Annotated in this window: 50 protein-coding genes, 1 tRNA gene and 1 pseudogene (1 of these 52 running past the window's edge); 19 read left to right on the forward strand and 33 right to left on the reverse strand. The window is 71.4% G+C overall.

Going from position 1 to position 56954, the window contains the following annotated elements:
- Positions 1–339: 339 nt before the first annotated feature.
- Together ACFHVL_RS19375 and ACFHVL_RS19380 are read right to left on the reverse strand one after the other, a co-directional pair.
- Entirely contained in the window at positions 340–867 is a 528-nt protein-coding gene (locus tag ACFHVL_RS19375) for a hypothetical protein (RefSeq protein WP_416557402.1), read from the reverse strand.
- Complete coding sequence (locus ACFHVL_RS19380) at positions 864–1622, reverse strand: GntR family transcriptional regulator (RefSeq protein ID WP_416557401.1); 759 nt, start codon at positions 1620–1622, stop codon at positions 864–866. The genes ACFHVL_RS19375 and ACFHVL_RS19380 overlap by 4 nt, the downstream gene beginning before the upstream one ends.
- Before the next feature lie 201 nt (positions 1623–1823).
- Here ACFHVL_RS19380 and ACFHVL_RS19385 point away from each other — a divergent pair, with 201 nt between their 5' ends.
- Positions 1824–3479, forward strand: a complete 1656-nt coding sequence (locus ACFHVL_RS19385; RefSeq protein ID WP_416629589.1) for a tetratricopeptide repeat protein — start codon at positions 1824–1826, stop codon at positions 3477–3479.
- Between the two features lie 128 nt (positions 3480–3607).
- On the opposite strand, the gene ACFHVL_RS19390 is transcribed toward ACFHVL_RS19385, so the two are convergent.
- From ACFHVL_RS19390 to ACFHVL_RS19425, 8 genes are all read right to left on the reverse strand, one after another.
- Positions 3608–4747 (reverse strand): ABC transporter substrate-binding protein, encoded by a 1140-nt coding sequence (locus tag ACFHVL_RS19390; RefSeq protein WP_416615327.1) that lies wholly within the window; start codon positions 4745–4747, stop codon positions 3608–3610.
- 76 nt (positions 4748–4823) lie between these two features.
- On the reverse strand, positions 4824–5588 hold the full coding sequence (locus tag ACFHVL_RS19395; RefSeq protein ID WP_416629590.1) for an ABC transporter permease: 765 nt from the start codon (positions 5586–5588) through the stop codon (positions 4824–4826).
- Positions 5585–6400, reverse strand: a complete 816-nt coding sequence (locus ACFHVL_RS19400; RefSeq protein WP_416629591.1) for an ABC transporter ATP-binding protein — start codon at positions 6398–6400, stop codon at positions 5585–5587. The genes ACFHVL_RS19395 and ACFHVL_RS19400 overlap by 4 nt, the downstream gene beginning before the upstream one ends.
- Positions 6397–7290, reverse strand: a complete 894-nt coding sequence (locus ACFHVL_RS19405; protein ID WP_416629592.1) for an ABC transporter permease — start codon at positions 7288–7290, stop codon at positions 6397–6399. The genes ACFHVL_RS19400 and ACFHVL_RS19405 overlap by 4 nt, the downstream gene beginning before the upstream one ends.
- The gene (locus ACFHVL_RS19410; RefSeq protein WP_416629593.1) at positions 7287–8300 is read right to left on the reverse strand and encodes a TIGR03842 family LLM class F420-dependent oxidoreductase; all 1014 of its coding nucleotides are present in this window, start codon (positions 8298–8300) and stop codon (positions 7287–7289) included. The genes ACFHVL_RS19405 and ACFHVL_RS19410 overlap by 4 nt, the downstream gene beginning before the upstream one ends.
- An 11-nt stretch (positions 8301–8311) precedes the next feature.
- Positions 8312–9718, reverse strand: a complete 1407-nt coding sequence (gene hydA, locus ACFHVL_RS19415; protein WP_416629595.1) for a dihydropyrimidinase — start codon at positions 9716–9718, stop codon at positions 8312–8314.
- Positions 9719–9734: 16 nt separating this feature from the next.
- The gene (locus ACFHVL_RS19420) at positions 9735–10577 is read right to left on the reverse strand and encodes a nitrilase-related carbon-nitrogen hydrolase (protein ID WP_416557393.1); all 843 of its coding nucleotides are present in this window, start codon (positions 10575–10577) and stop codon (positions 9735–9737) included.
- Positions 10578–10865: 288 nt separating this feature from the next.
- Complete coding sequence (locus ACFHVL_RS19425) at positions 10866–11936, reverse strand: lytic polysaccharide monooxygenase auxiliary activity family 9 protein (protein WP_416629596.1); 1071 nt, start codon at positions 11934–11936, stop codon at positions 10866–10868.
- A 355-nt stretch (positions 11937–12291) separates the two neighbouring features.
- On the opposite strand from ACFHVL_RS19425, the gene ACFHVL_RS19430 reads away from it, so the two are divergent.
- The 3 genes from ACFHVL_RS19430 (at position 12292) to ACFHVL_RS19440 (ending at position 15961) form a co-directional block, all read left to right on the forward strand.
- Entirely contained in the window at positions 12292–12669 is a 378-nt protein-coding gene (locus ACFHVL_RS19430) for a hypothetical protein (RefSeq protein ID WP_416629598.1), read from the forward strand.
- The gene (locus ACFHVL_RS19435; protein ID WP_416629599.1) at positions 12666–14699 is read left to right on the forward strand and encodes a glycogen debranching N-terminal domain-containing protein; all 2034 of its coding nucleotides are present in this window, start codon (positions 12666–12668) and stop codon (positions 14697–14699) included. The genes ACFHVL_RS19430 and ACFHVL_RS19435 overlap by 4 nt, the downstream gene beginning before the upstream one ends.
- 158 nt (positions 14700–14857) lie before the next feature.
- Entirely contained in the window at positions 14858–15961 is a 1104-nt protein-coding gene (locus ACFHVL_RS19440; protein ID WP_416629601.1) for a Vms1/Ankzf1 family peptidyl-tRNA hydrolase, read from the forward strand.
- 30 nt (positions 15962–15991) lie between these two features.
- Here the strand turns inward: ACFHVL_RS19440 and ACFHVL_RS19445 are convergent, their stop codons facing one another.
- Together ACFHVL_RS19445 and ACFHVL_RS19450 are read right to left on the reverse strand one after the other, a co-directional pair.
- Positions 15992–16867, reverse strand: a complete 876-nt coding sequence (locus ACFHVL_RS19445; protein WP_416629603.1) for a universal stress protein — start codon at positions 16865–16867, stop codon at positions 15992–15994.
- Positions 16867–17841, reverse strand: coding sequence for an Acg family FMN-binding oxidoreductase (locus ACFHVL_RS19450; protein WP_416629605.1), 975 nt, complete (start codon positions 17839–17841; stop codon positions 16867–16869). The genes ACFHVL_RS19445 and ACFHVL_RS19450 overlap by 1 nt, the downstream gene beginning before the upstream one ends.
- A gap of 138 nt (positions 17842–17979) precedes the next feature.
- Here ACFHVL_RS19450 and ACFHVL_RS19455 point away from each other — a divergent pair, with 138 nt between their 5' ends.
- Positions 17980–18618 (forward strand): response regulator, encoded by a 639-nt coding sequence (locus tag ACFHVL_RS19455; RefSeq protein WP_416629606.1) that lies wholly within the window; start codon positions 17980–17982, stop codon positions 18616–18618.
- Positions 18619–18675: 57 nt separating this feature from the next.
- Here ACFHVL_RS19455 and ACFHVL_RS19460 read toward each other — a convergent pair whose 3' ends face one another.
- From ACFHVL_RS19460 to ACFHVL_RS19475, 4 genes are all read right to left on the reverse strand, one after another.
- Positions 18676–20349 (reverse strand): GAF domain-containing protein, encoded by a 1674-nt coding sequence (locus ACFHVL_RS19460; RefSeq protein WP_416629659.1) that lies wholly within the window; start codon positions 20347–20349, stop codon positions 18676–18678.
- Between the two features lie 109 nt (positions 20350–20458).
- Positions 20459–21343, reverse strand: a complete 885-nt coding sequence (locus tag ACFHVL_RS19465) for a universal stress protein (RefSeq protein ID WP_416629607.1) — start codon at positions 21341–21343, stop codon at positions 20459–20461.
- Positions 21344–21353: 10 nt separating this feature from the next.
- Entirely contained in the window at positions 21354–25142 is a 3789-nt protein-coding gene (locus ACFHVL_RS19470; RefSeq protein ID WP_416629609.1) for an HAD-IC family P-type ATPase, read from the reverse strand.
- Entirely contained in the window at positions 25132–26136 is a 1005-nt protein-coding gene (locus ACFHVL_RS19475; protein WP_416629611.1) for an Acg family FMN-binding oxidoreductase, read from the reverse strand. The genes ACFHVL_RS19470 and ACFHVL_RS19475 overlap by 11 nt, the downstream gene beginning before the upstream one ends.
- Positions 26137–26500: 364 nt before the next feature.
- Here ACFHVL_RS19475 and ACFHVL_RS19480 point away from each other — a divergent pair, with 364 nt between their 5' ends.
- The gene (locus ACFHVL_RS19480) at positions 26501–27790 is read left to right on the forward strand and encodes an NAD(P)-binding protein (RefSeq protein ID WP_416629612.1); all 1290 of its coding nucleotides are present in this window, start codon (positions 26501–26503) and stop codon (positions 27788–27790) included.
- Here ACFHVL_RS19480 and pflA read toward each other — a convergent pair.
- The 6 genes and pseudogenes from pflA to ACFHVL_RS19510 form a co-directional block, all read right to left on the reverse strand.
- Positions 27784–28563, reverse strand: coding sequence for a pyruvate formate-lyase-activating protein (pflA, locus tag ACFHVL_RS19485; RefSeq protein WP_416629613.1), 780 nt, complete (start codon positions 28561–28563; stop codon positions 27784–27786). The two genes, ACFHVL_RS19480 and pflA, sit on opposite strands and share 7 nt — an antisense overlap.
- A 1-nt stretch (position 28564) precedes the next feature.
- Positions 28565–30808 (reverse strand): formate C-acetyltransferase, encoded by a 2244-nt coding sequence (gene pflB, locus ACFHVL_RS19490; RefSeq protein ID WP_416629615.1) that lies wholly within the window; start codon positions 30806–30808, stop codon positions 28565–28567.
- 211 nt (positions 30809–31019) lie between these two features.
- A complete protein-coding gene (locus ACFHVL_RS19495; protein ID WP_416629616.1) occupies positions 31020–31919 on the reverse strand; it encodes a universal stress protein in 900 nt (299 codons plus the stop codon).
- A 16-nt stretch (positions 31920–31935) separates the two neighbouring features.
- A complete protein-coding gene (locus ACFHVL_RS19500; protein WP_416629618.1) occupies positions 31936–32385 on the reverse strand; it encodes a universal stress protein in 450 nt (149 codons plus the stop codon).
- A gap of 161 nt (positions 32386–32546) precedes the next feature.
- Positions 32547–32846: pseudogene (locus ACFHVL_RS19505) on the reverse strand (helix-turn-helix transcriptional regulator); the annotation flags it as partial.
- Positions 32847–32910: 64 nt separating this feature from the next.
- The gene (locus ACFHVL_RS19510; protein WP_416629619.1) at positions 32911–33816 is read right to left on the reverse strand and encodes a universal stress protein; all 906 of its coding nucleotides are present in this window, start codon (positions 33814–33816) and stop codon (positions 32911–32913) included.
- 146 nt (positions 33817–33962) lie between these two features.
- On the opposite strand from ACFHVL_RS19510, the gene ACFHVL_RS19515 reads away from it, so the two are divergent.
- Both ACFHVL_RS19515 and ACFHVL_RS19520 read left to right on the forward strand, forming a co-directional pair.
- On the forward strand, positions 33963–34625 hold the full coding sequence (locus ACFHVL_RS19515; protein WP_416629620.1) for an HAD family hydrolase: 663 nt from the start codon (positions 33963–33965) through the stop codon (positions 34623–34625).
- Between the two features lie 632 nt (positions 34626–35257).
- On the forward strand, positions 35258–35914 hold the full coding sequence (locus ACFHVL_RS19520) for a DedA family protein (RefSeq protein WP_416629622.1): 657 nt from the start codon (positions 35258–35260) through the stop codon (positions 35912–35914).
- A 29-nt stretch (positions 35915–35943) separates the two neighbouring features.
- Here the strand turns inward: ACFHVL_RS19520 and ACFHVL_RS19525 are convergent, their stop codons facing one another.
- The 3 genes from ACFHVL_RS19525 to ACFHVL_RS19535 all read right to left on the reverse strand — a co-directional run bounded on the left by ACFHVL_RS19525 (position 35944) and on the right by ACFHVL_RS19535 (position 39356).
- Positions 35944–36384: an NUDIX hydrolase gene (locus ACFHVL_RS19525; protein ID WP_416629623.1), complete on the reverse strand. Its 441-nt coding sequence runs from the start codon at positions 36382–36384 to the stop codon at positions 35944–35946.
- 136 nt (positions 36385–36520) lie between these two features.
- Positions 36521–37924, reverse strand: a complete 1404-nt coding sequence (locus ACFHVL_RS19530) for a cellulase family glycosylhydrolase (RefSeq protein ID WP_416629624.1) — start codon at positions 37922–37924, stop codon at positions 36521–36523.
- Between the two features lie 244 nt (positions 37925–38168).
- Positions 38169–39356, reverse strand: a complete 1188-nt coding sequence (locus ACFHVL_RS19535) for a LolA family protein (protein ID WP_416629626.1) — start codon at positions 39354–39356, stop codon at positions 38169–38171.
- A 137-nt stretch (positions 39357–39493) separates the two neighbouring features.
- Between ACFHVL_RS19535 and ACFHVL_RS19540 the strand changes: the two genes are divergently transcribed.
- A complete protein-coding gene (locus ACFHVL_RS19540) occupies positions 39494–40150 on the forward strand; it encodes a response regulator transcription factor (RefSeq protein WP_416629627.1) in 657 nt (218 codons plus the stop codon).
- A gap of 83 nt (positions 40151–40233) precedes the next feature.
- Positions 40234–41655 carry a sensor histidine kinase gene (locus tag ACFHVL_RS19545; protein ID WP_416629661.1) on the forward strand — a complete coding sequence of 474 codons (1422 nt, stop codon included), beginning with the start codon at positions 40234–40236 and terminating at the stop codon, positions 41653–41655.
- 4 nt (positions 41656–41659) lie between these two features.
- On the opposite strand, the gene ACFHVL_RS19550 is transcribed toward ACFHVL_RS19545, so the two are convergent.
- Together ACFHVL_RS19550 and ACFHVL_RS19555 are read right to left on the reverse strand one after the other, a co-directional pair.
- Positions 41660–44173: a tetratricopeptide repeat protein gene (locus ACFHVL_RS19550; RefSeq protein ID WP_416629628.1), complete on the reverse strand. Its 2514-nt coding sequence runs from the start codon at positions 44171–44173 to the stop codon at positions 41660–41662.
- Between the two features lie 58 nt (positions 44174–44231).
- Positions 44232–44705 (reverse strand): MarR family winged helix-turn-helix transcriptional regulator, encoded by a 474-nt coding sequence (locus ACFHVL_RS19555; protein ID WP_416629662.1) that lies wholly within the window; start codon positions 44703–44705, stop codon positions 44232–44234.
- Between the two features lie 50 nt (positions 44706–44755).
- Between ACFHVL_RS19555 and ACFHVL_RS19560 the strand changes: the two genes are divergently transcribed.
- Together ACFHVL_RS19560 and ACFHVL_RS19565 are read left to right on the forward strand one after the other, a co-directional pair.
- Positions 44756–45277 carry a VOC family protein gene (locus tag ACFHVL_RS19560; RefSeq protein WP_416629629.1) on the forward strand — a complete coding sequence of 174 codons (522 nt, stop codon included), beginning with the start codon at positions 44756–44758 and terminating at the stop codon, positions 45275–45277.
- A gap of 79 nt (positions 45278–45356) precedes the next feature.
- Positions 45357–46310: a hypothetical protein gene (locus tag ACFHVL_RS19565; protein WP_416629630.1), complete on the forward strand. Its 954-nt coding sequence runs from the start codon at positions 45357–45359 to the stop codon at positions 46308–46310.
- On the opposite strand, the gene ACFHVL_RS19570 is transcribed toward ACFHVL_RS19565, so the two are convergent.
- The 5 genes from ACFHVL_RS19570 to ACFHVL_RS19590 all read right to left on the reverse strand — a co-directional run bounded on the left by ACFHVL_RS19570 (position 46255) and on the right by ACFHVL_RS19590 (position 49191).
- Positions 46255–46812, reverse strand: a complete 558-nt coding sequence (locus tag ACFHVL_RS19570) for a potassium channel family protein (protein ID WP_416629631.1) — start codon at positions 46810–46812, stop codon at positions 46255–46257. The two genes, ACFHVL_RS19565 and ACFHVL_RS19570, sit on opposite strands and share 56 nt — an antisense overlap.
- 86 nt (positions 46813–46898) lie before the next feature.
- Entirely contained in the window at positions 46899–47078 is a 180-nt protein-coding gene (locus tag ACFHVL_RS19575) for a DUF4236 domain-containing protein (RefSeq protein WP_416629632.1), read from the reverse strand.
- Positions 47079–47168: 90 nt separating this feature from the next.
- Positions 47169–47624, reverse strand: a complete 456-nt coding sequence (locus tag ACFHVL_RS19580) for an RrF2 family transcriptional regulator (protein ID WP_416629633.1) — start codon at positions 47622–47624, stop codon at positions 47169–47171.
- A complete protein-coding gene (locus ACFHVL_RS19585; RefSeq protein WP_416629634.1) occupies positions 47579–48607 on the reverse strand; it encodes a helix-turn-helix domain-containing protein in 1029 nt (342 codons plus the stop codon). The genes ACFHVL_RS19580 and ACFHVL_RS19585 overlap by 46 nt, the downstream gene beginning before the upstream one ends.
- A gap of 152 nt (positions 48608–48759) precedes the next feature.
- Positions 48760–49191 carry an SsgA family sporulation/cell division regulator gene (locus ACFHVL_RS19590; RefSeq protein WP_123600885.1) on the reverse strand — a complete coding sequence of 144 codons (432 nt, stop codon included), beginning with the start codon at positions 49189–49191 and terminating at the stop codon, positions 48760–48762.
- A 383-nt stretch (positions 49192–49574) separates the two neighbouring features.
- On the opposite strand from ACFHVL_RS19590, the gene ACFHVL_RS19595 reads away from it, so the two are divergent.
- The 6 genes from ACFHVL_RS19595 (at position 49575) to ACFHVL_RS19620 (ending at position 55105) form a co-directional block, all read left to right on the forward strand.
- Positions 49575–50066 (forward strand): TIGR02611 family protein, encoded by a 492-nt coding sequence (locus tag ACFHVL_RS19595; protein ID WP_416629636.1) that lies wholly within the window; start codon positions 49575–49577, stop codon positions 50064–50066.
- Between the two features lie 64 nt (positions 50067–50130).
- Positions 50131–50202 (forward strand) — tRNA-Val (locus ACFHVL_RS19600).
- A 52-nt stretch (positions 50203–50254) separates the two neighbouring features.
- Complete coding sequence (locus ACFHVL_RS19605; RefSeq protein WP_416629637.1) at positions 50255–50428, forward strand: BTAD domain-containing putative transcriptional regulator; 174 nt, start codon at positions 50255–50257, stop codon at positions 50426–50428.
- A 46-nt stretch (positions 50429–50474) separates the two neighbouring features.
- On the forward strand, positions 50475–51263 hold the full coding sequence (locus ACFHVL_RS19610) for a sugar phosphate isomerase/epimerase family protein (RefSeq protein WP_416629639.1): 789 nt from the start codon (positions 50475–50477) through the stop codon (positions 51261–51263).
- Positions 51253–53157 carry a heparinase gene (locus tag ACFHVL_RS19615; protein WP_416629640.1) on the forward strand — a complete coding sequence of 635 codons (1905 nt, stop codon included), beginning with the start codon at positions 51253–51255 and terminating at the stop codon, positions 53155–53157. Before ACFHVL_RS19610 ends, ACFHVL_RS19615 begins: the two co-directional genes overlap by 11 nt.
- Complete coding sequence (locus tag ACFHVL_RS19620) at positions 53144–55105, forward strand: DUF2264 domain-containing protein (RefSeq protein WP_416629641.1); 1962 nt, start codon at positions 53144–53146, stop codon at positions 55103–55105. Before ACFHVL_RS19615 ends, ACFHVL_RS19620 begins: the two co-directional genes overlap by 14 nt.
- Positions 55106–55132: 27 nt before the next feature.
- Here the strand turns inward: ACFHVL_RS19620 and ACFHVL_RS19625 are convergent, their stop codons facing one another.
- Positions 55133–56230 carry a substrate-binding domain-containing protein gene (locus tag ACFHVL_RS19625; protein ID WP_416629642.1) on the reverse strand — a complete coding sequence of 366 codons (1098 nt, stop codon included), beginning with the start codon at positions 56228–56230 and terminating at the stop codon, positions 55133–55135.
- A 164-nt stretch (positions 56231–56394) separates the two neighbouring features.
- On the opposite strand from ACFHVL_RS19625, the gene ACFHVL_RS19630 reads away from it, so the two are divergent.
- On the forward strand, positions 56395–56954 hold the 5' portion of the coding sequence (locus ACFHVL_RS19630; RefSeq protein WP_416629664.1) for a hydroxyacid dehydrogenase. 454 nt of this gene lie beyond the right edge of the window; only the first 560 of its 1014 coding nucleotides appear in the window; it begins with the start codon at positions 56395–56397; the stop codon falls past the right edge of the window.

A 56954-nucleotide genomic window follows, 5' to 3' on the forward strand; every position in this document is an offset into this window, starting at 1 on the left:
CCTTCGCCGTCTACCGCATCTAACAAACCGTGATCAAATCAGGCATAGAGGAACAACGCCGGGGCCGTGGGAGTTGATCGAGCCGCTATTGCCGCGCCGGCCACATCGATCACCAGGACCACGACCGGCCCGACCGACCCCGCCAGCAAGGTATTCTGTACGTGCTGCACACCGGGATCGGCTGGGAGGACCTGCTGGCGCCGCCTCAGCAATCAGGCCAGCCCAAGATCGTTTAGAAGATCATCTGACGAAAAACCGGGCGACACGCCGGCGCCATCCCGGTTTTTCGTCAGATGATCATGGGGGTAGGCGTGCAGGATCGACGATCGGTCGTCCCGATCAGGGGCCGGAGAAGGTGCTGAGGCCGGCGAACGCAATGAGGCCGGCCAGTACGCCGGCGAGTCCGGTGAAGGCCTGCGTCCAGCGCGTCGTCGGGGAGATGGCGTACCGGGCGCCCCAGATGGCGAACACTACAAGGGCGGTCCCACCGAGGAGGAAGCCCCATCCGAGGGGCATCGGGCCGGTGTCGGGGCTCAGGTCGTGCAACCGGCCAGCCGCGACGGTCACCGCCATCACCAGGACCACTGTGTTGAAGGTGGCGTCTGCCGCGTCCAGCCGGTTGGTGAGGCTGTCGAACACGGTGACCACGCCGATCGCCGTGGCGGCGACCGTGGTTACGATCCGCGCCTGGCTGGTCAGCCAGGGCAGCACGACTCCGATGCCGCAGCACAACCCGAGCGTCGCCATCGCGGCCGCACCGATCGGCTGGCGGGCGTGACCCTGGCGCAGCAGATAGGGCATGCTCAGGAAGGACGACAGCATCACCGCACCGAGTGTCCACTGCAGCACCCACAGGACGACGTTCATCGCGGCGCGTTGGTAGGGGCCGCGCGGCCGGTGCCGGCCGAGGGAGCGCCGCCGGTCCGCTGTGGCGGGAAGGCGTCCAGGAGTTGGCGTTCGGCGGCGTCGAGGTAGGCGGTCAGGACCCGATGGGCCTCGACGAACTCGCCAGTGACGAGTAGCTGGTGGATCTGCCGGTTGTCTCGGATGTAGGGCTGGTGGAACGCCTGTACGGCGGGGACCACCAGAAACACCAGGCGTAGCTCGGCCAGCAGGCGACGCGCGGTCTGACTGAGGCGGCTGTTGCCGGCCAGGTCGGCGATGGCCTGGTGGAACCGCATGTTCGCCGTACCCACCTTCGCCCAGTCACCGGCGGCGGCGGCGACCTCGGCCGCCTCGACCGCCTCGCCGACGCGGTCCAGCGCGCCGGGTGGCGCGTCGGCGGCGGCGAGGACCGCGGCACCCTCGATGATCCGGCGGAACGCGTAGAGATCCCGGACGTCGGCGGCGGTCAGTTCCCGGATGAAGACGCCGCGGTTGAACTCGTGCGTGAGCAGGCCCTCGTGCGACAGCAGCCGGAACGCTTCCCGCAGGGTGTTGCGGGACACCCCTAGTGCCTCGCACAGGGCGTTCTCGCTCAGCCGGACACCGGGCGGGAAGACGCCCTCGGTGATCCGTTCACGAAGGACGTCCGCAACCCGTTCGCCGTAGCCGCCGAGGTCGAGGCGGGTGCGGTCGTCGGTCAGTCGGGCGACCCAGTCTTCACGCATCGCAGCTGCCACGACTGGAGGATACAAACAGTCGGATCGTTCAACGATCCGGTCACGCAGGACACGAGCAACCATCGATCTAGTATTGCAGGATTGTTGAACAATCCGCTACCTTCATCGTGTGTCGCATCCAGCGGAGGCTGCTATGTCCAAGCGCACGTCCCTACCTGTCGGCGTTGGTGCCCGCGCGACAGCGACCCGAGGAGGCCGACGATGAACCTGGAGGCCAGCCTCCGGGAGCGGGCGGCGCTGGACGATTCCGCCGCGATGGTGGAGCTGGCGCAGTGGCTGTTGGTACGGGGTCGGCGGTCCGAAGCCCAGCAGTGGCTGCGCAACGCCGCCGCCGCTGGCGACCTCGTCGGGATGACTCACCTGGGCGCGCGGCTCGCCCAGGAGGGCGATCTGCATGGCGCGAAGAGTTGGCTCGAGCGGGCCGCCGAAGCCGGGCAGGCCACCGCGATGGTGAGTCTGGGGATGGTGCGGGTCGACATCGCCGCAGGCCGTCACGGCAACCTGCGCACCCACCTGTTGCCGCGCAGCGGACCGGTGCACGACCGGAAAACCAGGCACTGGTGGCGACGGGCGGCCGAGGCGGGGGACCCGCTGGGAATGTTCCTCTGGTCGGTTGTCTGCGCGCGACGCAACCGTCCCGACGACAGCCTCCGGTGGCGGGAGGCCGCTGCCGAGTGCCGCGATCCAGCCGTGTTGCGCGCCATCGGCGACTTCTGCCGAATGCACAACGTGGACGACGCCGAGCCGTGGTACGACCGGGCGGTCAGCGCCGACGGTGACCCGATCGAGCGGTCGACCGCAGCCGCGCGCCTAGCTGAGCTGCTCCCCGATGACGAGGCCGAACGGCGGCTTCGCGACGCGGCCACATCGGTCGGAGCGTACGGCCGGGGTGTCCTCGGCGAGTGGTTGGAGCGGCGCGGACAGGTCGCGGAGGCCGAGGAGTGCTACCGCGCCGCCGCCGAGCAGGGCAGCCACCGCGCGATGAACAATCTAGCCGCCATCCTGCTGGATCGGGCCGAGACCGGCGCGGCCGAACGCTGGTTCCGGCTGGCCGCCGACGACGGGTTCGCCGAGGCCATGAGCAACCTCGCGGCCGTTCACCTGCGTCGCGGAGATCAACAAAGCGCGGCGTTCTGGCTGATCCGGGCGGTGGGCGCGGAGAACGACGTCGCCTGGCCGGCACTGCGGCAGATGCTCACGGGTGAGGGCCTGGACCTGCTCTCCGATGCGGTCGCCGGTGACACGCACCAGATGGCACTCGCGGGTACCTGGCTGGCGCGCTCGGCGATGACGGCGGAGGCGGAACCCTGGCTGCGGCGCGCGGCTGCCGCCGGCGATCCCGACGGCATGGACAGCCTGGGCTTCATGCTCAGCCAGCGACCCGGTGGCGGCACCGAGGCGGAGGCGTGGCTGGGCAAGGCGGTCGACGCGGGCAGCGTCAACGCCTGCTGCGAATTCGGCGTCTTCCGCGAACGCCAGCAACGCTATGCCGAAGCCGAAGAGCTCTACGCACGTGCCGCACGCGCCGGGCACGTCCTGGGTATGACGAACCTGGCCTCGCTGCTCGAGCAACGTGACGAGCTGACCGAGGCCGAACACTGGTACCGACAGGCCGCCGACCACGACCATCCCCGCGCCATGTCCAACCTTGGACGCTTGCTGGAACTGCGGGCCGATCACGGTCAGGCCGAGCATTGGTTCCTGCGCGCGGCCAGGACCGGCGACGCCGACGCGATGCACAACCTCGGCGCGATGTACGGACGCCGAGGCGACGAGCAACTGGCCCGGCTCTGGTACGTCAAAGCCGCCAAGGCCGGCTCCGACATCGCCAAAGCCAAGATCACCGGCCGATTCTGACCACCACGCGGTCCCGTCCACGTGCGACATGAAGATCAGATGACGAAAAACCGGGCGACACGCCGGTGCCGTTCCGGTTTTTCGTCATCTGATCATGGAGAACAGCGCGGTTGCCGACCGACCCTGGCTCAGGCGCCGCCGGGGTTGAGGGTGACGGTCAGCGGGGTGAAACCGGAGCCGGTGACGTCGACACCGTCCGCCTCCGCAGCTTCGAGCGCCTCGGTGATGTAGTCGTTGGTGTAGGCCAACCCCTCCGGCTCGGCGGTCAGCACCGTCTGGCCGTCCTGGTTCTTCGTGGCCAGCGACAACTCGACCGTACGCGCCCAGTCCGCCTCGTCGATCAGCCCGATCCCGCCGGTCGACGGCCAGATCAGCTTGTTGACCTCGTTGACCTGCCACAGCTGATGGCTGGCGCCCAACGTCGACCCGGCCGCGACGGACAGGTCCCGGCACTCCTCCGGGTTGTCCCGGCAGTACGCCCAGCCCTTGATGGTGCCGGTGAGGAACTTGACGGTCTGCTCCTGGTACGCCGGGTCGTCGAGCTTGGTGGTGTCGGCCCAGATGGCGTCCTGCAGCATCGCCGTCCCGACCTCGTTCCAGTCGAGCACCGTGAAGTCCTCCGGCGTGTACAGCTCACCGGTGTCCGGGTTCTCCGCCTCCAGCAGCTGCGCGTACTCGTTGTAGCTCATCGCCTGGGCGGCGTCGATGTCGCCGCGCAGCAGCGCCTGCATGTCGAACTGCTGCTGCACCAGGGTCACATCGGACCCCGGGTCCAGCCCGGCCTGGGTCATCGCGGCGAACAGCTCGAACTCGTTGCCGAAGCCCCAGTTGCCGACCTTCTTGCCGCGCAGGTCCGCCGGCCCGCTGATGCCGGAGTCGGCGAACGCCACCTGGTAGGTGCCGGAACGGGCGAAGATCTGCCCCACGTCGGTGATCTCGGCACCCTGCTCCCGCGACGCGAGCGCCTTCGGCACCCAGGCGATCGCATAGTCGGCCTGCCCCTGGGCGAGCACCGTCTGCGGGACGATGTCCACCCCGCCTTCGAGCAGCTCGACGTCGAGCCCTTCCTCCGCGTAGAAGCCCTTCTCGACGGCGGCGATGTAGCCGGCGAACTGGGCCTGGAAGAACCACTGCAACTGGACCTTCACCGTGGTGGTGCCGTCGGTGGCACCGCCACCAGCCTCCGGTTCCTCGTCCGCCGTACCGCAGGCGCTGATCAGCAGCGCGGCACCCGTCAACGCCGCCGCGGCGGCCAACCGTCTTCTCATCTTCGTCGTTCCTCCTGGTCGCGATGATGGAGCGGGGGACTGCGGCGCGGGACGGGAGCGCCAGGGGAAGCGGAGGTCACGGGGTCTGGCCGGTGCGCCAGGGCATCGCGAGGCGTTCCAGCAGCAGGGTCGCCAGGTAGAAGACCAGGCCGAGCAGGCAGGCGCCGACGACGAACGCCCAGGCCCGGGGGTACGCGGTGAGTGAGGCCGCCGAGGTGATCCGCGCCCCCAGCCCGTCCTGCAGCCCACCGAAGTACTCGGCGACCACGGCCGCGATCACCGCCAGCGACGACGCCTGGCGCAGCCCGGTGAAGACGAACGGCAGCGCGCCGGGCAGCCGCACCAGTCGGGCGAAGGTCCAGCCGCCGGCGGCGTAGCTGGCCATCAGCTCCCGGTGGATCGGCTGTACCTGACGCAGCCCGCGCAGCGTGTTGACGAAGACCGGGAAGAACGCGACCAGGCCGACCACGATCCGCCGGGGCACACTGCTGGCCGCATCGAACATGTTGTTGAGCACCGGGGCGAGCGCGATGATCGGCAGCGCGTTGACCAGCGCCGCCAGCGGCACCGACACTTCGCTGAGCAGCCGCAGCCGGCTTACCGCCAACGCCACCAGCACCCCGAGGGCCGCCCCGGCCAGCAGCCCGATCAGCGCGTTGGTGCCGCTGGCCAGCCCGGCGCTCAGCACCACCGTACGGCTGGCCCAGAACTGTTCGGCGATCGCCGACGGCGACGGCAACACGTACGGGGCGACCCGGCCCAGCCGTACCGTCGCTTCCCACAGCGCCAGCCCGACGAGCCCGACGGCGACCGGCGGCCCGGCCGCCCGCAGCGCTCTCACTGCACCGCCGGTTCGGCTGCCGCCAGTTGCACGCCGGGCTCGGCGGTGCCGCGCAGCGCCCGGCGGACCTCGGTGACGGCGGCGAAGAACTCCGCCGACTGCCGGGTCTGCTCCGTACGCTCGCCGAGGTCGACGTCGACGACGGCGGTGATCCGACCCGGCCGGGCCGACATCACCACCACCCGGTCGGACAGGTACACCGCCTCGGAGATCGAATGGGTGACGAAGACGGTGCTGGTCGCGGTGCGCGCGCAGATGCCGAGCAGTTCGTCCTGCAGGCGTTCGCGGGTCATCTCGTCGAGGGCCCCGAACGGTTCGTCCATCAACAGCAACGGCGGGTGTACGGCGAGCGCCCGCGCGATCGCCACCCGCTGCTGCATGCCGCCGGACAGCTGGGCCGGGTAGTGCCCGGCGAAGTCGGCCAGCCCGACCAGGGCCAGCATCTCGTCGACCCGATCCCGGCGCTGCGCGCGCCGCACCCCGCGCAGCTCCAGCGGCAGCTCGACGTTGCGCCGCACCGTCCGCCAGTCGAAGAGGCCGGCCTGCTGGAAGGCGATGCCGTACTCCTGGTCGAGTCTGGCCTGCCGGGCGGCCTTGCCGTTGACGGTGACCGTGCCGGCGGTCGGGGTGATCAGGTCGGCGATCAGCCGCAGCAGGGTGCTCTTGCCGCAGCCGGACGGCCCGATCAGCGACACGAACTCGCCCCGCCCGACGATCAGCTCCACCCCGGTCAGCGCGGTGACCGCGTCGGCCCGGCCGACGTTGAAGACCTTGTCGACGCCGCTGAGAGCTATCGCGTGCTCGGTGCTCATCCGGTCACCGCCACCCGCCGCTGGTGGCGGGTCAGTCCCAGCTCCAGCAGGGTCACCGTGGCGGCGACGACCAGGCCGAGCGCGGCGGCACCGAGGATCGCCGCGTACACCTTCGCCGGGGCGCTGGTCGCCTGCCGGGAGTACTCCAGGATCAGCCGGCCGATGCCGCCCCGGGTGCCGGTGGAGATCTCCCCGACGACCGCGCCGACCACGGCGGCGGCCCCGGCGAGCCGCAGCGCCGGAAACAGGTACGGCAGCGCGGCCGGGGCGCGCAGCTTCCACAGGGTGCGCCACCAGCCGGCGGCGTAGCTGCGCATCAGCTCCACTCCGGCGGCCGGCGGCGACTGCAGGCCGCGCAGCATGCCGACGGCGACCGGGAAGAACGCCAGGTACGCGGCGATCACCGCGACCGACATCCACGGCTGCCACGGGTAGGCGCCGATCGACAGCCGCCCGCCCCAGCCGGCGATCACCGGGGCCAGGGCGACCAGCGGCACGGTCTGCGACAGCACCACGTACGGCAGGAGTCCCCGTTCGACGATCCGCAGCCGCTGCATCGCGACCGCCAGGATCAGCCCGACCAGGGTGCCGGCGGTGAACCCGACGCCGGTCACCCCGAGGGTGAACAGGCAGGCGTCGACCACCACCCGCCACACCGGCTGGCCGGCGGCGACGTCGACCGCGCCGAGGCCGGCGACCACGTCGGCCAGGTGCGGCATGGCGGCGTCGTCGGCGCGCGGCAGCAGCGGTACGCCGAACAGGTCGGTGCCGTCCGGGTCGCCGACCAGTTTGTAGCCTTCCCAGATTGCGGCGGCGAGGGCGAGCGCACCCAGCGCGGCCCCGGCGACGCCGGCCCGCCGCGCCCAGCTGCTGGTCGGGCCGCTGGTCAAGACGCGACCACCCGGCGGTACGCGGGGATGATCTGCTCGCCGTACGCGGCCAGGGTTTCCTGCTTGGCGTCGTGTTGCAGGTAGACGGCGAACTGGTCGACGCCGAGTTCGCGCAGCTCGGCGAGGCGCCGCAGGTGTTCGTCGACCGGGCCGAGCAGGCAGAACCGGTCGATGATCTCGTCGGGCACGAAGTCGGTGTGGGTGTTGCCGGCCCGGCCGTGTTCGGCGTAGTCGTAGCCTTGGCGGCCGGCGATGTAGTCGGTGAGCACCTTTGGCACGCCGCCGCCGTCACCGCCGTAGCGGGCGACGATGTCGGCGATGTGGTTGCCGACCATGCCGCCGAACCAGCGGGTCTGCTCCCGCTGGTGGGCCAGGTCGTCGCCGACGTAGGCGGGGGCGGCGACGCAGAAGGTGACCGCGTCCGGGTCGCGGCCGGCACGTTCGGCCGCCGCCCGGACCGCACCGATCATCCAGGCGGCGATGTCCGGGTCGGCGAGTTGCAGGATGTAGCCGTCGCCGACCTCGCCGGCCAGGGCGAGTGCCTTCGGCCCGTACGCGGCGACCCAGACCTCCAGCGCCCCGTCACTGACCCACGGCAGGGTGATGTCGCGGTCGCGGTAGCGCACGGTCCGCCCGGCGGCCAGGTCGCGGATGACGGTGACGCATTCGCGCAGCTCGGCGAGGGTGGTGGGGCGGGCACCGAGGACCCGTACCGCTGAGTCGCCCCGGCCGATGCCGCAGACCGTACGGTTGCCGTACATCTCGTTGAGGGTGGCGAACGTCGACGCGGTGACGGTCCAGTCCCGGGTGCTCGGGTTGGTCACCATCGGCCCCACCGTCACTGACGAGGTGGCGGCGAGGATCTGGCTGTAGATGACGAACGGCTCCTGCCACAGCACGTGCGAGTCGAACGTCCACACGTGGCTGAAGCCGGCCTGCTCGGCCCGTTGGGCCAGCGACACCAGCTCCCGGCCGGGCGGGTCACACTGGAACACGACGCCGAAGTCCATGCTCGCCTCCTTCACAGCAGGTAGTCCGACAGGCCGCGGCGCAGGTAGCGGCCGTGGCCGGCGCGGCCGTGGTAGGCCCCGTCGCCGCTGACCAGGACGGTGCCGCGCGACAGCACGGTGTCGACCTTGCCGGTGATCTCGAACCCTTCGTACGCCGAGTGGTCCATGTTCATGTGGTGGGTGGCCGCCGAGATGGTGGTCCGGCCGGCCGGGTCGTAGACGACGATGTCGGCGTCGGAGCCGGGGGCGATGACGCCCTTGCGCGGGTAGAGGCCGAACATCCGGGCCGGCGTGGTGGCGATCGTCTCCACCCAGCGGGCCAGGGACAGTTTGCCGTCGACGACGCCCTGGTAGACCAGGTCGACCCGGTGTTCGACGCCGCCGATCCCATTGGGGATCTTGGAGAAGTCGCCGAGGCCGAGTTCCTTCTGGTCCTTGAAGCAGAACGGGCAGTGGTCGGTGGAGACCACCGCCAGGTCGTTGGTGCGCAGCCCCCGCCACAGGTCGGCGCGGTGGGGTTCGTGCCTGCTGCGCAGCGGAGTGGAGCAGACCCATTTCGCGCCCTCGAAGCCGGGCGCGCCGAGCTGGTCCTCCAGGGTGAGGTAGAGGTACTGCGGGCAGGTCTCGGCGAAGACGTTGCGGCCGGTGTCGCGGGCGGCGGCGACGGCGGCGAGGGCTTCGCTGGCGGACAGGTGCACGATGTAGAGCGGGCAGTCGGCGGCGACCCCGGCCAGCGCGATGGCCCGGCTGGTCGCTTCGGCCTCCAACGCGGCCGGGCGGGTCAGTCCGTGGTGGACCGGGTCGGTCTCGCCCCGGGCCAGGGCCTGGCCGATGAGCACGTCGATGGCGATGCCGTTCTCGGCGTGCATCATGATGGTGGCGCCGTTGTCGCGGGCCTTCTGCATGGCCCGCAGGATCTGGCCGTCGTCGCTGTAGAACACCCCCGGGTACGCCATGAACAGCTTGAAGCTGGTGATGCCCTCGGTGGCGACCAGCGAGTCCATCGCCTTGAGCGATTCGTCGTCCACCCCGCCGATGATCATGTGGAAGCCGTAGTCGACGTGGCAGTTGCCCTCGGCCTTCGCGTGCCAGGCGGCCAGCCCGTCGCCGACCACCTCACCGGCACGCTGCACCGCGAAATCGATGATCGTGGTGGTGCCGCCGTGTGCGGCGGCCCGGGTGCCGGTGTCGAAGGTGTCACTCGCGTTGGTGCCACCGAACGGGAGCTCCATGTGGGTGTGGACGTCGACGCCGCCGGGGATGACGTACTTGCCACTGGCGTCGAGGACGTCGACGCTGTCGGCCGGCCCGGTGCCGGGGGAGTGCAGCGCGGTGATCGTCTCGCCGTCGACGAGCACGTCGGCGGCGTACGGTCCGGTGGGTCCGATCACGGTGCCGCCGGTGATCAGCAGACTCATGGCTTCCTCCGCCGGCTCAGGGTTGGACCAGGTCGCCGTAGGCGTCCGGGCGGCGGTCGCGGTAGAAGGCCCAGCGGTTGCGGACCGTCTCGATCAGGCCGAGGTCGAGGTCCCGGACGATCAACTCCGGCTGGTACGGGTCCCCGGTGTCGCCGACGAACTTGCCTTCCGGGTCGACGAAGTAGGAGGTGCCGTAGAAGTCGTTGTCGCCGTAATCGGCCTCGACGCCGACCCGGTTGATCGCGGCGATGAAGTACTCGTTGGCCACCGCCGCCGCCGGCTGCTCCAGCTTCCACAGGTACGACGAGAGGCTGCGGCTGGTCGCCGACGGGTTGAACACGATCTGCGCGCCGGCCAGGCCCAGCGCCCGCCAGCCTTCCGGGAAGTGCCGGTCGTAGCAGATGTAGACGCCGATCCGACCGACGGCGGTGTCGAAGACCGGGTAGCCGAGGTTGCCGGGGCGGAAGTAGAACTTCTCCCAGAAGCCCTTGACGTTGGGGATGTGGGTCTTGCGGAACTTGCCCAGGTAGCTGCCGTCGGCGTCGATCACGGCGGCGGTGTTGTAGAGCAGGCCGGCCTGCTCGCGCTCGTACATCGGCAGCACCATCACCATGCCGTGCTCGGCCGCGAGGGCGGCGAACCGTTCGGTGATCGGCCCGGGGATCGATTCGGCGTACGCGTAGTACTCGCTCTCCTGCACCTGGCAGAAGTACGGCCCGTAGAACAGCTCCTGAAAGCAGATCACCTTGGCGCCCTGGGCGGCGGCCTGCCGGACGTACTCCTCGTGCGCTTTGATCATGGATTCCTTGTCGCCGGTCCAGGCGGTCTGGACGATGGCGGCGCGGACGACTCCTGACATGGGCGGATCCTCTCTGCGGTTCCGGTTTCCCGGCACCATTGATCCACTTCGGACAGCATGGCTGATCCGGCTGACCGGCCGTGACCTGCGCTTCCTGGCCCCGAGAAGGTACGACTGTAACCACGTGGGCAATGGCTGACAATAATATCCGTGTTACCGCCTGTTTCGGATGTGTAAGACGGTCAATTACCCACGATGGCCATCGATCTGATTTCGGCCCGGCATGACAACCGGGGCGGTGCCGCGAACCGCGACACCGCCCCGGAAGGCGTGCTGACCCGGTACGCCTCAGGTGGCGCGGCAGGTCACCGACGGTGTGCCGCCGGACGATGAGCCGATGAAGCCGAAGTTGGTGCTGGCTCCGGCTCCGAGGTTGCCGTTGTAGCTGACGTTGCGGGCGGTCACCGTCGAGCCGCTGGCCGAGACGGTGGCGTTCCACGCCTGCTGCACTGTCTGCCCACTGGGGTAGTTCAGCGTCACCGTCCAGCCACTGATCGCCGACGAGCCGGCGGTCACCCGTACGTCGCCCTGGAAGCCGCCGGACCAGGTCGAGGCGACCGTGTACGACGCGGTGCAGCCGGCCGAGCCGGGCGTCGGCGGGGTCGTCGGCGGGGCGGTGGTCGGCGGCGGCGTGGTCGGTGGGGCGGTGGTCGGCGGCGGGTTGCTGCCGCCGAAGTTCACGTCGCTGCAGAAGTAGTAGGACTGGTCCATGTGGCTGGCCTGCCAGATGGTGTAGACCATGTGCCGGCCGGTGCGCCCCGGGGCGCTGACCGGAATGTCGATCTGCACCCCGCTGGGCACGCTCTGCCACCGCGACGCCGGGGTGTTGCCGATCTGGGCGACGAGCTCCAGGTTGTTCCAGCCGAGTGCCTGGGTGACCGGGTTGAAGCCCTGGCGGGTCACGTATACCCGGATGTAGTCGGCACCGTGGCTGGCCTGGTCGAACAGCCGGAGGCTGAACGAGTTGTTGATCGACGTGGCGTGCCAGTTGCCGATGGTGTCCATCGCGTTGTAGCGACCGCCTTCGGTGCGTCCGCCGCTGCAGAGCTGGCCGTTCGGGATCGCTCCCTGGTGGTTGCCGCCGACGCCCTCGCGGTAGAGACCGTTCCAGTTCCACATGGCGCCGGCGTTGGCCTGCCATGCCTGGTAGCACATCGGGTCCTCGGTGGCCATCTGCGGGGCCATGTGGTTCCCGCCCCAGCGGTCCAGGCAGCTGTAGTTGCGGGACGCGGGGCCGACCACGGATCCGTGCGCGGAGGCCACGTTGGCCAGTGCGGTGGTGAGTAGCAACGCTGCGACGACTGCGACGACCAGGGAATAGAGCCCCAGAGGTCGGCGTGCGGTATTGAGTGCGAACATGTGCGGACTCCAACGTCGGTTGGTTCGCGCCGATGCGAGGACGCGAGTGGGAATGCTGGACGATTCGTCCGAGCGGACGCGTGACGATTGCCGTGCGTCGCGATCCAGCGGAGAGTTGCCCTGCTCCCCGCGCGGCTGTCGGCTCCCGAAGCCGTCCTGATCTGAGGCTGGCACAGAAATCGATATTTGTCAATAGTGCCCGTTGTCGGTGTGAACCGGACGGCTACTGCACCGGCACCGGCCCCGTCGCTGCCGGTCACTGCGGAGGCACTCCATCGGGTGATCGTCTGCCCGGGACCCGCGGGAGAGTGGCCAGGTGGGGAGACTCTCAGCGGGACGACCATGGAGGTGACCGATGTCGGTGTCAGTGCGAACCTTCTTCACCGAGCTGGACGGACCCGGCGCGCGGCAGTTTCCCCCAATGGTGAGTGGCACTCTACGGTTCGACATCCACGACGGTGACCAGGTCGAGCATTGGCTGGTGACGATGGCCGGCGGCCATGCGCGAGGCGAGCAGTCCGATGCCGACGCGGACTGCGTCATCGTGATCGACCGGGTGCTGATCGAGCGGATCGTAAACGGCGAGGAACGAATGTTCCCGGCCTTCTTCCGATTCGCGGCAACCATCGAGAAGGACTTCGCGCTGATCCCGGCGTTCGAGTGGTTGTTGCCGGACACCGTGGGCGCGCGCCACCCCCGGCAGCTCGCGTCGGGGTGGAAGGCAGCCCGGTGAGGAGCCTCAGCTACACCAACATCCTCGACGGCGACATGTTCATGATCAGTGATGCCCGCGGGGACATCATGCCGTCGAGCGAACTGCCCACCGGCCTGTTCGCCACCGAAATGCGGCTGATCTCCACCTGGAACCTGACGGTCAACGGAGAACAGCTGACCGCGCTGTCGATCGACGATCTGCAGTACTTCGAATCGCGCTACTTCCTCGTCCCCGGTGAGCCTACCCACTATGTCGACGCGAATCTTTCCATCATCCGGCAGCGATCGATCGGTGGCAGGTTGCTCCTGGAGCAGTTGACTGTGCTCAACCACCAGACAGTGCCGGTCGACCTGCAGATCCGGCTCGACATTGGCACCGACTTCGCCGACCTCACCGAGATCGCCGACGTGCAGAAGAAGGGCAAACTATCCATCGCCGTGGAAGGGGGTACGCTGCGACTGCTCTATCACCGGGACAACCAGGTCCGGGAGGTCGTGGTCTCCAGCAGCGCTGCCGGTGAGGTGGACGACCACGGCATGAGCTTCAACGTGCGGATCGCGCCGCACGACGCCTGGCGCACCACCTTCCAGGTGTTGTCCTGGGCCAGAGGTGCCGGTGCGCCCGACTTCCGCGAGGTGGTGCCCACCTACGACTCACCCGCCAAGGTGGAGATGGGTGAACGGCTAGATGAGTTTCTGGCCATCGCACCGACGCTGACCTGTGAATCGGCCGCCTTGGACCAGGCGTACCGGCGTAGCCTGATCGACCTGGCCGCGCTGCGTTACCCCGGCAACGCCCGGGGCGAGTATCTGCTGGCGGCCGGGCTGCCCTGGCTGATGGCCCAGTTCGGCCGGGACTCCATCATCACCTGCCTGCAGGCGGTTCCGTTCGTGCCGCACATCGTTCCCGCCGTTCTGCACTTCCTCGTTGACGGGCAGGGCGGCCGCCTCGACGACTTCAGCGAGTCGGAGCCCGGCAAGATCCTGCAGACGTTCCGCTACGGCGAGCGTTCCGGCTACGAGGAGATCGCCGCCTGCCCGTACTACGGCGGGGCGGACACGACACCGTTGTTCGTCGTCCTGCTCGAGGTGTACTTCCGGTGGACCGGGGACATCACCATCGTCCGGGAGCTCGAGTTCCACGCTCGGCTCGCGCTGGACTGGATCGACGAGTACGGCGACATCATGGACAACGGGTACCTGTGGTTCGCCAGGCGGAACAACCGGCTGGGCGTGGAGAACCAGTGCTGGAGGGACTCCGCTGACGGCATCTCGTACCGCGACGGCCGGCTACCGGTCGGCCCCCGGGCCACCTGCGAGCTGCAGGGCTACGTGTACGACGCCAAACGGCGGGGCGCCCGACTGGCCCGTGAGGTCTGGGGCGACCCGGCGTACGCGGACCGCCTGGAACGTGAGGCGGCCGACCTCAAGCGCCGGTTCAACCGCGACTTCTGGCTCGCCGACGGAAACTACTTCGCGCTCGGGATGGACGCGGACGGGAACCTGATCGACGCTTGTACCTCGAACATGGGACACCTGCTGTGGAGCGGCATCGTCGAGCGCGACAAGGCGCGGCACGTCGCCAAGCATCTGCTCGGCCGACGGCTCTTCTCCGGCTGGGGCATCCGTACGCTCGCCGAGGGCGAGGGCCGGTACAGCCCGGTCGGCTACCACACCGGCACGATCTGGCCGTTCGACAATTCGTTGGCAGCACTCGGGCTGCGCCGGTACGGCTTCGACGAGGAGGCGGCGACGATCGCCGGAGCGATGATCGAAGCCGCACAGTTCTTCGACGGCCGGCTGCCCGGCGCCTTCGCCGGCTACGACCGTGCGCTCACCAAGTACCCGGTGCAGTTCCCGGCCGCCTGCAGCCCGCACTCCTGGTCCGCCGGGGCGGTCCTGATGTTCGTCCGCACCATGCTGGGCCTGGAACCCAGAGGCGAACACCTGATCGTCCGTCCGCACCTGCCGAAAGGCATCGGCCGGCTCGAACTACTGGACATTCCCGGTCGCTGGGGCCTGGTCGACGCCTTCGGCAGGGGCCACTGATCAGCAATCGCGCGAATCACGCTTCCGCCAGGTTCGTGAGTTTCGACTGGCCCATGTGCCGATCATGATCATGCGAGGTCGGCTGGAGTAACGCACCGGGCGGCGGGGTACCGCGAAGAGACGACCGCTGCAGCAGAACGCCGAGGAAAGGACGAACTGTGACGTCGACCCAGGCTCGGACCACCGTCGCGGAGCTGGCCGGTGCGCCCGGCCCGTTCGTGTCGCTCTACCTCGACACCAGCGGGCAGGTTCCGGACACGGCCCAGCAGGTCGAGTTGCGCTGGCGCGCCGCCCGCCGGCAACTGGCCACCGCCGGAGCGCCGGAGGACCTGCTCGACACCATTGAATCGTTCACCGAACGCGCCCACCCCGGTGGTGACACCCTCGTGGTGATCGCCGATGCCGAACGGGTGCGGCTCGTGCGGCAGCTGCCGCAACCGCCGGCGGCGGAATTCGTCGCCTACGGACCGGTCCCGCACCTGCTGCCACTGCTGCGCTGGGAGCAACGACAACTGCCCGTGCTGGTGGTGGCGACCGACCGGGTCGGTGCCGACATCGTCGCGCTGCAGCCCGACGGCGCGGACCTCACCGAGACAGTGGCCGGCGACACGATGCACATCACCCGGTCACACCCCGGCGGTTGGTCCCAGCGGCGGTTCCAGCAGCGGGCCGAGGACCGTTGGGAGGCCAACGCCACGCTGGTCGCCGGCCGGTTGGCAGAGCTGGTCGACGAGGTCCGGCCGAGGGCGGTCGTGGTGACCGGTGACGTGCGTGCCGTGCAGTTCCTGCGGGACAAGTCGTCCTCGCGGGTGGCCGACCTGCTGCACGAGGTGCAAGGCCCGTACGACACCACCGACGCGGCCGTGGACCAGGCTGCCGACGTGCTACGCCGCCTCGCCGAGGCGGACGTGGCGGCGGTGATCGACGCCTTCCGACGTGAGCGCGGACAGGCCGACCGGGCGACCGGTGGCATCTCCGACACCCTGAACACCCTGGCCCGCCATCAGGTCGACACGTTGCTGCTGGTCGACGAACCACGGCTGCTGGCTCGACCGGCGTACGCCGGACCGAAGCCGGACCAGGTCGGTGCCACCGTCGGTGCGCTCACGGCACTCGGTGTCGACGAGCCGGTCCAGGCACCTGTCGGCGACGTCGCGACGTGGGCCGCCCTGGCCACCGGCGCCCGGGTGATCGCCGTACCGGCCGAGCTCGCCGACCAGGTGCCCGACGGCATCGGCGCAATCCTGCGGTACACCACCTGACAAGCCTCTGGTCAGCGCGCTGGCGGGGCGCTACGGGCGCGAGCGTGGCCGGGCGACCAGCACCGGGCAGTGGGCATGGTGCACCAGTGTCTGGCTGACCGAGCCGAGCAGCAGCCCGGTGAAGCCACCACGGCCACGCGAACCGACGACGACCAGGCTGGCCTTGCGGCTCGCCTCGACCATCACGGCATCGGCCTCCACTCCTTCCAGCGGGCGCTCCTCGACCGACAGGTCCGGATGCCGCCGGCGCACCGTGGCCACCGCTGCGGTGAGCAACTCGGCGGCCTCCTGCCGGGCGGCGTCCGCCGGCGCTACGGCCTCGGCGCTGTCCCGCATCGAACTGGGCCACCACACGTGCAGCACCGCCAGCCCGACACCCCGGGCCGCAGCCTCGTCGGCCGCCACACACAGTGCGTTCTCGGCGTGGTCCGAGCCGTCGACGCCCACCAGCACCGGGCCGTCGACGTCAACCGGCGCGTCCGGCGGGCGCACCACCAGGACCGGGCAGTGTGCGTGCCCCGCCACCTGGGAGCTGACCGAACCGAGCAGCAGCCCGGTGAAGCCGCCCAGCCCTCTGCTGCCGACCACCACCAGCTCGGCGTGCCGGGACTCCTCGATCAACGTGGGCGCCCCGCCGGCCGCCACCTGCCGGGTATCGACCTTGAGCCCTGGCCGGTCGGTGCGCAGCTGCGCCGCCGTCTCGGCCAGCATCCGCTCGCCGTCCTCGTTCGGGCCGGGCAGCTCGCCGTCGTACGGGTTGATCGGAATCCCGTAGCCGAAGGCATGCAGGTAGCCGTGGACCAGCACCAGCGGTACGCCGCGCCGGGTGGCGGCCTCGGCGGCGTGTTGGGCCGCAGCCAGACTCGCCGGCGACCCGTCGACACCGGTGACGATCGGATCAGTCATCATTCCTCCTGGACCGTGTCGATCACGTCGACCGGATCCCGACGCGGTGTCGGCCGACCGGGCTGACCGTATCCGATCCTAATCACCATTTGGGGGGATCCGAACCGGCCCAGTGCCAGCCGCAGCTGTTCACGGGCCTGTGTCACCTCGATCGGCTGGGACAGCATCGAGGCGGCCAGACCGGCGTCGGTGACTGCCAGCAGGACGTGCTGCAGGGCCTGGCCGGCGGTGAGTTGGTCGCTCGGCGTGTTGCCCGTCGAGCCGAGCACCGCCACCAGCGGCTCGTTTTCGAAGTCGCGCCCCGGGCCGCGATGCCGGTCGCCGAACGGCCGCTGTGGCAGCAGGTCCTGCGGCTCGGCGACCGGTCCACCGGCGGCGGCTGGCACCCCGTCGGGTGCCGGGAAGTGCCGAACCCAACGGGCCACCTCCGCCTGATAGCCGGGATCCCGGTCGAGCACCCGGCTGGCGCTCATCGCGATCTCGGCGACCGCGCCGACCGCGGTCGAGCCGATCACCAACTCCAGCCAGCCGCCTTCGACCTGGGCCGCTCCGATCAGCCGTCGCCGGACCGGCGGCGGTACCGGGTCCGGCCGGAACGGCGACCGGTTGCTGCGCCGACGCGCAATCGCCGCGTACAGCCGGGACTCCGTCGGCGTCGCGGCCCGCGGCTCGCCGGGCACCAACCGGGCGAGCAACGGCGGGTCGGCGGGGTCCGGCCGTAGCCGAACCTGGGCCGGCACACCACGAACGGCCAGCGCGAGCCGCATGTTGAACAGGGCGGCGCCGCAGCCGAGCCGTGCGGCCCAACCGGTCGGGTCACACGCGATCAACCGCCGGTCCGGGTCGAGTCGGACCTCGATCGCGCCGTCGACGAGGCGGAACCGCCACGGCTGGCTGTTGTGCAGCGACGGCGCGCGGACCGCCGCGGTCACCGCGGAACGCAGCTGGGCGGTGGTGAACGTGGTGGTCAACATAGCTAAACGGTGCGCCGGTCGGGCAGCGTACGGCAGGGTCGGATGTCCCGCGCTCGTGGGCCGCAGGCCCTGTCCGGCCCCCGCCACGCGGGACTTTGGTCCCTGGTGCCGCGGTCCGCCACCGGGTACAAACAGGAGATGATCCGCGTCTTTCTGCTCGACGACCACGAAGTCGTCCGCCGTGGCCTGGCCGACCTGCTGCAGAGCGGCGGCGACATCGAGGTCATCGGCGAGTCCGGGTCCGCGCAGGAGGCAACCAGACGGATCCCGGCGTTGCGTCCGGACGTGGCGATCCTCGACGCCCGGCTGCCCGACGGCAGCGGCATCGACGTCTGCCGGGACATCCGCGCCGTCGACTCGACGATCAACGGACTCATCCTCACCTCGTACGAGGACGACGAGGCCCTGTTCGCGGCGATCATGGCGGGGGCGGCCGGCTACGTGCTCAAGCAGATCCGGGGCACCGACCTGGTCGACGCGGTGCGTCGGGTCGCCGCCGGCCAGTCGCTGCTCGACCCGGCGGTGACCCGCCGGGTACTGGAACGGATCCGCAGCGGCGTCGAGGAGCCGCACGAGTTGAAGTCGCTCACCGAGCAGGAGCGGCGGATCCTGGAGTACGTCGCCGAAGGGCTGACCAACCGGGAGATCGCCGGCAAGATGTTCCTCGCCGAGAAGACGGTCAAGAACTACGTCTCCAGCCTGCTCGCCAAGCTCGGCCTGGAGCGGCGCACCCAGGCAGCGGTGCTAGCCACCCGGCTGCTCGGCCCCCGGCACTGAGCCTGGCGCGAGGCCGCCACCGCCACCTCAGTGGTGGTGCGCCGGCTACCAGCCCGGTCAGTCCCGCAGCGGCACCGTCCAGGTGAGCAGCGTGCCACGCGGGTCGTTGGCGCCGATGGAGAACTCCCCGCCATGCTGATCGGCGCGTTCCCGCAGGTTCACCAGACCACCTCGGGCGACGCCCGGGTCGATCCCGACGCCGTCGTCGGCGACGGTCAGCACCAGCTCGCCGGCCAGCGCCCTGACCCGCACCGTGACCTGAGCCGCCCTGGCGTGGCGGACCACGTTCGACAGGGCTTCCCGCAGCACCGCCAGCAGGTCGGGGCGGACCGGATCGGGTACGGCACTGTCGACCGGACCGTCCAACTCCAGCACCGGCCGGAAACCGAGCCCGTCGGCGGCCAGATCGACCGCCTCCCGCAACTCGGTGCGCAGCGCCGCGCTCATCGGTGTACGCAGTTCGAAGATCGCCCGCCGGATGTCGCGGATGGTGGAATCGAGGTCGTCGACGGCGGCGTTGATCCGCTTGCCGGCCTCCGGCCGGCCGGTCAGCGGCAGCGCGCTCTGCAGCTGCAGCCCGGTGGCGAACAGCCGCTGGATGACCACGTCGTGCAGGTCGCGGGCGATCCGTTCGCGGTCCTCCAGCACCACCAGCAGTTCACGTTCCTCCTGGGCTCGGGCCCGCTCGATGGCCAGCGCCGCCTGCCCGGCGAAGCTGGCCAACAGCGGTACGTCCCCGTCCGCCGGCAGGGTGACATCGGCCCGGTGCGCCACCACCAGCACGCCGTGCAACGTGTCCGCCACGGTCAGCGGCGCCACCACGGCCGGCCCACCGGCGACCGGCACCGGCCAGGGAGCGGACTTCGCCAGGCTCTCGACCATGATGTGCTGGCCGCTGGCGACCGCCCCGGCGAAGCTGGTCTCGCCGGTCGGCAACGCGGCGCCGACCAGCCCCGGCGGTGGCCCCTGCGGGGCGTCGACCACCTCGACGATGAACTGCCCCGCCTCGTCGTCGTTGACCAGCACCAGCACCATCTCGGCCTCGGCAACCTCCCGGGCCCGCCGGGCCACCAGGGCCAGCGCGTCGGTACGGCGTACCGGACCGAGCAGCACCCCGGTGATCTCGGCGGTGGCGGCCAGCCAGCGTTCCCGCCGGCTGGCCAACTCGTACAGCCGGGCGTTCTCGATCGCCACGCCGGCCGCGGCGGCCAGCGCCACCACGATCTCCTCGTCGTCGTCGGTGAACTCGGCCGCCCCCTGCTTCTCCGCCAGATAGAGATTGCCGAAGACCTGGTCGCGGATGCGCACCGGCACCCCGAGGAAGCTGTGCATCGGCGGGTGGTGCGCCGGGAAGCCGTACGAGCGGGGGTGCCGGGTGATGTCGGGCATCCGCACCGCCGCCGGGTCGTCGATGAGCAGGCCGAGCACGCCTCGCCCGTGCGGCAGGTCGCCGATCGCCGCGTGGGTCGCGGCGTCCACCCCGTGGGTGATGAAGTCGACCAGTTGGCGGTCCGGGCCGATCACTCCCAGCGCGCCGTAGCGGGCACCGGCCAGCCCGCACGCCGCCTCGACGATCCGTCGCAGTGTGCTGTGCAGATCCAGGTCGGTGCTGATGCCGACGACCGCGTCGAGCAGCGCCCGTAGCCGTTCCCGGCTGGTGACGACCTCACCGACCCGGTCGAGCATCTCCTGCAGCAACTGGTCCAGCCGCACCCGCGACAGTGGTGTCAGACCGAGCGACGGGACGTCCCGGTGTTCCTCCGGCAGGGGGTTGGCGGCCACGACGACGATGCTAGTCAACGAGCTCGGTCAGTTCGATCCTTGACAGCTCCGACTCTGGTCAGTCCTTGGCGACCCGGACGATCGCCAGCGGACTCTGGCTGCGGTAGAGCAGCGCGTTGCTCACCGAGCCGAGCAGCAGCCCGGTGAAGCCGCCCCTACCTCGGGCACCGACCACCAGCAGTTGGCCACGCTGGGACTCCTCGGTGAGCACCTTGGTCGCCCGGCCCTGAACGGACATCTGCCGGACGGTCAGTCCCGGGTGGCGGTCCCGGACGCCGGCCACCGACTCGGCCAGCAGCGCCTCCTCCTCGGTCTGCAGCGCGGCCACGTCGTAGACCAGTGGCTGCATGTCGCCGGGGCCGATCGACGGCGGGTGGGTCCAGGTGTGCACGGCGAGCAGATCCGCACCGCGCATGCTGGCGGCGTCGGCGGCGAACTCGACCGCCCGTGCGGACAGCTCCGAACCGTCGACGCCGACGATCACCGGCCCGTCCGCGACGCCCTCGCCCCGGGCCACCAGCACCGGACATTCGGCGTGCGTGGCGACCTGGGAGGCGACCGAGCCGATCAGAGCCCCGGAGATCGGGCCGAAGCCCCGGTCACCGAGGACGACCACGGCGGCGGACCGCGACTCGGCCAGCAGCACCGGAGCGGCGGCGCCGTCGACCACCTGCGTGGTGGTCTCCACCTCCGGGGCGACCTTGGCGGCGGCCTCGGCGGCCGCGTCGACGATCTCCCGCGTGTACCGTTCGATCTCGCCCTGCGGCGGCACCGCCGGGGCCATCCCCATCCCCAGCGGCACCTGCGTCGCCGGCCAGGCGAAGGCGTGCACGATCCGCAACGGTCGCTGCCGGAGCGCTGCCTCCCGGGCGGCGAACCGGGCGGCCTGCACCGCCGAGGCGGAACCGTCGACGCCGACGAGTACGGGTGCCTGGGTGTCCATTGGTTGCTCCTCAGGTTTCGGTGCCGCGGACCTCGCTGGTGTCGACGACCTGTGCGGTGGGCATCCGGGGGGTGTGCGGTGGCCCGGCGTGGTCCGGGCTGGCGATCCCCAGCCGCAGCACCAGGTACGGGTGACCGAGCTCGGCGAGGATGTGCCGCAACGTCTGCCGGGTGCTGGTCGCCTCGACCGCGCCGCTCAGCGGCACCACCGAGATGCCCAGCTCGGTGGCGGTCAGCCAGGATGCGGAGAGCGCCTCGCCGGCGGCCAGCCACGACGCTGAGTCGTCGTCGTCGCCGAACAGCAGCGTGTAGACGGCTGCCCGGTCGTGCCCGCCACCCACCGGCAGGGTGCCGGCCCGGCCGAAGTCCCGGCCGGGCACCGTGGTCTGCGCGGGCTGCTCCGGCAGCACCTGCTCCGGCAACCCGGTGCCGGCCGGGGCGCCCAGCCCGGTCCAGTAGTCGAGCTCGCCATGGATCTGTGGATCCTCCGACGCCAGCTCCTCGGCCCGGCTGGCCGCCGCCGCGAGCAGTAGCACCTGGTCGGAGGAGAGGATCTGCATCCGTACGGTGGCCCCGGTGGCGGCGGTGATCGCGGTGACCGACGCGACCGGCACCGGTTCGTCGCTGACCGGCCGGCGGTCGGTGTGCCGCACCCGCATCGCCTGGACCAGCCGTACGGTGCCGGCCGGTACCGGGATCTGCTCCGTCGGCCGGAGCACAGCCAACAGGTCGGGGTCGTCGGCGTCGGGCAGCCGGCGCACCTGCGCGGTCCAGCCCTGCGCGGCCAGCGCGATCCGGGCGTGGTGCAGCGCGGCACCGCAGCTGAGCATCAGCAACCGCCCGTCCAGGTCGGTGGCCGGCAACTGCCGGTCCCGGGCGGCGCGCAGCTCCAACCCCTCAGGGCGGACCCGCCAGTGCCACGGCTGGGTGTTGTGCACCGACGGCGCGTACCCGGCCGCAGCGGCGGCCTCGGCGAGCACCGCGGCGATCGGCCGGTCGGTGCTGGTCGTCGTCTCGGTGGCTGTCGTCGTCGCTTCGTTCATCTGGTGCTCCTTCTGGTCAGGTCTGCGCCGTGCGGCCACCCCACCGGGCGGCCGGGTGCGGGAATCCGGACCCGAACTGCTTCTGTTCCCGCTCCGGGACAGATGTAACGTCAGGGCCGGCAGCGCCGCGACGGCGGCACAACCCGCGAGGTCGGTCACGGTCAGCGGATCGGTGCCGAGCAGGGCCGCGAGTGGGCCGAGATAGACCCCGGCGATTTGCAGCACCGCGGCCGTGGCGACCGCGACGAGCAGGCCCGGGTTGCCCATGCGACGCCACCCGCCGGAGTCGCCGGCCGGCACCGACCTCGGCCGGCGGGCCCGCACCGCGAGCGCCACCCCGAGCTGGGCCAAGCCGAGAGTGACGAAGACCATGGTCTGCCACGGGCGGCCGGTGTGGAATCCGGTGACGCCCGCCGCCAACGTGACCGCCGTGATCAACGCGCCGATGCCGAGTACCCCGGCGCCCAGCCCGGCGCCCAGCACCGATTCGGTGGGCGGTCGGGGCGGCCGGTCCAGCACGTCCGGCTCGGCCGGTTCAGCGCCCAACGCCACCCCGGGTACGCCGTGGGTGAGCAGATTGATCCAGAGGATCTGACCCGGCAGCAGTGGCAGCGCCAGCCCGAACAACGGGCCCAGCAGCATCACCGCGAGCTCGGCCACCCCACCGGCCAGCGCGTACCGCAGGAACCGGCGGATGTTGTCGTAGATCCGCCGGCCCTCACCGACAGCCGTCGCGACCGTACGCAGGTTGTCGTCGACCAGGACCAGGTCGGCGGCCTGCCGGGCGACGTCGGTGCCGCTGCCCATCGCCACCCCGATGTCGGCGCGGCGCAGCGCCGGACCGTCGTTGACCCCGTCGCCGGTCATCGCCACCACGTGACCGCGCGCCTGCAGCGCGGCGACCACGTCCAGCTTCTGCTCCGGCTGGATCCGGGCGAACACCCGGGCACCGTCCGGACTGTCCGGGGTGGTGGCGACCGGGTCGCCGGCCGACCAGATCCCCAGTTGGCTGCCGACGGCCGCGGCGGTGCCCGGATGGTCACCGGTGACCAGCAGCAGCCGGATCCCGGCGGCGGCGAAGGTGCGGGCGACGTCTGGGGCGTCGGAGCGGACCGGATCACCGATCCCGAGTAGCCCCAACGGCCGCAGCCCACGGGGTCGGGCCGGATCGGGTGGCGTCGCGCCGACCGCCGCGGCGACCGCGAGAGTGCGCAGCCCTTGCTCGGCGAGCGTCCGGGCCTGGTCGGCGAGGACAGCGAGTTCGTCGGCCGTGGCGCTGCTGACCGCCGAGGTCAGCACCGTCTCCGGAGCGCCCTTACAGACGGTCAGGTACTGACCGTCGCAGGTACGGTGCACCGTGGCCATCCGCCGGTTCGCCTGGTCGAACGGGTGCTCGGCGACCCGTGGCCAGGCCCGGCGTACCTCGTCGGCGGCTAGCCCGACCCGCCCGGCGAAGGCGACCAGGGCCGCTTCCAGCGGATCCCCGACAGCCCGCCAGCCAGCACCGTCACCCGGTGCGCCGATGTCGCCGTCCGGCCGGGTGGGCCGGCTGCTGTCCGGTGCGGTGGGTCCGGTGCTGTCCGGCGCGATGAGTTCGGCGTCGTTGCACAGCAGCGCGGCCCGGGCGAGCTGGCGCAGATCGTCGGGAGCGACCCCGACCGCCACCCCGACCGTGGGATCGGTCGGGTCTGTGCCGGTCGGGTCTGTGCCGGCCAGGTCCGGGTCGGCGCACCGCACGATCCGGCCGGACGGCTGGTAGCCGACGCCGTCGATGTCGTAGCGGCCGACGTTCGTGACGGCCCGCTGCACCGCCATCCGTCCCTCGGTGACGGTGCCGGTCTTGTCGGCGGCGACGATTGTCACCGAGCCGAGGGTTTCCACGGCGTGCAGCCGACGCGGCACCGCGCGGACCCGGGCCATCCGGTGCGCGCCGAGCGCCAGCGCCAGGGTGACGACCGCCGGCAGCGACTCCGGGACCGCCGCGACCACCAGACTGACCGCGGTGACGGCGAGCTCGGCGACCGGCTGTCCGCCGCCGAGGCCGATCAGGAACACCAGCCCGGACAGCAGTACGGCGGTCAACCCCAGCAGCCGACCGAGCCGGTTCAGCCGTCGCTGCAACGGGGTCTGTCCGGGCCGGGTGTCGCGCATCAACGCCGCGACCCGCCCGAGTGCGCTGTCGGCGCCGGTACGGGTCACCACCCCCGTGGCGCGGCCGGTCACTACGACGGTGCCGGCGTGGGCTGGGTCACCCTCGCCGCGCCGGACCGGCACCGACTCGCCGGTCAACGTGGACTCGTCGCACTGCAACCGGGAAGCGTCGACCAGCACCAGGTCGGCGGGGACGACATCCCCGGCAGTGACCTTGACCCGGTCGCCGGGCACCAGCTCCGCCGCCGGGACGACCTGGTCGACGCCGCCCCGGAGCACCCGGGCGACCGGCGCGGCCAGCCTGCCGAGCGCGGCGATCGCCCGGTCGGCTCGGACCTCCTGGGCGACACCGATGGCGGTGTTCACCACCACGACCAGCAGGATCACCGCCGTGTTCGGGTAGTCGGCCAGCAGGGTGGTGACGACTCCGGCGGCGAGCAGCAACGCCACCAGCGGATCGGTCAGCTGCCGGGCCACCCGGCGCGGCAGCCCGGTGCGGGCCGGCCCGTCCGGCACGGTGTTCGGGCCGTACTCGGCCATCCGCCGGGCGACCTCGGCGACGTCGAGCCCGCCCGGGTCGGCCGTCGGCCCCGTCTCAACCAGCACCGGCCACCCCCATCGGGGTGGTGTCGAGCAGGTCGGCGAGCGCCCGCCGGGGCACCGGCGGGCACAGCGGGCCGTAGCCGATCCGGACGATCGCCTGGGCCTGTTGCCCGTCGTGGCGGTCGCAGAGCAGGTCACGCAGCTCGGGGAACTCCAACGGCTGGGTCATCGGGGTGGTCGCCAGCCCGCGTACCGTCGCGGTCAGCAGCATCCGCTGCAGCGCCTGCCCGGCCCGCAGCCAGTCGCGCAACGCGTCACCGGTGGTGTACAGCACGGCGAGCACCGGGTCCGGTTCGAACTCGGCGACCCGGCGGCGCCGGGCCGGCCAGACCAGGCCGAAGTCGCGCACCGGCACGGACCGGGGCACCGGCCAGGGGCCAAAGGCCTGCGGCGGTACGCCGTCGAGCCGGCCGGGCCGTTGCCTGGTCCACCGTTCCAGCTCCGCCCAGTACGCCGGCTCCACCCGTCGCCGATCCTCGGCGTTGCCGATCAGCGCCACCATCGACTCGCGTACCAGCGGGTCGACGACCGTGAGCCGGCCGTGTTCGACGCGGGCGGCGGCGGCGAGTTCGTCGAGTACCTCGGGTGGCACCGGCAGGTCGGCGAACGGCCGCCGGTTGGTGCGCCGGTGCGCGATGGCGCGCGCCAACAGGCGTACCGTTTCGTCGGTCTCGACGGGCGCGCCGACCGCGACCCGGGCCAACAGGTCGGGTTCGTCGGGTTCCGGAATCAGCCGGGTCATCGGCACCCGGCCGTGGGCGAGCATGGCGACCCGCAGGTTGAACACGGCGGCACCGATGCTGATGGCCAGTTCCCGGCCGTCCGGGTCGATCAGGTCGACCTGCCGCGACCGGTCGGCGAGGATCTCCACCCCGCCGAGGTGCGGCCGGAACCGCCACGGCTGGCTGTTGTGCACCGACGGCGCCGCTGCCGCCGCCTTCAGGCAGTCCGCCATCAGCGGACCGGGCCGACCGTTCCAGAGCCATCCGGCGTTCATCGCCGTCCACCACCCTTTCCGCACCGTTCGCCCTGCTCGGCTTCACTGTCGTCCTGATCGCCACCGGCCAGGTAGAGGCGTTGCGCCGCTGTCGCCGGGGCACTGCGGTCCGCGCCGGCGGGACCTACGGCCCTTGCATCGGATCGTCGCGCCGTACCGGTGGGTAATCGGACCTGTTGTGCGAGCACCGCCGGCCTCGCCGTCGTTGGAAGCGTGTCTGCCTAGCCGAGGCTCAGTGCGCGGTACTGCAGGATGCGTTGTCTCGACAGGCATCGATCCAGCCGGTGGGTGACGGACCGGTTCCCGGGGCGTCCCCACTGACCGTCACGCCTCGGCGGGCCGCCACGACGTCGAGAGGAGACAGATGAGCATCGAGTACGCCACCCGGCAGCTGCCCGTGGTAGTGATCGGCGCCGGCCCGGTAGGACTGGCCGCCGCCGCCCACCTCGCGGGGCACGGCGTCCCGCCGCTGGTGCTGGAGGCCGGTGCCGCCGCGGGTGCCGCAATCGGCAACTGGCGGCACGTACGGCTGTTCAGCAGCTGGCGGGACAACGTCGACCCGGTTGCCGGCCGGCTACTCGACACCGCCGGATGGGCGGCGCCGGATCCGATCCACCGGCCGACCGGAGCGGAACTGATCGAGGAGTACCTGCTGCCACTGGCGAAACTGCCGGTGCTGGCCGACCGAATCCGCTACCACGCCCGGGTCGACGGCATCACCCGGCTCGGTCTGGACCGGACCCGTGGGGCCGGGCGCGCGACCGCGCCCTTCGCGGTCCGGCTCGCCGACGGCACCGAACACCTGGGGAGGGCGGTCGTCGACGCCTCCGGGACCTGGCACAACCCGAACCATCTCGGTGGGGAAGGGCTGCCGGCGATCGGCGAGACGAGTGCCGCCGCGTACCTGGACTTCGCCCTTCCCGACGTGCTCGGTGCCGATCGGGCCGCGCACGCCGGCCGGCACACCGTCGTCGTCGGTGCCGGTCACTCCGCCGCCAACACCCTGCTGGATCTGGTGGAACTCGCCGCCCAGCAGCCCGGCACCCGGATCACCTGGGCGGTCCGCCGGACCGGGGTCGACCCGGTGTTCGCCCCCGGCGACGCCGACGCGCTGCCGGCCCGAGGAGCGATCGGCACCCGGCTGCGGCAGCTGATCGACGACGGCCGGATCACGCTGGAGACCGGCTTCGTCACCCACCGGGTCACGGTGCCGGTCGATGTCACCGGCCCGGCGGTTCGCCTGTCGACCCGGGACGGGAGGACGGTCGTCGCCGACCGGGTCGTCGTGGCGACCGGCTTCCGCGCCAACCACCGCATCGGCGCCGAACTGCGGCTCGACGTCGACCCGGTGCTCGGCACCAGTCGCGGACTTGCCACCCTGCTCGATCCGGACCTGCCACGGTCCTGGTCCGCGCCGCGGCACGGGGTAGCCGAGCTGCGGCACCCCGAACCCGGCTACTTCGTCGTCGGCATCAAGAGCTACGGGCGGGCGTCGGCCTTCCTGATGGCCACCGGCTACCGTCAGGTCTGCCAGGTCGCCGCCCAGTTGGCTGGCGCGACTGCCGCCACCGGCCGGCGCGGGGCCACCCACCGGTTCCGGTGGCCACCTGCCTGGCGGGCAGAACGGCTGCTCCCCGCCGGCCGGGTTCAGTAGACGGTCAGTCCGTGGGCCCGGAACTGGCGGCGTACCCGGTCGAGCAGCGCCGGACCCGGCGGCGCCGTCGCCGCCAGCGGGAATTCCAGACCCAGCTCGGCGTACTTGTGTGCGCCGAGCCGGTGAAACGGCAGCACCTCCACCCGATCTACGCTGGACAGACCGGCCACCACCTCGGCCACGCCCGCCACGTTGGACTCCGCGTCGGTCAACCCCGGCACCAACACGAAACGGATCCAGATCGGCATGCCCCGCTCGGCCAGCCGGTGGGCGAACCGTAGCGTCGGGTCGACCCGCCCGGTCCGGGTGACCCGCCGGTAGGTCTGCGGGTCCGACGACTTGATGTCCAGCAGCACCAGGTCGGTGGCGTCCAGCAGCGCATCGTCGGCGCGGGCGCCGAGGAAACCGGAGGTGTCCAGTGCGGTGTGCAGATCGGCGTCGCGGCAGCGGCGCAGCACGGCGCGGACGAAGTCCGGCTGCATCAGCGGCTCACCGCCGCTGAGCGTCACCCCGCCGCCGGCGACCGAGATGAACCGCCGGTAGCCGAGCACCCGTTCCATCAGCTCGTCGACGGTGGTGGCGGTGCCGCTGCGCCGGTACCAGGTGTCCGGGCTGTGGCAGAACTGGCAGCGCAGCGGACAGCCGGCCAGGAAGGCGACGAACCGGGTGCCGGGGCCGTCCACTCCGATCGACAGGTCGTAGGAGTGGACCGCCCCGGTGATCCCCGGCCGGCCCGGGGCGACCGGCACCGGCCGGGGGACCGAGGCGGTCACCTCACAGCCCGCCGTGGAAGGTACGGGAGATCACGTCGCGCTGCTGCTCGGCGGTGAGCCGCACGAAGTTCACCGCGTACCCGGAGACCCGGATGGTCAGCTGCGGATACCGCTCCGGGTGCGCCATCGCATCCTCCAGGGTGGCCCGGTCCAGTACGTTGACGTTGAGGTGGAACCCGCCAGCGTCGGTGTAGCCGTCCAGCACGCCGACCAGGTTCGTCACCCGCTCGTCGGGGGTGCGGCCCAACCCGTCGGGCGTCACCGTGCTGGTCAGCGAGATGCCGTCGCGGGCGCAGTCGTACGGCAGCTTCGCCACAGACATCGCCGCCGCCACCAGGCCGTGCCGGTCCCGACCGTTCATCGGGTTCGCTCCCGGTGCGAACGGTTCACCGGCCCGTCGACCGTCCGGGGTGTGCCCGGTGTGCTTGCCGTAGACGACGTTGGAGGTGATCGTCAGCACCGACAGGCTGTGCTCGGCGTCGCGGTAGGCCGGCTGCCGGCGCAGCTTCGCCATGAACGTCTCGACCAGCCACACCGCGATCTCGTCGACCCGGTCGTCGTTGTTGCCGAAGGCTGGGAAGTCGCCCTCGACCGCGTAGTCGGTGGCCAGGCCGGTCTCGTCGCGCAGCACCTTGACCCGGGCGTACCGGATCGCCGACAGGCTGTCGGCGGCCACCGACAGCCCGGCGATGCCACCGGCCAGGAACCGGTGCACCGGGTAGTCGTGCAGCGCCATCTCCAACCGCTCGTACGCGTACCGGTCGTGCATGTGGTGGATGACGTTGAGCGCGGTGACGTAGGTGGCGGCCAGCCAGTCCAGCGTCCGGTCGAACGCCGCGAGTACCTCGTCGTAGTCGAGGTACTCCCCGTAGACGGGTTCGACGGCCGGGGCGACCTGTTCGCCGGTGACCTCGTCGCGGCCGCCGTTGATCGCGTACAGCAGCGCCTTGGCCAGGTTGGCGCGCGCCCCGAAGAACTGCATGTCCTTGCCGACCCGCATCGCCGAGACACAGCAGGCGATCGCGGTGTCGTCGTCGTACCAGGAGCGCAGCGTGTCGTCGTTCTCGTACTGGATGGCGCTGGTGTCCAGCGACACCTGCGCGCAGAACCGCTTGAACCCGGTGGGCAGCGACGGTGACCACAGGACGGTCAGGTTCGGTTCCGGTGCCGGTCCGAGGTTGTACAGCGTCTGCAGGTAACGGAACGTGGTCCGGGTGACCAGGGTCCGCCCGTCCGCCGCGGTGCCGCCGAGTGATTCGGTCACCCAGGTCGGGTCGCCGGAGAAGAGCTGGTCGTACTCGGGGGTGCGCAGGAAGCGGATGATCCGCAGCTTGATCACGAAGTCGTCGATCAGCTCCTGGGCGGCCATCTCGGTCAGCCGGCCCTCGTCGAGGTCACGCTGCAGGTAGACGTCGAGGAAGGTGGCGGTCCGGCCGAGTGACATCGCCGCGCCGTTCTGCTCCTTGCAGGCGGCCAGGTAGGCGAAGTACAGCCATTGGATGGCCTCGCGTGCGTCGGAGGCGGGCCGGCTGATGTCGTGACCGTAGGCCGCGGCCATCTGGGCCAACTCGCCGAGGGCCCGGATCTGCTCGGCCAGTTCCTCCCGGTCGCGGATCACCTCGTCGGTGGAGGGCACCAGGTCCAGCGCCGCGCGGTGCGTCCGGCGTTGCGCGATCAGCTGGTCCACTCCGTACAGGGCGACCCGCCGGTAGTCGCCGATGATCCGACCCCGGCCGTACGCGTCCGGCAGCCCGGTGACGATGTGTGAGCGGCGGGCCCGCAACACGTCCTCGGGGTAGGCGTCGAACACGGCGTCGTTGTGGGTCTTGCGGTAGCTGGAGAAGATCCGATGCACCTGCGGGTCGGCGTCGTAGCCGTACGCCGCCAGGGCGTTCTCCACCGTCCGCAACCCACCGTTGGGCATGATCGCCCGACGTAGCGGGGCGTCGGTCTGCAGCCCGACGATCAGCTCCCGATCCTTGTCGATGTAGCCGGGAGCGTGCGCGGTGATGGTGGACGGGGTGGCGGCGTCGACGTCGTGGACGCCGCGCCGGCGTTCCTCGACGAACATCTCCCGCAGTCGGTCCCAGACGGCCCGGGTGCGGCTGGTGGGTCCGGCGAGGAATCCGCCGTCGCCGGTGTACGGGGTGTGGTTGTCGTGGACGAAGGCGGCCACGTCGATCGTGTCCCGCCACCGTCGTCCCTGGAAGGTCCGCCACGGATCGCGGATCTGTTCGGCCAACATGTCAGCCTCCATCGGGTGGGTCGCTCAGGCGGCCGCGCGCGGCGCGGCCCGTCCGGGCGGGGTGGATGTCAGTGCGGCGTGGTTGTCAGTGCGGCGCGGGCGGCCAGGGAGCGGTCGAGTCCGACGGCGATCCGGCGCTGGTCCATGACGGCCTCCCGTCGGTACGTACCCTGCTCGTCGGTGCCTTGCTTGTCAGGATCGAGCGACCTTGTCAGGATCGATCGACCTGGTCGCCGGATCCGGCTTCGACGGTGTGGCTGGAGCCGCGGATCACCGCTACCGGGCTGTGGCTGTGGTGCAGCAGTTGCTGTGACACCGAGCCGAGCAGCAGGCCGGTGAAGCCGCCGTGGCCCCGGGAACCGACCACGACCAGGCTGGCGGTACGGGACGCCTCCACCAGGAACCGGCCCGGGTGGTCGCCGACCGTCTCGGCGCTCATCGTGACCTCGGGGTACTTCTCCCGCCACAGGATCAACTCGTCGTCGAGGACGGCCCGTTCGGCGGCGACGATCTCCAGGGGATCGAACGCCAACGGCCGCCAGCGCGGTGCCGGCGGGTTCCAGGCGCGGACGACACGCAGTGTGACGTCACGGTTGGCGGCCTGCTCGACGGCGAAGCGCAGGGCCTGCAGCGACGCCTCCGAGCCGTCCACCCCGACGACCACCGGGGCCTCGCTGACGACGCTGCCGCGTACCACCACGACCGGGCAGTGGGCATGTGCGGACACTGCCACGCTGGTGGAGCCGAGTAGCAGGTCGGCGAAGCCGCCGTGCCCCCGGTTGCCGACCACCAGCAGCGCCGCGCCGCGGGACTTCTCCCGCAGCCGGATCGCGGCGGGGCCGTCGAGCATGCTCGCGGTGACGTCGGCTTGCGGGTACCGCTCGACGGCTTCGGCGGCGGCGACCCGGACCATCGTCTCGGCGTCGCGTCGGGAAGCCGCGTCGGGCCAGGCGGCCGGGCCGGGCATGATCGGGCCCGAGGCGGCCGGCCATTCGAAGGCGTACGCGAGCACCACCGGGGTGCCGGTGCGGACTCCTTCGGCGACTGCCCAGTCGAGGGCGGCGTCGGCGCTGCTCGAACCGTCGTATCCGACCACGATGGGTCTGGTCATCTGGATCGCCTCCCGGTCAGACGCCGGTGTCGGTGGCGGTGGTGATCAGCGCGGGAACGGGGATCACCACGATCGGGCAGGTGGCCTTGCGGACACATTCCTCGCTGACCGAGCCGAGTACCGTGTGCAGCAGCCGGCCGTGTCCGTGACTGCCCAGGACCAGCAGATCGGCGGAGCGGGCCGCGGCGGTCAGCACCTCGGCGGCGCGGCCTTCGTGTACCTCGCCGACGACCGGTAGCGCGGAACCGAGCCGGGCGGTCAGCGCCGCGAGTTCGGTGTCGAGCAGGTCGGTGGCGCGGGTGCGTTCCTCGATGGGGCTGACGGCGGTGCCGCCGTCCCATCGCCAGGCGATGACCGCGCGCAGGGCACCGCCCCGGCCGGTCGCCTCCTTGGCTGCCCAGTCCAGTGCCCGACGGCTTGCCTCGGAGCCGTCGACACCGACGACGATCAGGTGACTGGCGCTCATGTCGCTCACTCCTTCAGTTGCACCTGTACACAGTCCATACCTGGGGACGGGTGGGGGACAGGTGCGAAAGACCCGGTGTTGCGGGACTGGTGTCCCACCGAGCGGTCACGCTGCGCGCCCGGGTCCGCCACACCGGCTTCAGCCGGTGGCTGCTGCGCGGCTGGCGCGGCCGTGAACAGGTCGAGCAGTTCGCCGACGAGATGGTCCTGTTCGGCGGGGTGCCGGAACGGTACCTGCGGGTTGACCGTGTACTCGTTGCGTCGGCCGACCCGGTGCCGGGTCAGGTACCCGGCCGCCTCCAGATCGGCGACGATGGTGTGCGCGGCCCGCTCGGTTATCCCGACCCGGGCCGCCACGTCCCGTAGCCGGGCCTGTGGATCGCGGGCGATGGCGAGCAGGACATGGCCGTGGTTGCTGAGCAGGGTCCAGGCCGGAAGACGCCACGTGTCGGGGGTTGTCACAGCGTAATCATATGAGTACCGATACGTGAACATCGTCCACGTGGCCTACCCGGACAGCCTCCGGTCAGTCGCCGGCGGTCGGCGGCGGGGCGCACTCGCGGACTATGGCAGTCGGGCAGCGGGCGTGGTGCAGCACCGCCTGACTGACCGCGCCGAGCGGTACCCGTAGCGGGTGGTCGCCGCGGGCACCGACCACGACCAGACCGGCGTGTACGGAGCGGTCGATGATCACCTGGGCCGGCGATCCGGTCACCACCTGCTGGCGTACCGGCACGTCCGGGTGCTTCTCCTGCCAGGGCGCCAGCGTGTCGGTGAGTTCACCGCCGGTGTCGGGCGAGGCGTCAGCCCAGCTCAGCTCGCTCTCCCAGGCCCGTACGACGATCAGTTCGCTGCGCCGCGCGGCGGCGGTGTCGAAGGCGAAGCCCAGGGCGCGTTCGGAGCCGGCCGAGCCGTCCACGCCGACGACGACCGGCCCGTCGTAGGCCCCGGCGGCTGAGGTGGTCTCCGTATTGCTGGCTGCCGGCGTGCCTGAGGCGGACTCCGCGCCGCAGCGGGCGACCAGCACCGAGCAGTCGGCCCGGGCAGCGACCTGCACGGCGAGCGCGTCCAGCGGCAGGCAGGTCCAACGGGCCAGGTCACCGTCGCCGATGACGACCAGTGAGGCCATCCGGGACTCTCGCAGCAGAGCGGTGGCCGGTGCGTTCTCGGACAGTTCGGTGGTCACCGCCAGCCCGGGTGCCGCCTGGGCCACGACCTGGACGGCCCGGTCCATGAGCTGTTGGGCGTCCGGTACGGGCTCCTCAGCGGTGGACAGGTCGTCCGGAATCCAGTTGAGGGCGTGCAGCAGCCGCAGCGGCCGGTGCTGGGCGGCGGCTTCGTGGGCGGCCAGCCGGACCGCGGCCCAACTGGAGTCGGAGTCGTAGACCCCGACCACGATTCGTTCGTGGCCCGGTAGGAGGGGCTGCGACATCCCGATTCCTCTCGCGGCTGTTGTCCGTCTGCGGCCTCGCTGGTGCCGCATCCGGCCTGGACCAGAAAGCGGAAGCTCGCCTGCGAGGTTAGCTCTCCGTGACCCCGGGCCGGGTCGATTCCAGTGGACCGGGCAGGATGTCGGACATGATCTCCGCAGTGGTGTTCGACATGGATGGCGTGCTCATCGACACCGAGCCGGTCTGGGAGGAGGTCCGGCGCGGATACGTGGCCCGGTCCGGCGGCCGGTGGTTGCCGGACACCCAGAGTCGGCTGATGGGGATGAGCACTGCGGAGTGGTCGGGCTACCTCGACGTGGACCTCGGGGTCAGGCGGGGTGCCGGGCGGGTCGCCGAAGAGGTGATCGACGAGATGGCCGCGCGGTACCGGTCCGAGCTGCCGTTGATCCCTGGAGCGTTGGACGCGATCCGCCGGCTCGGCTCCGAGTTCCCGCTCGGCCTGGCGAGTTCCTCGCCCCGCCGGCTGATCGACCAGGTGCTCGCCAGCGCGGGTGTCGGCGACGCGTTCGAGGTGACCGTCTCCACCGAGGAGTGCTCGGCGGGCAAGCCCGACCCTGAGGTGTACCTGGTCGCGGCGCGGTCGCTCGGCGTACCGCCGCAGCAGTGCTGCGCGGTGGAGGACTCAAGCAACGGGCTGCGGTCCGCCGCCGCCGCCGGGCTGGCGGTGGTGGCCGTGCCGCACCCGCAGTATCCGCCGGCGCCGGACGCGTTGGCCGGTGCCACGCTGGTCGCCGACCGGCTCGACGACCTGACGGTGTCCCGGGTACGCGCGCTGCGCGACTCGGGCTGACGCCCGGTCGTTTCAGCCGTCCGTGGGTACCCGACCTTCGCCTGCGGGGAGGCGACGGCGCTGGCTTCATCGACGACATCGTGGCCACCTGCGACTACGTGCGGGCGAAGCCCGGCAGCACGAAGCGGATGAGCGTCTCCTTCGACTAGTGGAACACTTCGACGCGGCCCGATCGGGTGCGCCCGCGTGAGGTGCCCGGTGCGGCCGTCGACCAGGGGCGGTTTGGCGCTGCGGCTACCGCCGGTGTCATGGACGATGCTGCGGTTCGCACGCACCGATCCGCCGAGCTTGCATCATCCACTGAGCTGGTGTCCTCAGCAGCAACCCAACGATGGTAGCCGATGCGCGACGGCTCTTGACGGCGTCGCTCGCATCGGCGTAGCGTCTTCTTAACCGGTTAAGAGTCTCGGTGCTGCCTCTCTGTGGTGGGGAGGACGCCCGTGACGGCCCAGCGAGCACCAGCCGGGCGTCACGGGCACCCCGCCGCACCCGCACCAGCTGGTGTGCCTCCGTTCGGTGCCTGCCGTCCAGACCTGGCGCTGACCGCGTCCGGCGGTGCTACCTTCAACTGTTGCAGCCCCCCGTGAGCGGGGGGCGTTGTGCTGACTGGCTGGCTTGACCATCTGCTGTCGATGGACGGCACCCTGATCTACCTGCTGGTCTGGTTGTTGGTCTTCGCCGAGGACGCGCTCTTCGTGGGCTTCGTGTTCCCTGGCGAGACCGCCGCGATCCTCGGCGGGGTGGCCGCCAGTCTCGGCATCATCTCGCTGCCCGGGATCACGGTCGTCGTCGTCACCGCCGCGATCGCCGGTGACACCGCCAGCTATCTCATCGGTCGGTCGCTCGGGCCACGGTTGCTGCGGTTGCCGTTTCTGCGTCGGCGCCAGACCTGGATGCAGCGGGCCCAGGACCAGTTGGCCACCCGGGGCGGCGTGGCGGTGTTCGTCGGTCGGTTCGTCACGTTCTTCCACGCCGTGATGCCGGCGCTGGCCGGCGCGTCGCACATGCCGTACCGGAGGTTCTTTCTCTACAACGTGGCCGGCGGGTTGATCTGGGGCTTCGGCACCGTCCTGATCGGCTATCTGGCCGGTACCTCGTACTCCGCGATCGAGGACGCGGCCGGTCGGGCGGCCGCGGTCGCGGTGGCGGTGCTGGGGATCGGCGTATTCGTCCTCTGGCGGGTGCGGTCGGCCCGGCGCGAATGCACTCCTGGGCCGGCCGAGGGCGAACCGTCGGGTGCCCGTCGGTCCGGGGACACCCGGACCGACGGGCGGCGCTGCGACACGTGACCGAAGCGGGTACCCGCCGGGCCGGGTCGTCAGGCCGGCACCCTCAGCAGGTCGAGCATTCGCAGCCCGTCGGCGGTGGGTGGAGACAGCGGCAGTTCGTCGATCTCCTCGATGGGTACCCATCGGATGGCGTCCGCGCTGCCACCGACCTCGGTGATGACCGGTTCGCCCGATCCGACCTCGGCACGGTGCAGCAGGCCGACCACGTGCCAGTCGGTGCCGTTGCGATGGGCGGAGTACGACCGTACGTCCAGTAGTTGTGACGACATCACGTCGAGGCCGGCTTCCTCGTGTAGCTCGCGAACCAGTGCCTCGCCGGGCTGCTCGCCCGGCTCGAGGCCGCCTCCCGGCAGATGCCAGGCACCAGGAGTGAACACCGGGGACGCCTCGGACAACCGGCTCAGCAGTACCGCCTGATCGCGGACGACCACCGCGTACGCGCCCACCCGCAGACGAGGACCTTCGCTCACCGTAACCTCCAGGTAGTAGCAAACTTCCTGTCGCCATCGGGTTGGTCGGTGCCCGCGACAGTGGTGCGCGGGTCGGGCCATCCGGTGGCCGGACGGTATACCCGCCCGGCCACCGGTCACACCTGTGGGCCAGTGGCTACAGCGCGGTACAGGTCAGCGATGGCACCGGGTTGGTGCCGCTCCAACTGCCGATGAATCCGAACGTGGCGCTCTGCCCGGCCGCGACGTTGCCGTTGTAGCTGACGTTGGTCGCGGTCACCTGGGATCCGCTGCGGCTCACCGTCGCGTTCCACGCCTGGCTGACCGACTGTCCGCTGGCGAGGGTCCAGCTCACCCGCCAACCGCGCAGCGCGGCACTGCCGGCGGTGACGCGGACGTCACCCTGGAACCCGCCCTGCCACTGGCCCACGATCGTGTAGGTCGCGCTGCAGGCGCCGGCCGGTGGTGCGGTGGTTGGTGGTGCGGTGGTTGGTGGTGCGGTGGTTGGTGGTGCGGTGGTTGGTGGTGCGGTGGTCGGTGGTGCAGTGGTCGGTGGTGCGGTGGTCGGGGTGGTGCCGCTGAAGATGGTCGCTTCCCGGGCTGTCTGGCGGATGCCGTTGGTGCCGTTGAACAGCCGCTGCCCCCACGAGGTGAGACTGCTGACGTTGAAGTTGCTCACCAGGTCGAGGTACTCGACGCCGCCGCCGTTGCCGCTCCAGGACCAGCCGAGCCAGCCGATGCCGTGCTGCTGGGTGTACGACAGGATCGAGTCCTCGTCCGGGTTACCGTCGGAGTGGTTGTGCCCGAACTCGCCCACCACGATCGGCAGGTTCGCCGACCGGAACCGGCCCAGGTAGTCACTGATCTCGGCGGCGGTGTCGAAGACGCCGTACATGTGGATCGAGAAGATCAGGTTGCGGGCCGGGTCGGTGTTCCACACCGACTGCGCGTTGTCACGCATGGTGAAGGTCCAGTCCTGGCCCCAGTTCGGCGCGTCGATCATGATCGCGTGTTCGAAGCCGGCACCGCGCAGCCGCTGGATCGCACTGCTGGTGTGGCTGGCCCAGTTCTGGTAGCCGCTGTTGCCGAACGGCTCGTTGCCGATGTTGATGATCACGTAGTTCTCTTCGCCGCGTAGCACGCTGGTCAGGCTGATCCAGTAGTCGGTGGCCGACGCGAGGGTGGCCGCGGCGGCTTCCTCGCCGTACCCGGTGGTGTCGTGTACCTCCAGGACGCAGATCAACCGGTTTACCTTGCACAGCGAGATGACATTACGGACGTCGTTGGCGTCGTTGCGGGTCCATCGGTGGCCGTTGCTCAGCACCACCCGTACCGAGTTCGCGCCCAGTGATTTGATGTCGGCGAAGGAACTGGTCTGGCCGGTGTACCAGGTGTGCGCGTGGTTGACCCCGCGCAGGACGAGCGCGGTGCCGTTCGCCTCGACCAGCCGACCACCGCTGACGTGCAGTCCGACGGCGGCGTACGCGGGCTGGACGAGCACCACGACGGAGGCGATTAGCGCGATGAGCGTCGCGGCCGCGACGCTGAGACGTGTCTTCATGACCTACCTCGGGTAGAGGCCCCGTGAAGCAGTCACGGGGAGACGGCGCACCGGCTGACGTGGTCAGCCCGGTGTCGGCAACTACCCGGCCCATCGCGCAGGCATCAGAGTAGACCTATGCGTTCTGGCCACGCAACCGGTTAAGTGCGCTTCCGTCCCTGGCCGATGGCCGTTTCTGCCCGAATGCCACTACCGGCGTCGATGCCTCGGCAAAGGCGTCGACGCCGGTAGTGGACCGGTAAAGTCAACGGGTTTCGTCGGCCACCTCGTAGAGCCGTTCCGGGGTTACCGCTCCGGCGAAGATCCGGCCGTCGTCGGTGACCAGCACGGTGAGCAGGGTACTGGAGAGCAACCGTCCGCTGCCCCAGGTGCCGCTGACCTCCGGTAGGTTGCCGAGCAGTTGCAGGGCTTCGGCGGCGGCGGGTGAATCGCCGGCGTCTGCCTCAGGTGCACTGTCGGCGGCCTCCGCCGGCGGCGTCACGACCAGCACACTGGCCCAGCCGCTGCCGACGGTGCGGACCGCGTCGTCGCTGTCGGCCCAGCTCTTCGCGAACTCCTCCATCGCGGTGGCCTCCGGGTCGGCGTCCTGCTGCGCGTCGTCCGGTCGCTGCCCGATCCCGTCCGGTCCGCCGTCCTCGCCGGCCTCGGTCACCGTGGTGCCCGGTGGCGGGTTGAAGACGAACTGCTCCGCGTCCGGCCGTTCGAAACTGACCTGGGTGAACGAGGTCTCGACCGCGGCCCGGTCGCCGCCGGCCGGGTAGACCGCGAAGCGCAGCGGCACGTACTCGACCGAATCGATCGCGATCCGGATCTCGCCGACCAGCGATTCCTCGGCGCGGGGGGTGAGGATCAGCTCGTACGCGGTTCGTCCGGCGATCTCCGCCGACCGTCCCACCGACACCTCGGTGCTGTCGTCGATCGCCGCCAGCGCCTGATCGGCAGCCGCCTGCGGCGTGACGTACGCCTCGGGGGTCAACTCGGCGCCGGTGTCGTCGTGCTCAGGCAGGGTGATGTGGGTGGCTTCCTGCTGCTGGCTCGACCAGACCCACACGTCGCGCCCGTTGCGGATCACGTCGGTCTCGCCGAGGGTGCGCACCAGGGCCAGCCGGGCCTGGTCCGGTCCGGCGTACCAGACCCGCAGGGTCTGCGTACCGTCGATGAGTGAGCCGAGGCCTTCACCGGCCCCGACCTTTCCGGCGAGGGTCAGCGCCGTGGGCAGGCCGAGTTCGGCCCGGTGCACGACGGTCCCGGACATACCGTCCACCTCGGCCGTTTGCAGGTCGACCAGTAGTTGCTCCGCGCTGCGCGGGGGCAGCACCGGATCGGCGGACGCGGCGAGCGCGCCGATCGCCGCGCCACCACCGATGAGCACCGCGGCCGCGGCGGTGGGGACCAGCCAGCGCATCGCTGGCCGGGATGTGAATACCGACATCTTCGGCACCTCCTGTCACCAATGCTGCGCTGGCCGGGCTGTGACGGAGCTGAGAGCAGACCGGCAAGCTGAGAGCGCGCTCAGCGTCGACGTCAACGGTACGGCGTACCGGGGCCCGATGATGGCACCCTTGACCGGTGCGTGTGCTGGTGGTGGAGGATGAAGCTCGGCTGGCTGACGCCCTGCGGCGGGGGCTGCAGGAGGAGGGGTTCGCCGTCGACCTGGCGGCGACCGGCCCACACGGGCTGGAGCTGGCCAGACATGGCGGCTACGACGCGATGATCCTGGACGTGATGCTGCCCGGACTGTCCGGCTACCGGGTGGTGCGCCAGTTGCGGGCCGAGGAGAACTGGCTGCCAGTGTTGATCTTGTCAGCGAAGGACGGAGAATACGATCAGGCGGACGGCCTCGACTGCGGTGCCGACGACTACCTGACGAAACCCTTCTCGTACGTGGTGCTGCTGGCCCGGCTGCGTGCCCTGCTGCGTCGGGGCGCCCCGCAGCGGCCCGCCGTACTCACCGTCGGTGTCCTCAGTCTCGACCCGGCCCGCCGCAAGGTCACCCGCGCCGACACCGAGATCGCCCTCACTGCCCGCGAATACGCCCTGCTGGAGTATCTGATGCGCCACGCCGGCGAGGTGGTCTCCAAGATCGAACTGCTCGATCACGTCTGGGACGCCAGCGTCGACACCGCGCCGAACGCCGTCGAGGTCTACGTCGGGTACCTGCGCCGCAAGATCGGCCGTGAGCGGCTGGAGACCGTCCGGGGCGCCGGCTACCGGCTGCGCGCGTGACCGGGCGGCCAGCACCACCGGTGCGGCGGCCAGGCTGGCCCGCCGTCGCGCGCGGGCGACTGCGGCTGCGTACCCGACTGACCGTGATCAGCGTGCTCGGACTCGCCGTCGGACTCGCCGCCGGTGGTATAGGGCTCACCGCCGCGCTGGGGTTCGCGCTCGAACGCAGCGCCGACACCGACGCCCGGACCACCGGGGAGGCGATAGTCCAGTTGGCGGCCGTCGGCGCGTTGCCCGATCCACTGCCGGTCGCCGGCGACGACGTCCGGGTCCAGGTGGTCGACGGGCAGGGCCGGGTGAGCGCGGCGTCGATCGGCGCCGACCGACTCGTTCCGATGCTGTACGCGAACGAGCGCGCCCAACTCGCCGCCGACCCGGGAGCCGCGCTCGTCGTCCCGGGCGACCGCCTCGGCATGCGCGGCCCGGTGCGGGTGATCCTGGTGGTCGCCGGGGGCCCGGCAGACCAGCGGTTCGTGCTGGTCGCCCGGTCGATGGCGGACATCAGCCGCAGCATCGCCCTGGTCCGGGTGAGTGTGCTGCTCGCCATTCCGCTGCTGGTGGCCGGGGTGGCCGTCGTCGTGTGGCGGGCGCTCGGAGCGGCGCTGCGGCCGGTCGAGCGGCTCCGAGCGGGCGCCGCCGAGATCACCGGCGGCGATCAGGCGGGCCACCTACCGGTGCCGGACGGCGGCGACGAGATCCACCGGTTGGCGGTCACCCTCAACGACATGCTGGACCGGCAGGAGGCGGCCCGGGCCCGCCAGCGGGCGTTCGTCGCCGACGCCGCCCATGAGTTGCGCAGCCCACTGACGAACCTGCGTACCGAGTTGGAGGTGGCGCAGCGGCTCGGCGAGCGGGCGGACTGGGCGGCTGTCGCCGGGAACCTGCTCGCGGACAGTCAGCGGCTCGCCCGGCTGGTCGACGATCTGCTGCTGCTGGCCCGCGCCGATCAGGAGCAGACCGGGGACTCCGCCGCCCTGTTCGGTGCGGTCGGCCCGGTGGAGCTCGGTGAGCTGATCGCGTCGGTGGCAGCCCGCTACCCCCGTCCACCGGTACGGGTGGTGCCACCGGCTGAGCCGCTGTGGATCGAGGGCGACCCGGACGCCCTGGTCCGGGTGCTGGCGAATCTGCTCGACAACGCGGTCCGACACGCGCACCGCGAGGTGCTGGTGACCGCCCGGCCGGGCGCGGACCGGTGGCACGAACTCCTGGTGGTCGACGACGGCCCCGGCATCCGGGCCGCCGACCGGCAGCGGGTCTTCGACCGGTTCACCCGGCTCGACGACGCACGGGCCCGCGACGCTGGCGGCGCCGGGCTGGGGCTGGCCATCGTCGCGCAACTGGTCCGACGCCACGGCGGCACCATCGAGTTGGCCGACGCCGAGCCGTTCCTCGCCGACTTGGGCATCGACCGGCCGCTCGCCGGCCGGGGACTCTGGGCACAGGTCCGATTTCCGGCGGGTGAGGTCGAGGTCGACCCGGACGCCGATCCGGAGGACGGCGAGTGACCTGTCACTGCGCCGGGGTGCGGTCCGTGCAGACCGGGTCGGCCCGCCCGATGAGGTCGGCCGAGTAGACGACCGCGACGGTGAAGCAGTAGTCGATCGACTGGTCCAGCCCGTACGCGATGAAGCTGGTCGCCCCCGGCGGCAACTGCATGAACGCTCTCGGCTCCTGGTCGCTGCTGCCTCCCGAGATGAGCACCTGGCCCTCGGCACCGACCGGGTAGAACCAGCTCAGCGTGACACTGTCCCGGTTGTCCTGCAGGCCGACGTCGCTCGGCGGGCTGCCGGGCGCGGCCGGTGGCGGCGTCGGACTGGCCGGTGGCTGCTGTGTCCCGGCGGCGCTCGGTAGCGCCGCCGGGCCGGCCGAGGTGTCGCCCACCAGGCTCACCCCGGCGACGACCGCAGCGGCGCCGAGCAGCACGACCACCGCGCCGGTGAAGACGAGCATCGGCGCCCGTGACCGGGAGATCGTCGGCGTCGGCCGGGGGACCGGCACCAACTCGCCGCGTTCCCGCCGGACCGGCAGTCGTCGCCGCCGGTCCGGCATCCGGCTGACCTCCCGGCGGGGCAGCCGCGACAGCGTGCCGGCGGAAGCCCGCGGGCTGCCGTCCGGCTCCGCCGGCCGTCCGGTGGGGTCGACCTGCTGCGCCTGGGCCGCCGTGGCCGCTGGTCCGGTGTCCGTGGCGGTGTCGGCCGGCCATCCGGGGGTCGCGGTGTCCCCTCCGGCGTCGGCCGGGGCGCTCGGTGCGGCATGCTGGCCGGCGGAAGAGGGGGCCCGCGGGGTGGGCACGAACGCCGGCAGGTCGGGCGGAAACGGCCCGGTCGGTGGCTCGTCGGGATCGGCCGGTGCCGGCGAGGCGTCGCCGGGCGGCTGGTCGCCGCGCGACACCGGGTCGGAGCTGGGGCGGGTCGCCCGGTACCGCACCGGCCCGAACGGGCTGAGCGAGTCGGTTTCGTTCGGGCCTGGCGCGAACGGTGGATCCTCGTCGTCGGCAACGTCCGGCGGCCACCACGGCTCGTCGAACAGCCAGTTGGTGGGCTTGCCGTCCACATCGGCGGTCGGCGCGGTCGGCGGGATGTCGACCGGCACCCGCGGCGGCGGGATGGTTGCGCGCCCGTTCTCCGACGTGCCGGCCTGCCCGTCGTCGCCCGCTGGCGACGGCCCGGTCAGCTGGTCGGCCTCGGCCAGCCAGCCGCTGGGCGACCAGAGTGGGTCGTCCCGGTCGGAGCTGGGTGGATCCCGTTCGATCCAGCCACGGTCGGCCCACGGCTCACCAGCGTCCAGCTCGGGTAGTGGCTCCGGCGGAGCCGGCATGCCCAACCAGGGCGGGTCGACGCGGTGCCGGGTGCCGAGCTGTGGGCCGGGCGGGTGCACCTGCTCGGACCAGATGGTGGCCGCCAGATTCGGATCGGCCAGCTCGGTCGTCGGTGGGTCTGGATCGATCCACTCGGGTTCGGCCCACGGGGGCTCCGTCGGCGCGTCGGCCCGCCCGGTCGGCCACCCGCCTCCGGCGGGCGGATCGTCGCCGCCCGCAGGAGCACTGTCGGCGGTGCCGGGGCCTGCGTTCGCGCCGTTCGGGCCTCCGTTGAGGTGCGGGTCGTGACTGACCGCCGCCCCGGTCACCGGGCCGGGGTAGGGGAAGTCGAACGACTGCTCCGCCGGCTCCCGGGGGATCGGCGCTGCGGTCTGCGACGCGGAATGGCCGCCGGCAGGGTGTCCGTGATCGCCGTACCCGGGGCTGTGGGCCGTCGGCCTGCCGCCGCCGTTCGGGCCGGGGACGCCGTCCGGGCGGCCGGCCGGATCGGGATCGCCGGTCCCTTCGTCACCGCAGCGGTGTGCCGGGTCGGCCAGCGATTCGGCGAGGGCGACCACCTGGCCGACCAGCGGGTGGTCGGTCGGCAGCTGGGTGCGGCACAGGCCGATGGCGACCGAGAGGCTGGCGTCGGACTCGCTGAGTCGACCGCAGTCGCGCTGCATGGCGCCGAGCCGGGCGAGCATCTTGATTCCCGCCGGGTGCCCCTCGCCGTACACCTCGCGGTGCAGTTCCCAGGCGTCCTCCAACCGGTCCCGGGCGATGTCGCACTGACCGCGGGCGAACTCCACGGTGGCCAGGTCGGCATGCGCGGCGAGGACCCGCAGCGACTCCGGCCCGTCTATCGCGCACAGCTCGTCGATCACCTCGCGGTACAGGTGCGCCGCGCGGGCGTGGCTGCCGACCCGGTGCAGGACCGCGGCGAGGGTGGCAGCCGCGCCGATGGTGCGTTCGTCGGTCACGCCGTGCATTCGCCGGGTCGCCGAGTACGCGTACGCCGCCCAGGCGCGCGCCCCGGACGGCTCACCGAGCGCCACCATGACCCGGGCCAGCAGGCCGGCGGCGTCGGCGTGCTCGGCGGTGGCGTGGGTCGGGCGTGGGTCGGTGTCGGCCAGCGCGCCGGCGAGCAGATTTCGCGCCGCGGGCAGGTCGCCGACGCTTATCAGGCCGTGCGCCTGCGTGGTGATTTCGCCCAGGCCGAGAGACACGTCCCATCGTGCGTGTCCAACGACGGTCTGTACAAGGGTCTGATGTGGGACAGTTCGCTCATGGTGGCGGATTGTTACCCGTCAGATGCTTGACTAGTGCCTCGCTGATGTTAAGTAGCTGGTCGATCTGGGTCGGGGTGAGCTGGTCGAACAGGTGTCGCCGGACCGCGTCCACGTGGCCCGGGGCGGCGTCGGCGAGCGCGGCGAAGCCTGTCTCGGTCAGCACCGCGAACTGGCCGCGGCGGTCGGTCGGGCATTCCTCGCGTCGCACCCAGCCGTACTCCTCCAGCCGGGACACCGCGTGGGACAACCGGCTGCGGGAGGAGTCGGTGGCGTCGGCGAGCTCGCTCATTCGCAGCGTGCGCCCTGGCACCTCCGACAGGCGGACCAGGATCTCGTAGTAGGCGTGCGGCATCCCGGAGCGGCTCTGCAGCTCGCGGTCCAGAGCGGCAGCCAGCGCCCGGCTGGCGTGCAGGTATGCGCGCCAGGTCCGCTGTTCGTCGTCGTCGAGCCATCGGGTCATGGCGACCATCATATCCGAGTTGGTTGAGCGCTAAACTAAATCGCGCTACTGTTCCCGACATGGGAATCCACCGTCTCAACCACGCCGTGCTCTTCGTCGCCAGCCTCGACCGCAGTCTCTCCTTCTACCGCGACGTCCTCGGCTTCACCGCCGTGCCGATGACACCCGACGGGTTCGCCGGCGCGGCCTTCCTGCAGGCCCCGGGTTCCACGAACGATCACGACCTCGGCCTGTTCGAGATCGGCGCGCACGCCGGCCCGTCCGGTGCCGGACGCAGCACCGTCGGCCTCTACCACCTCGCCTGGGAGGTGGACACGCTCGACGAACTCGACCTGCTCGCGACCCGGCTCGCCGCCGCCGGCGCCCTGGTGGGCACCTCGGACCACGGCACCACCAAGAGCCTCTACGGCAAGGACCCCGACGGGCTGGAGTTCGAGGTCGTCTGGCTGGTGCCGGCCGACCAGCTCGACGAACAGGCGCTCGCCGCGCGCAAGCGGATCCGCCCGCTCGACCTGGCCAGGGAGAAGCAGCGGTACGGCGCACAGACCCGGGGCGGAGTCGGCATCTCGGTGCCGGTCTGACCACCCGACATCGGTCGGATCCCGGTGCGCCCACCGGCCCGCCGCTGCCGCCGGCGACAGCGACAGGTAGAACGGACGGATGACAGCCGACCCGATGGGCACCATCACGCGCGAGTTGCTGCTGCGCCACCTCGGCACCTGGCTGCCGGCGGCACTGCGCCAGGCCCGCCGGGCCACCTTCGTCCAGGCGTACCAGGGATCGGACGACGGCGCGACCGACGCCGCCCTGCGGGCGGTCGAGACCTGTGGCGACCTGCTCGCCGGCCGGCAGTTGTCGATCGTCACCCTGACCACGGCGACGGAGGCGACCACGGCGACCACCGCCCGGTCCGCGCTACCGCCGTCGGTGTCGGTCCACCTGCTCCCCGGCGGTACGGCGATGGTCCCCGTCGCGGTGACCGCTGCCGCCGCCGCGCGATCGCCACTGTTCTGCTACGCGGATCTCGGCGGCGAGTCGGCGGCTACGCCGGCGCCGTGGCGGTCGGTGAGTGTCGGTCGGCCGGCCGAGGTGCTGATCGTCGGTGCGGCGGACACCTTGCGCGAGCTGCGCGCCGAGCTGATCCGGGCGGGCTTCCCACTGGTCACTGTGGTCGAGCTGGTACCGGCGGGGGAGTCCAGCCAGGGCGGTGCCGCCACGGCGCTCCGGTTGGCCTTCGCCACTGGAGCCGGCAAGCGGATCGAGGCGTTCAAGGACGCCCTGTGGGCGCTGGACCTACCGGCCGGGACCCTGCTGCGTACGTCGGACGCCCTTGACGTACCGATGGTGGCGCCGACCGCCGGGGCGGCCCTCGCGCCGCTGAGCGGCGCGCTGCTCGCCCACCTCGCGGCGCAGGGTCGGCGGACCGTCGCGCAGTTGCGGAGCTTCGCGGTGACCGAGACCGCCTACCGGGCCGGTGACGTCAACAGCGCCCTGGTGGACCTGCTCGCCGACGGCGAGGTACGCCGTGATCCGGTGGACGGCCGCCTCGGCGGTGACGTCACCGTCGTCGCGACGGGGCCGCCTGCCGGCTCGCCTGCTCGGTCCACCGCTTGACCAGCAGCGACGCGCCGGTGGCGAGCACCCCGACGCTGAATACCATCTGCACGCAGACCGCCGCCCGGGCGAGCTGGCCCTGGGCGTGCACGTCGCCGTAGCCGATGGTGGTGAGGGTGCCGATGGCGAAGTACAGCGCGTCGGTCTTGGTGGTCAGGTCGACGAACTGATCGGGGTCGCTGGAGGAGATCACCAGGTCTGCCAGGGCGAACGCGGTGACCCCACCGACCAGCGTGATCGCCAGCCGGGTGAGGCGCACGTCCGACGAGTCGGCGGTGATCTGCCGGCGGATCTGGCGCAGCACCATCGCGGCGATCAGTACCACCCCGACGGTGGTGATCACCGCGCGAACGGCGCGGTGCAGGCCCGTCACGCCGGGTTCGACGGGCACCAGATAGTAGAGCGCGATCAGGAGCAGGCAGATGACGGCCGTGTGCCACACTTCGGCCCGGCGTGGATCGTGGGGCGGGGCGGAGACGCCGGGCTGGGCCAGGTCGGACATAAAGCTATTATTGCCGCATACGGGGAGGGCTCGGGGAGAATCTCCCCGAGCCCTCCCCGGGCACTCGCCAGCTGACGGCAATCCGGCTAGCGGCGGGACTTGTCCTGCTTCCACGACAGCGGGCCGGGCAGGTCGTAGCGGTGCACCCGGGCCCGCGAGTTCCACGACCACTTGCCGATCCGGATCGTCCACGAGGAGAAACCGTTCTCGGTGAAGTTCAGCTGAAGTGGACCGAACCGCTTGCGCTTGCGGAACATCAGACCCATCGCCGCGCTCCTTGTTTGCCAACAGCAGGTGGCGTCGTCAATGCCCAGCCGCGTCGATCCGCAAACCCGGGCCCCGCACCAACCGAGCCGTCAGCGGGACTCCCAGGCATCCGGCTTGAGGGTCAGCTTGCGCACCTGCGCCGACATCCGGCCACTGAGCACCTCGGTGAGGCTGATCTCGTCGACCACCTCGCGGACCGCCGCGCGGACGGCGACCCACACCCGGGGCAGGTTCTCCGCGGCACCGTCGTAGCGGGTCTCCTCCGGGCGCAGGCCACGCACCCCGGCCAGTGGCCCGTCGACCGCCCGCAGGACCATACCGATGGTGACGTCGCGCGGTGGCTGCGCCAACGTGTAGCCACCCTCCGCACCACGCTGGGCGCGCACCACCCCGCCCCGGCGCAGGTCGGCCAGGACAGCCTCCAGGAACTTGCGGGGCATGTCCTGCTCGGCGGCGATCGCCTGGGTGGACATCAGCGTCGGGTAGGCGGCGGCCAGAATCAGTGCTGCTCGTACCGCATAGTCGCCGCGCGCGGAGATCTGCACGTCCCTATCATGCCGGTCGCGGTGACCCGGTCGGTCACCGGAGGCCGGTCGGTGATCCCGGCGCGGAACGTACCTGGGCTGCAGCCGACCTCCCGCTGGAAGAACCGGCCGAAGTTGGTCGGCTCGGCGAAGCCGAGCCGCTGACCGATCTCGGCCACCGGCAGAGGGGTAGCGGCCAGCAGGCGTTTCGCCTGCAACGCGACCCGGTCGTCGATGACCTGCTTGGCGGTCCGGCCGGCCACGTCCAGGCTTGCCCGGGTGAGGGTGCGTACGGCGCACTGCAGCCGCTCGGCGTACTCCTCGACCCGCCGGGTGCGGGCGAAGTCGCGTTCGACCTCGGCCCGGAACTGCCGGAAGGTGTCCCGCCGGGAGGAGCCGTTGGCCGGGCCGCCGGCCGCGTCACGCCCGGCTCCCGGCACCCCGTGGTCGACGCCGGCCGCGGCTTCCTCGGGCAACAGGGCGATCCGCAGCAACAGAACCCGGAGCTGGTGGCGGAGCAGTTCGTCGAAGAGCCGGGACCGGTGCGGCCGCCGGCTGTCCACCACGAGCTGGCTGACCTCGGTGATGATGGCGTCCTCGGTCTCCCCGGCGAGCTGCCAGCAGGCTTGTCCGTGCGGCATGACGTGGTCGCCCCCGGCGTCACGGTCACCATGCCTGATGTCCCAGCCTCCGGCCGGCAGGTCGTGGTCGGCGCGCCAGCGCACGACGATCGCGTCGAGGCCGGATTGCGCCCCTGGCCGTACCACCTGGCCCACGCCGGCCCGCAGCAGCGTGCCGGGCCGGCACGGGTACGTCACGAAGTCGATGTCGTGGCTGCCGTGGCCGACGGTGACCAGCAGCAGCTCTTCGTGTTGCAGCAACTGCGACCGATGGGGCTTCTCGGTGGCCAGAAGGTCGCGCAGAGTAGTTGCGGTGATCGCCGTCCGGGGCGGGCCCGGTGAAGCGTCCGGAATCCGGTGGGCGAGCTGATCGGGCTGAGCCATTGCTTCGACGGTAACCGCGACCGCGCCGAATCGCATCCGGAGCGCGGACGAGGTTCCGTGACGTCAGCGGCGGGAGTACGGCGCATCGCCGTACTCCCGTCACGCGAAACAGCCGGGTTCGTCACCGATTCGGTGCGAAACCGCTGTCCCGTTCAGCGGCCGGCCAGCAGCCGGTTGACGGCGGTGTCCACGTCCAGGTGGTCGGATTCGCGGCCTCGAGGTACCACCACGTAGGTGCGGCGCAGGAACCGGACCAGAACGCTGCGGGGTACCTCGAACAGCGCGTTGCCGTCGGGGGAGCTCAGCGCGAGCGCGACGAAGTCCCCCCGTGGTGTCGCCCATGGCCAGACCCGTACGTCGCCGATGCCGGCCGGCTCGTCGAGCCCGGTGACCAGCAACTCGCGGGCGAACGACCAGCTGACCGCCTCGCCGCCGGCTGACTCCGCGTGGAACAGCACATGTACGGCGTACGGATCGGACGGTTCGTAGCGCAGACTGGCCCGTACCGGCAGCGCGGTAGCGTCCGGCGCGATGAGCCGCAGTGACGTCTCGACCTCGACGGTCGTTGGTCGGATGACACTCATGACGTTCTCCCCCCGGCACCGCTGCGGGACGCCTGCCCCGCTTTCCCCATACTCAGGTTCTGCATTTGATTACGCTCCGTCTAACGCTGATCTCACCCAGTAGAGGGAAGCGACTCCGGGATACACCAGGAATGTCTTGTTTAGGTGGCTTGTCCGGTTCTGCTTGGGTACTTGGATGTGCTCGGCGTCGGGTGGCTCAGACGTCGACTCACTCCGGTAACGTCCAGTGGTGCCCTGTGGTGACGGGGCGGGCGACAATGAGGGGCAAAATGGCCATAAAACCCTCCTCCGCGAAGCGGATGACCGAGAATTCAGCGCTGGGTCATGCGCCGTACGACCCGATAGGCAAGGTTGTCGGACAGGCCGGGCCGGAAGGAGTTCCTGTGGGTTCAGGCTCCAACGGACGCCGCAACGGCACCACCTCGCCGGCCGCCGTCACCGTCACCGAAAGTTCAGAACCGGAAGCGCCGCGTACGGTTTCCGGGCTGCGGCAGCGGTTCCGGGTGACCCTCGCGCTGATCCGCTCCAACCCCACCGGCCGCATCGCGCTGAAAGTCGGCGTCGGCCTCCTCGGCGCGCTGATCGTCGTCCTCGGCCTGGTGCTCATCCCGCTGCCGGGCCCAGGCTGGCTGATCGTCTTCGGCGGTCTGGCGGTCTGGGGCGTCGAGTTTCACTGGGCCAAGCGACTGCTCGCCTTCGCGCGTCGGCACGTCCAGCGCTGGACGCGGTGGGCGAGACGGCAGAGCTGGGCGGTCCGGTTGGGTCTCGGCGGCATCGGCCTGGCCTTCGTCGCGGTCATGCTGGTCGTCTCGCTCAAGGTGGGTCTCGGTATCGACGTGATCGCCAGCTTCCTGCGTTACCTCGCCACGACCTGACCCCCTCCGGGGGCACCCGGATGTGCACCTCGGCGGAACGATCGGGTAAAGTCGTCCGCGCCGAGGGCGATTAGCTCAGGGGGAGAGCGCTTCGTTCACACCGAAGAGGTCACTGGTTCGATCCCAGTATCGCCCACCGTCCAACAGAGGCACCCCGAAGCGGGTGCCTCTGTTTCTGTCTGGGCCGTGTGACACTGTGCCGAGCCGGCACCCGGGAACCGATCAGCCAGCTCGCCCTGCACCGGGCCGGGCGTAGCGCGGAGGCGGTCACCATCTACCACCAGCGTCGGGTCTGGCTCTCCAGCCAGCTGGGTGTCGATCCGGCGCCGGCGTCGAAGCGGTTGCACTCGCCCGGCGGCTGATCTAGGGTCTCGCGGAAAGCGCTTCCCGACACTGCCAGGAGGGCGCGTGCCAGCGACGGACCAGGTGTTCCACAGTGGCATCTGCTCGGTGACCCTCCGGCGGGAACCGGCGTTCACGGTGCTGGACATCGCCGCCCGCGCCGGTCTGCGCGGCATCGAGTGGGGTGGCGACGTACACGTGCCACCGGGGGACACCCGGGCCGCCGCCCTGGTCCGCGCCGCCAGCCAGGACCGGGGCGTCGCGGTCGCCTCCTACGGCTCCTACTTCCGTGCCGGCGGCGACCCGGCAGAGGACTTTGCGCCCGTACTCGCCAGCGCGGTCGCGCTCGGTGCCCCCCGGATTCGGATCTGGGCCGGCACGGTCGGCTCCGGCGAGGCCAGCGCGGACCAGCGCCACGCGGTCGGGCACGCCACCCGGGCCGCCGCCGAACAGGCCGCCGCCGCCGGGATCGAGCTCTCCTTCGAATACCATTCGGGTACGTTGACCGACACCGCCGAGTCGACGCTGCGGCTGCTCGCCGACGTCGACCATCCGGCGGTACGCACGTACTGGCAGCCGCCGGTCGACCTGCCCGACGCCGCCGCCCTCGACGACCTGCGCCAGGTGCTGCCCTGGGTCAGCGCGGTGCACGTCTTCTCCTGGTGGCCCGGCTACCAGCGACTGCCGTTGACCGCCCGCGACCGGCTCTGGCACGACGTGTTCGGACTGCTGCGCGGCACCGGCCGCGACTACGACACCCTGCTGGAGTTCGTGGTCGACGACGATCCCGCCCTGGTCGCCACCGAAGGGGCGGCACTCGCCCAGCTGGCCACAGCGGACCGTCATGACAGCTGAGCCGGGGCCGCTCGCCCGACGGTGGGCCGCGCTCGGGCAGGCGACCCGGATGACAGCTCTCGGCCAGGCCCGGCAGGCGCTCGACATCGGCGGCGGCACCGGTCGGGCGGCGTGGCCGCACGTCGACGAGGTCACCGCCCAGACGATCGTCGCCACCGCCGAGACCGACCGGGCCACCGGTTGGCCGCGACTGCTGCTGTCCGACTACGCCCGTTACTGGCGCGACGGGGCGCGGACCGCGTACGAGCAGCCCGCCGGTGAGCTGCGGCGGCGTACCGCCACGGCGGCACTGGCTGCCGCGTTGCACGGCCAGCCCTACCTTGACGAGGCCGCCGACGGGCTGCTGCAGCTGTGCGAGCAGACCAGCTGGTGCTGGGCCGCACACGAGCGGTTCGCCGCCGAGGCCGGCCGGGTGGTGCCCGACGTGGACCGGCCGTTCGTGGACCTCGGGGCGGCCGAGACGGTCGCCGTACTGGCCTGGGCCGACCTGATCCTCGGCGCGGCGCTCGACGAACGCACCCCGGGGCTGCGCCAGCGGATCCGCCGGGAAACCCGCACCCGGGTGATCGAGCCGTTCCTGGGCAGCCGCGAGTGGCACTGGCTCGGCCTGGACGGGCACCTGCACAACTGGAACCCGTGGGTCCACGGCCATCTGCTGGCCGCCGCCCTGTTCCTGGTCGACGACGCGGACGTTCGGACCCGGGTGGTCGACCTCGTCGTCGACGGACTCGACCGCTACCTCGGCTCGCTGCCCGCCGACGGCGGCTGCGACGAAGGGTACGCGTACTGGTGGAACGGCCCGGCCCGGCTGGCCGAAGCACTCGACCTGCTCGACCGGGTCACCGGCGGACTACTCGATCCGTGGCGGTGGGCGCCGCTACCGCAGCTGGCCCGCTACCCGCACCGGATGGCTCTCGGTGACGGCTGGTACGTCAACGTCGGGGACGGCCCGGCCCGGCCCAGTGCGCAGCAGGCGTGGCAGGTGCTGCACCGCTGGGGCCGGGCTACCGGGGACCGGCAGGTGATCGAGCACGCGGCCAGCCACCGCAGCCACGACTCGCCGGCGGTGACACTCACCGCCGGGCTGGGCAGGGCCGTCGTCGGCCTGACCGACGCGCACTGGACCGCACAGCCGCCGACCGCGCCGCCGCTGCCCGCCACGACCTGGCTGCCCGACCTGCAAGTGCTGGTCAGTCGGGAACGGGCCGGCAGCACGCGCGGGCTGGCCATGTCGGTCAAGGGCGGGCACAACGCCGAGAATCACAACCACAACGACGTCGGTTCGTACGTCGTCGCACTCGACAGCTCGCCGGTGCTGGTCGACCTCGGACAGCCCACCTACACCGCGATCTCGTTCACCGACCGCCGGTACGAGCAGTGGGTCACCCAGAGCCAGTGGCACAACCTGCCGGTCGTGGGCGGTCACGGCCAGGCACCCGGCGCGGCCTTCCAGGCGTCGTCGGTCACCGCCGAGACCACCGACGACGGCCGTGACACTCTGCATCTCGACATCGCCAGCGCCTACCCGCCGGCTGCCGGCTGCCGGTCGTGGCGGCGCACCGTCCGACTCGACCGACGCCGTGCCGAGGTCGTCGTCACCGAGCGCTGGCAGGTCGACGACCCGACCGACCTGCGACTGCACCACGTCATCGCCGGTGAGCCGGTGACCCACACCGCCGGGCGGCTCGCCGTGCGCGCGCTGGCGGGGGGAGTCCTCGTGCTGGCCTGGGATCCCAGCCTCGGCGACGGTCGGCTGCAGCGGTGCCCGGTCGACGATCCGCTGCTGCGTGACGTGTGGGGCGACGCCGTGCACCGACTGGTCCTCAGCCTGCCGGCCGACCCGACCGGATCGTTCACCCTGACTGTTACGGAGCGGACCGATGAGCACCGATGACCGGCGGCTGTCGCCGTACACCGGCTACACCCGGGCGCACTGGGCGGCCACCGCCGACCGGATGCTGCTCGCGCTGCGCCCGTACGCCTGCGACGACCACGCCCGGATCGACCTGCCCGGACGGTCCAGCGCGTACGGCCCGGACAGCGACTCGCTGGAGGCGTTCGCCCGGTCGTTCCTGCTGGCCGCGATCCGGCTGCGGGGCGACGCCGGCGCCGACCCGCACGGCCTGGCCGACTGGTACGCGGCCGGACTGCGCGCCGGCACCGACCCGTCGTCGCCGACCGCCTGGCCCCGCCCCGACCGGTTGGACCAGGCCAAGGTCGAAGCCTGCTCGATCGCCCTGGGCCTGCACCTGAGCCGGCCCTGGCTGTGGGACCGGCTCGACGACGGCGACCGGGCGCGGATCGTCGACTGGCTGGCCACCGTCGTCGGGCAACGGTATCCACCGATCAACTGGGTGTGGTTCCAGATCGTCGTGGAGACGTTCCTGCGCTCGGTCGGCGGCCCGTGGACGCCCGAGGACATCGAGTCGGGGCTGGCGGTGCACGAGTCGCTGTACCGGGCCGACGGCTGGTACTCCGACGGCCCGGAACGGGCGTACGACCACTATGGCGGCTGGGCGTTGCACGTCTACCCGCTGCTCTGGGCCGACCAGGCCGGTGACCAGTGCCCCGATGACCTGCGCCAGGTGTGGCGGTCCCGGCTGTCGGTGTTCCTCGACGACGCGCTTCGGCTGATGGGCTCCGACGGGTCGCCGCTGATGCAGGGCCGCAGCCTCAGCTACCGGTTCGCCGCCGCCGCGCCGCTGTGGATGGGTGCGATCACGGGGGCGACCACCGTCGAGCCGGGGGAGCTGCGCCGCGCGGCCAGCGCAATGCTGCGGCACTTCCACGAGCACGGGGTGCCGGACCGGCGCGGCCTGCTGACCCTCGGCTGGCACCGTGAATGGCCGGCGATGGCCCAGTCCTACTCCGGGCCCGGCTCGCCGTACTGGGCGGCGAAGGGCATGCTGGGGCTGGCCCTGCCGGCCGATCATCCGGTGTGGACAGCAACCGAGCGGCCGTTGCCGGTGGAGCGGGCGGACCTGCTGGCGGCGTTGCCGGTGCCGGGCTGGCTGGTCGCCGGCACCCGTGACGACGGGGTGATCCGGGTGGTCAACCACGGTACCGATCACTCGACGCCGGGCGACGAGCGCGCGGACTCGCCGTTGTACGCCCGGCTCGGCTACTCGACCGTCACCATGCCGCCGCTGACCGGCGAGACCGTCGGTGACCCGTCGGACAACTCGATCACGCTTGTCGACGGGTCAGGTCGGCGCGGTCACCGCAACGGGTTCCAGACGGTCGACTGCCGCGTCGTCGACGGCGTGGGCTGGGCGGTCTCCCGCGCCGCGACGCACTGGGTCGACACCGACGGCGACACCGGCCCGGACCACGGCTCCGGCCGCGTCGGCCCGGTCCGCCGGGGCCCGGTGGTGACGATGGGCTCGCTGATCCGGGGCGCGGTGGAGGTACGCCTGGCCCGGATCGACTCGGCCGAGGGCCTCGACGTCGCCACCGTGCTGGAGTTCAGCGGCTGGCCGGTCGCCGGCGACGCGCCACCTGCCGTGCGTACCGGTGGCTATCCGCCGACCGCGACGGTGACCGACGGCCGGTCGACGTCGCGACTGGTCGGGCTGGCCGGCTTCGTCGTCGCGCAGGTACGCCGGGAGCACGCCAGCTCGCCGTTGGGTGACGAGGTGGCGGTGCCGGTGCTGCGTAGCGCGACACCGCCGACCGTCGGCCAGGTGCACGTCGCGGCGGTCATCCTGGCCGGCGAGGAGTCGGACACCACCGGCCGGCTACCGGCCGTGGCGGTGACGGCCGACGGTGGGCAGCACACGGTAACGGCCCGCTGGCCCGACGGGCACACTTCGACGGTGCTGCTGCCGGCCGCGCCCGGCTGAGCCGTCCGTGCTGTCGGCGGCGCGGGGTCAGCGGGTCACCCGGGGCGTGGACGAGTCGCGGATCACCAGCTCCGGGGTGATCAGCACCCGCTGCGTGGGCCGGCGTCGGCCCTCGACCAGCCGGGCCACCATCAGCTCGACCGCTACCCGGCCTACCTGGCTCTTCGGCGGCCGTACGGCGGTCAGGGCCGGTTCGGCCAGGTGCGCCACCTCGTCGTCGTACGACACCAGCGCCAGTTGGTCGGGGATCGACAGGCCCTGCTCGGTGCAGTACTGGGCGACCGACATGGCGTCCGGGTCGCCGTGCACGATCAGCGCCGTCACCCGTTCTCCGCGGCAGCGCCGCAGCAGGTCGGCGATGATCCCGCGATGCCCCGGTGCGTCCAACGCGACCGCCTCGCGGATCACCATGTCGTCGGGCAGACCAAGATCCGCGCAGGCCAACGCCCACCCCTGGGCCAGATGTGCGGAGGTGGGGCTGCCCTTGGACAACACCAACCCGATCCGACGGTGACCGTGTTCGTGCAGGTGGCGTACTGCCATCTCCAGGCCCAGAGCATGGTCGCTGCGGACCCATTCGAGCTGGCGCAGCGTCGGCGTCCAACGCGGAGCCTGACGCTCCACCAGGATCGTCGGCACCGGCAGGTTGCCGATCCAGCCGATCATGTCGGCGGCTCCGTCGACGTCCAGGCTCGGTGCCAGCAGCAGGCCCTGGACCTGTTGGGCGGTGATCAGCCGGGTGATCTGCCGGCGGTCCTCCGCCGGGTCGTAGCTGGACCCGCGCAACTGGATGTGCACGCCCAGCGACGCGGCGGCGGCGCGGGCGCCGGTGACGATCTGCGGCCAGTAGTAGTCCAGCGAGGGCACGACCATGCCGATGGTGAACCGGGTGGGGGCCACCCGTGGCCGGCGGGGCGCCGGCCCGAGCTGGGTGGGCAGCGTCGCACCGCCGTGCACCCTGGTCAGCAGGTTGCTTTCGGCCAGGGCTGCGATGTCGCGCCGCACGGTCAGCTCGCTGACGTCGAGGATCCGGGCCAGCTCCTTCACCCGTACCGCGCCGTGGCGGCGCAACTCCTCCAGCAGCCGTTCACGACGCTGCAGGTTGAACATCCGATCCGCCGGCACGACACCTCCCATCGATGTTCGTTCGTGAACGTTTGTGACCGATTCAGAACGACTGGTAGCGACCCTGTTCGCAGAAGGTTAACGATGTCACATCGGCGAATCCAAGAGGTTCTCACGACGACAGGCGTCGGCCGGAGATTCGCCACCGAGGAGACACGTTGACGGTGCAGCCCCCGCCGCAGGCCCTCGTCGTGATGGCCCGGGACTCCTACCGCGCCCACTTCGACGAGGCGCGGCTGGAGCGGCTCGGCGGGCTCGTCGCCACGGCCGACCCGGTCTGGGCCGACGAACTCGACTCGCCGTCGGTGCGCGCCCGGCTGGCCAGCGTCGAGGTGCTGGTGACGTCCTGGGGCGCGCCGAGGCTCACCGGGCGACGGCTGGCCGCCGCCCCGGCGCTGCGCGCCGTCTTCCACGCCGCGGGCAGCGTCCGTCCGCTGGTGAGCGACGAGATCTGGCGGCGCGGCATCCGGGTGAGCACGGCGGCCGACGCCAACGCGATCCCGGTCGCCGAGTACACCCTCGCCGCGATCATCTTCGCCGGCAAGAAGGTGCCGTTCATCGCCGCCGATCCCGACCGGGCGTACCAAGGATGGGGCCACCACCACGGGCACGGCGATCTGTCCAACTACCGCCGCACCATCGGCGTCGTCGGCTTCTCCCGGATCGGCCGTCGGGTCGTGGAACTGGTCGGCTGCCTCGACACCGCGCAGTGCCTGGTCGCCGA

This window comes from Micromonospora sp. LOL_023 (assembly GCF_048060115.1).
Taxonomy (GTDB): Bacteria; Actinomycetota; Actinomycetes; order Mycobacteriales; family Micromonosporaceae; genus Micromonospora_E.

Excerpts from the sequence above, each read along its gene's own strand:
- ACFHVL_RS19385 (WP_416629589.1), top strand. The coding sequence starts at position 1,824 with ATGAACCTGGAGGCCAGCCTCCGGGAGCGGGCGGCGCTGGACGATTCC.
- ACFHVL_RS19445 (WP_416629603.1), bottom strand. The coding sequence starts at position 16,867 with ATGACTGATCCGATCGTCACCGGTGTCGACGGGTCGCCGGCGAGTCTG.
- ACFHVL_RS19450 (WP_416629605.1), bottom strand. The coding sequence starts at position 17,841 with ATGTTGACCACCACGTTCACCACCGCCCAGCTGCGTTCCGCGGTGACC.
- ACFHVL_RS19420 (WP_416557393.1), bottom strand. The coding sequence starts at position 10,577 with ATGTCAGGAGTCGTCCGCGCCGCCATCGTCCAGACCGCCTGGACCGGC.
- hydA (WP_416629595.1), bottom strand. The coding sequence starts at position 9,718 with ATGAGTCTGCTGATCACCGGCGGCACCGTGATCGGACCCACCGGACCG.
- ACFHVL_RS19590 (WP_123600885.1), bottom strand. The coding sequence starts at position 49,191 with ATGAGTGTCATCCGACCAACGACCGTCGAGGTCGAGACGTCACTGCGG.
- pflB (WP_416629615.1), bottom strand. The coding sequence starts at position 30,808 with ATGTTGGCCGAACAGATCCGCGATCCGTGGCGGACCTTCCAGGGACGA.
- ACFHVL_RS19575 (WP_416629632.1), bottom strand. The coding sequence starts at position 47,078 with ATGGGTCTGATGTTCCGCAAGCGCAAGCGGTTCGGTCCACTTCAGCTG.
- ACFHVL_RS19535 (WP_416629626.1), bottom strand. The coding sequence starts at position 39,356 with ATGTCGGTATTCACATCCCGGCCAGCGATGCGCTGGCTGGTCCCCACC.
- ACFHVL_RS19615 (WP_416629640.1), top strand. The coding sequence starts at position 51,253 with ATGACAGCTGAGCCGGGGCCGCTCGCCCGACGGTGGGCCGCGCTCGGG.
- ACFHVL_RS19585 (WP_416629634.1), bottom strand. The coding sequence starts at position 48,607 with ATGGCTCAGCCCGATCAGCTCGCCCACCGGATTCCGGACGCTTCACCG.
- ACFHVL_RS19430 (WP_416629598.1), top strand. The coding sequence starts at position 12,292 with ATGTCGGTGTCAGTGCGAACCTTCTTCACCGAGCTGGACGGACCCGGC.
- ACFHVL_RS19480 (WP_416629612.1), top strand. The coding sequence starts at position 26,501 with ATGAGCATCGAGTACGCCACCCGGCAGCTGCCCGTGGTAGTGATCGGC.
- ACFHVL_RS19560 (WP_416629629.1), top strand. The coding sequence starts at position 44,756 with ATGGGAATCCACCGTCTCAACCACGCCGTGCTCTTCGTCGCCAGCCTC.
- ACFHVL_RS19465 (WP_416629607.1), bottom strand. The coding sequence starts at position 21,343 with ATGGACACCCAGGCACCCGTACTCGTCGGCGTCGACGGTTCCGCCTCG.
- ACFHVL_RS19375 (WP_416557402.1), bottom strand. The coding sequence starts at position 867 with ATGAACGTCGTCCTGTGGGTGCTGCAGTGGACACTCGGTGCGGTGATG.
- ACFHVL_RS19410 (WP_416629593.1), bottom strand. The coding sequence starts at position 8,300 with ATGGACTTCGGCGTCGTGTTCCAGTGTGACCCGCCCGGCCGGGAGCTG.
- ACFHVL_RS19475 (WP_416629611.1), bottom strand. The coding sequence starts at position 26,136 with ATGAACGCCGGATGGCTCTGGAACGGTCGGCCCGGTCCGCTGATGGCG.
- ACFHVL_RS19425 (WP_416629596.1), bottom strand. The coding sequence starts at position 11,936 with ATGTTCGCACTCAATACCGCACGCCGACCTCTGGGGCTCTATTCCCTG.
- ACFHVL_RS19495 (WP_416629616.1), bottom strand. The coding sequence starts at position 31,919 with ATGACCAGACCCATCGTGGTCGGATACGACGGTTCGAGCAGCGCCGAC.
- ACFHVL_RS19515 (WP_416629620.1), top strand. The coding sequence starts at position 33,963 with ATGATCTCCGCAGTGGTGTTCGACATGGATGGCGTGCTCATCGACACC.
- ACFHVL_RS19520 (WP_416629622.1), top strand. The coding sequence starts at position 35,258 with ATGGACGGCACCCTGATCTACCTGCTGGTCTGGTTGTTGGTCTTCGCC.
- ACFHVL_RS19510 (WP_416629619.1), bottom strand. The coding sequence starts at position 33,816 with ATGTCGCAGCCCCTCCTACCGGGCCACGAACGAATCGTGGTCGGGGTC.
- ACFHVL_RS19555 (WP_416629662.1), bottom strand. The coding sequence starts at position 44,705 with ATGGTCGCCATGACCCGATGGCTCGACGACGACGAACAGCGGACCTGG.
- ACFHVL_RS19565 (WP_416629630.1), top strand. The coding sequence starts at position 45,357 with ATGACAGCCGACCCGATGGGCACCATCACGCGCGAGTTGCTGCTGCGC.
- ACFHVL_RS19500 (WP_416629618.1), bottom strand. The coding sequence starts at position 32,385 with ATGAGCGCCAGTCACCTGATCGTCGTCGGTGTCGACGGCTCCGAGGCA.
- ACFHVL_RS19390 (WP_416615327.1), bottom strand. The coding sequence starts at position 4,747 with ATGAGAAGACGGTTGGCCGCCGCGGCGGCGTTGACGGGTGCCGCGCTG.
- ACFHVL_RS19530 (WP_416629624.1), bottom strand. The coding sequence starts at position 37,924 with ATGAAGACACGTCTCAGCGTCGCGGCCGCGACGCTCATCGCGCTAATC.
- ACFHVL_RS19455 (WP_416629606.1), top strand. The coding sequence starts at position 17,980 with ATGATCCGCGTCTTTCTGCTCGACGACCACGAAGTCGTCCGCCGTGGC.
- ACFHVL_RS19570 (WP_416629631.1), bottom strand. The coding sequence starts at position 46,812 with ATGTCCGACCTGGCCCAGCCCGGCGTCTCCGCCCCGCCCCACGATCCA.
- ACFHVL_RS19400 (WP_416629591.1), bottom strand. The coding sequence starts at position 6,400 with ATGAGCACCGAGCACGCGATAGCTCTCAGCGGCGTCGACAAGGTCTTC.
- ACFHVL_RS19620 (WP_416629641.1), top strand. The coding sequence starts at position 53,144 with ATGAGCACCGATGACCGGCGGCTGTCGCCGTACACCGGCTACACCCGG.